The organism is Variovorax ginsengisoli, from assembly GCF_030486595.1.
Classification (GTDB): Bacteria; Pseudomonadota; Gammaproteobacteria; order Burkholderiales; family Burkholderiaceae_C; genus Variovorax; species Variovorax ginsengisoli_B.
This window is the reverse complement of the sequence record NZ_JAUJZH010000006.1, coordinates 217,059-274,480: the sequence shown is the minus strand read 5'-3', so window position 1 is coordinate 274,480 and position 57,422 is coordinate 217,059. Positions and strand designations below refer to the sequence as shown.

At 67.5% G+C, this 57,422-nt stretch carries 51 protein-coding genes and 1 pseudogene (2 of these 52 cut by a window edge); 36 read left to right on the top strand and 16 right to left on the bottom strand.

What is annotated here, in order from left to right; translation table 11 throughout:
- On the bottom strand, positions 1–160 hold the 5' end (the start) of the coding sequence (locus QZH52_RS11220; RefSeq protein ID WP_301808170.1) for a CaiB/BaiF CoA transferase family protein. Its footprint begins 995 nt before the window's first position; the window shows 160 of its 1,155 coding nt (coding positions 1–160); its start codon is at positions 158–160; its stop codon lies beyond the left edge, outside the window.
- 20 nt (positions 161–180) lie between these two features.
- Complete coding sequence (locus QZH52_RS11215) at positions 181–1,137, bottom strand: hydroxymethylglutaryl-CoA lyase (RefSeq protein WP_301808166.1); 957 nt, start codon at positions 1,135–1,137, stop codon at positions 181–183.
- A gap of 135 nt (positions 1,138–1,272) precedes the next feature.
- Between QZH52_RS11215 and QZH52_RS11210 the strand changes: the two genes are divergently transcribed.
- The gene (locus tag QZH52_RS11210; protein ID WP_301808217.1) at positions 1,273–2,202 is read left to right on the top strand and encodes a LysR family transcriptional regulator; all 930 of its coding nucleotides are present in this window, start codon (positions 1,273–1,275) and stop codon (positions 2,200–2,202) included.
- A gap of 42 nt (positions 2,203–2,244) precedes the next feature.
- On the opposite strand, the gene QZH52_RS11205 is transcribed toward QZH52_RS11210, so the two are convergent.
- Positions 2,245–2,733 (bottom strand): gamma-glutamylcyclotransferase family protein, encoded by a 489-nt coding sequence (locus QZH52_RS11205; RefSeq protein WP_301808164.1) that lies wholly within the window; start codon positions 2,731–2,733, stop codon positions 2,245–2,247.
- A gap of 232 nt (positions 2,734–2,965) precedes the next feature.
- Here QZH52_RS11205 and QZH52_RS11200 point away from each other — a divergent pair, with 232 nt between their 5' ends.
- Positions 2,966–4,273, top strand: coding sequence for a CaiB/BaiF CoA transferase family protein (locus QZH52_RS11200; RefSeq protein WP_301808161.1), 1,308 nt, complete (start codon positions 2,966–2,968; stop codon positions 4,271–4,273).
- A gap of 7 nt (positions 4,274–4,280) precedes the next feature.
- A complete protein-coding gene (locus QZH52_RS11195; protein WP_301808159.1) occupies positions 4,281–4,661 on the top strand; it encodes a response regulator in 381 nt (126 codons plus the stop codon).
- 42 nt (positions 4,662–4,703) lie between these two features.
- On the opposite strand, the gene QZH52_RS11190 is transcribed toward QZH52_RS11195, so the two are convergent.
- Together QZH52_RS11190 and QZH52_RS11185 are read right to left on the bottom strand one after the other, a co-directional pair.
- Positions 4,704–5,228 carry a hypothetical protein gene (locus tag QZH52_RS11190; protein ID WP_301808156.1) on the bottom strand — a complete coding sequence of 175 codons (525 nt, stop codon included), beginning with the start codon at positions 5,226–5,228 and terminating at the stop codon, positions 4,704–4,706.
- A gap of 143 nt (positions 5,229–5,371) precedes the next feature.
- A complete protein-coding gene (locus QZH52_RS11185; protein ID WP_301808153.1) occupies positions 5,372–5,623 on the bottom strand; it encodes a hypothetical protein in 252 nt (83 codons plus the stop codon).
- A gap of 313 nt (positions 5,624–5,936) precedes the next feature.
- On the opposite strand from QZH52_RS11185, the gene QZH52_RS11180 reads away from it, so the two are divergent.
- The gene (locus QZH52_RS11180; protein WP_301808151.1) at positions 5,937–7,142 is read left to right on the top strand and encodes a zinc-binding metallopeptidase family protein; all 1,206 of its coding nucleotides are present in this window, start codon (positions 5,937–5,939) and stop codon (positions 7,140–7,142) included.
- On the opposite strand, the gene QZH52_RS11175 is transcribed toward QZH52_RS11180, so the two are convergent.
- The 4 genes from QZH52_RS11175 to QZH52_RS11160 are packed head-to-tail and all read right to left on the bottom strand — an operon-like array spanning position 7,048 to position 10,161.
- Complete coding sequence (locus tag QZH52_RS11175) at positions 7,048–7,671, bottom strand: class I SAM-dependent methyltransferase (protein WP_301808148.1); 624 nt, start codon at positions 7,669–7,671, stop codon at positions 7,048–7,050. The genes QZH52_RS11180 and QZH52_RS11175 overlap by 95 nt on opposite strands.
- Entirely contained in the window at positions 7,668–8,435 is a 768-nt protein-coding gene (locus tag QZH52_RS11170; RefSeq protein ID WP_301808146.1) for a PIG-L deacetylase family protein, read from the bottom strand. The genes QZH52_RS11175 and QZH52_RS11170 overlap by 4 nt, the downstream gene beginning before the upstream one ends.
- Positions 8,423–9,439 carry an acyl-CoA dehydrogenase family protein gene (locus QZH52_RS11165; protein WP_301808143.1) on the bottom strand — a complete coding sequence of 339 codons (1,017 nt, stop codon included), beginning with the start codon at positions 9,437–9,439 and terminating at the stop codon, positions 8,423–8,425. The genes QZH52_RS11170 and QZH52_RS11165 overlap by 13 nt, the downstream gene beginning before the upstream one ends.
- Before the next feature lie 17 nt (positions 9,440–9,456).
- Positions 9,457–10,161, bottom strand: a complete 705-nt coding sequence (locus QZH52_RS11160; protein WP_286530632.1) for a glycosyltransferase family 2 protein — start codon at positions 10,159–10,161, stop codon at positions 9,457–9,459.
- 229 nt (positions 10,162–10,390) lie between these two features.
- Between QZH52_RS11160 and QZH52_RS11155 the strand changes: the two genes are divergently transcribed.
- The 8 genes from QZH52_RS11155 (at position 10,391) to QZH52_RS11120 (ending at position 16,541) form a co-directional block, all read left to right on the top strand.
- Positions 10,391–10,588, top strand: coding sequence for a hypothetical protein (locus QZH52_RS11155; protein WP_301808136.1), 198 nt, complete (start codon positions 10,391–10,393; stop codon positions 10,586–10,588).
- A 14-nt stretch (positions 10,589–10,602) separates the two neighbouring features.
- On the top strand, positions 10,603–10,833 hold the full coding sequence (locus tag QZH52_RS11150; RefSeq protein WP_301808131.1) for a hypothetical protein: 231 nt from the start codon (positions 10,603–10,605) through the stop codon (positions 10,831–10,833).
- Positions 10,834–11,046: 213 nt separating this feature from the next.
- Positions 11,047–11,892, top strand: a complete 846-nt coding sequence (locus QZH52_RS11145; RefSeq protein WP_301808128.1) for an STAS domain-containing protein — start codon at positions 11,047–11,049, stop codon at positions 11,890–11,892.
- Between the two features lie 7 nt (positions 11,893–11,899).
- Positions 11,900–12,274, top strand: a complete 375-nt coding sequence (locus QZH52_RS11140; protein ID WP_286509564.1) for an STAS domain-containing protein — start codon at positions 11,900–11,902, stop codon at positions 12,272–12,274.
- A complete protein-coding gene (locus tag QZH52_RS11135) occupies positions 12,264–12,668 on the top strand; it encodes an anti-sigma regulatory factor (protein ID WP_286521049.1) in 405 nt (134 codons plus the stop codon). Before QZH52_RS11140 ends, QZH52_RS11135 begins: the two co-directional genes overlap by 11 nt.
- The gene (locus tag QZH52_RS11130; protein WP_301808120.1) at positions 12,659–13,675 is read left to right on the top strand and encodes an ATP-binding SpoIIE family protein phosphatase; all 1,017 of its coding nucleotides are present in this window, start codon (positions 12,659–12,661) and stop codon (positions 13,673–13,675) included. The genes QZH52_RS11135 and QZH52_RS11130 overlap by 10 nt, the downstream gene beginning before the upstream one ends.
- Before the next feature lies 1 nt (position 13,676).
- Positions 13,677–14,567 carry a sensor histidine kinase gene (locus QZH52_RS11125; RefSeq protein ID WP_301808117.1) on the top strand — a complete coding sequence of 297 codons (891 nt, stop codon included), beginning with the start codon at positions 13,677–13,679 and terminating at the stop codon, positions 14,565–14,567.
- Between the two features lie 3 nt (positions 14,568–14,570).
- Positions 14,571–16,541, top strand: a complete 1,971-nt coding sequence (locus tag QZH52_RS11120; RefSeq protein ID WP_301808114.1) for a response regulator — start codon at positions 14,571–14,573, stop codon at positions 16,539–16,541.
- On the opposite strand, the gene QZH52_RS11115 is transcribed toward QZH52_RS11120, so the two are convergent.
- Positions 16,522–18,912, bottom strand: coding sequence for an ATP-binding protein (locus QZH52_RS11115; RefSeq protein ID WP_301808111.1), 2,391 nt, complete (start codon positions 18,910–18,912; stop codon positions 16,522–16,524). The two genes, QZH52_RS11120 and QZH52_RS11115, sit on opposite strands and share 20 nt — an antisense overlap.
- A gap of 434 nt (positions 18,913–19,346) precedes the next feature.
- Here QZH52_RS11115 and QZH52_RS11110 point away from each other — a divergent pair, with 434 nt between their 5' ends.
- The 7 genes from QZH52_RS11110 to QZH52_RS11080 all read left to right on the top strand — a co-directional run bounded on the left by QZH52_RS11110 (position 19,347) and on the right by QZH52_RS11080 (position 30,882).
- The gene (locus QZH52_RS11110) at positions 19,347–25,679 is read left to right on the top strand and encodes a HAMP domain-containing protein (RefSeq protein ID WP_366919287.1); all 6,333 of its coding nucleotides are present in this window, start codon (positions 19,347–19,349) and stop codon (positions 25,677–25,679) included.
- Complete coding sequence (locus tag QZH52_RS11105) at positions 25,670–27,886, top strand: response regulator (RefSeq protein WP_301808109.1); 2,217 nt, start codon at positions 25,670–25,672, stop codon at positions 27,884–27,886. The genes QZH52_RS11110 and QZH52_RS11105 overlap by 10 nt, the downstream gene beginning before the upstream one ends.
- Positions 27,887–27,984: 98 nt before the next feature.
- The gene (locus QZH52_RS11100) at positions 27,985–28,194 is read left to right on the top strand and encodes a hypothetical protein (protein ID WP_301808105.1); all 210 of its coding nucleotides are present in this window, start codon (positions 27,985–27,987) and stop codon (positions 28,192–28,194) included.
- Positions 28,194–29,246: an extracellular catalytic domain type 1 short-chain-length polyhydroxyalkanoate depolymerase gene (locus QZH52_RS11095; RefSeq protein WP_301808103.1), complete on the top strand. Its 1,053-nt coding sequence runs from the start codon at positions 28,194–28,196 to the stop codon at positions 29,244–29,246. The genes QZH52_RS11100 and QZH52_RS11095 overlap by 1 nt, the downstream gene beginning before the upstream one ends.
- 24 nt (positions 29,247–29,270) lie before the next feature.
- Positions 29,271–29,627 (top strand): hypothetical protein, encoded by a 357-nt coding sequence (locus QZH52_RS11090; protein WP_301808098.1) that lies wholly within the window; start codon positions 29,271–29,273, stop codon positions 29,625–29,627.
- A gap of 91 nt (positions 29,628–29,718) precedes the next feature.
- A complete protein-coding gene (gene yghU / locus QZH52_RS11085) occupies positions 29,719–30,591 on the top strand; it encodes a glutathione-dependent disulfide-bond oxidoreductase (protein WP_301808095.1) in 873 nt (290 codons plus the stop codon).
- 138 nt (positions 30,592–30,729) lie between these two features.
- On the top strand, positions 30,730–30,882 hold the full coding sequence (locus QZH52_RS11080; protein WP_286521062.1) for a hypothetical protein: 153 nt from the start codon (positions 30,730–30,732) through the stop codon (positions 30,880–30,882).
- A gap of 64 nt (positions 30,883–30,946) precedes the next feature.
- On the opposite strand, the gene QZH52_RS11075 is transcribed toward QZH52_RS11080, so the two are convergent.
- Genes QZH52_RS11075 through QZH52_RS11055 form a run of 5 tightly spaced genes read right to left on the bottom strand, consistent with a single transcriptional unit; the run spans position 30,947 to position 37,669 of the window.
- Positions 30,947–32,839, bottom strand: coding sequence for an acyl-CoA synthetase (locus tag QZH52_RS11075; protein WP_301808087.1), 1,893 nt, complete (start codon positions 32,837–32,839; stop codon positions 30,947–30,949).
- Positions 32,840–32,862: 23 nt separating this feature from the next.
- Positions 32,863–33,888 (bottom strand): alcohol dehydrogenase catalytic domain-containing protein, encoded by a 1,026-nt coding sequence (locus QZH52_RS11070; protein WP_301808083.1) that lies wholly within the window; start codon positions 33,886–33,888, stop codon positions 32,863–32,865.
- Positions 33,878–35,554 carry a bifunctional 3-(3-hydroxy-phenyl)propionate/3-hydroxycinnamic acid hydroxylase gene (locus QZH52_RS11065; RefSeq protein ID WP_301808080.1) on the bottom strand — a complete coding sequence of 559 codons (1,677 nt, stop codon included), beginning with the start codon at positions 35,552–35,554 and terminating at the stop codon, positions 33,878–33,880. The genes QZH52_RS11070 and QZH52_RS11065 overlap by 11 nt, the downstream gene beginning before the upstream one ends.
- Positions 35,551–36,507: a fumarylacetoacetate hydrolase family protein gene (locus QZH52_RS11060; protein WP_301808078.1), complete on the bottom strand. Its 957-nt coding sequence runs from the start codon at positions 36,505–36,507 to the stop codon at positions 35,551–35,553. Before QZH52_RS11060 ends, QZH52_RS11065 begins: the two co-directional genes overlap by 4 nt.
- A gap of 19 nt (positions 36,508–36,526) precedes the next feature.
- A complete protein-coding gene (locus tag QZH52_RS11055) occupies positions 36,527–37,669 on the bottom strand; it encodes a VOC family protein (protein WP_301808075.1) in 1,143 nt (380 codons plus the stop codon).
- Between the two features lie 164 nt (positions 37,670–37,833).
- Here QZH52_RS11055 and QZH52_RS11050 point away from each other — a divergent pair, with 164 nt between their 5' ends.
- The 3 genes from QZH52_RS11050 to QZH52_RS38625 are packed head-to-tail and all read left to right on the top strand — an operon-like array spanning position 37,834 to position 41,545.
- Entirely contained in the window at positions 37,834–38,559 is a 726-nt protein-coding gene (locus QZH52_RS11050; protein ID WP_301808072.1) for a TetR/AcrR family transcriptional regulator, read from the top strand.
- 1 nt (position 38,560) lies between these two features.
- Entirely contained in the window at positions 38,561–39,217 is a 657-nt protein-coding gene (locus QZH52_RS11045; RefSeq protein WP_366919286.1) for a winged helix-turn-helix domain-containing protein, read from the top strand.
- A complete protein-coding gene (locus QZH52_RS38625) occupies positions 39,218–41,545 on the top strand; it encodes an ATP-binding protein (RefSeq protein WP_366919285.1) in 2,328 nt (775 codons plus the stop codon).
- Between the two features lie 273 nt (positions 41,546–41,818).
- On the opposite strand, the gene QZH52_RS11035 is transcribed toward QZH52_RS38625, so the two are convergent.
- Entirely contained in the window at positions 41,819–42,868 is a 1,050-nt protein-coding gene (locus QZH52_RS11035) for an AI-2E family transporter (RefSeq protein WP_301808069.1), read from the bottom strand.
- Positions 42,869–43,069: 201 nt separating this feature from the next.
- Between QZH52_RS11035 and QZH52_RS11030 the strand changes: the two genes are divergently transcribed.
- The 14 genes and pseudogenes from QZH52_RS11030 to QZH52_RS10965 all read left to right on the top strand — a co-directional run.
- Entirely contained in the window at positions 43,070–43,321 is a 252-nt protein-coding gene (locus tag QZH52_RS11030; protein ID WP_301808067.1) for a hypothetical protein, read from the top strand.
- A 222-nt stretch (positions 43,322–43,543) separates the two neighbouring features.
- Entirely contained in the window at positions 43,544–44,902 is a 1,359-nt protein-coding gene (locus QZH52_RS11025; RefSeq protein WP_301808065.1) for an efflux transporter outer membrane subunit, read from the top strand.
- Between the two features lie 28 nt (positions 44,903–44,930).
- On the top strand, positions 44,931–46,064 hold the full coding sequence (locus tag QZH52_RS11020) for an efflux RND transporter periplasmic adaptor subunit (protein ID WP_301808061.1): 1,134 nt from the start codon (positions 44,931–44,933) through the stop codon (positions 46,062–46,064).
- A pseudogene (locus tag QZH52_RS11015) lies at positions 46,061–46,537 on the top strand (efflux RND transporter permease subunit); the annotation flags it as partial. The gene QZH52_RS11020 and the pseudogene QZH52_RS11015, both read left to right, overlap by 4 nt.
- An 88-nt stretch (positions 46,538–46,625) precedes the next feature.
- Entirely contained in the window at positions 46,626–48,233 is a 1,608-nt protein-coding gene (locus QZH52_RS11010; protein WP_301808057.1) for an efflux RND transporter permease subunit, read from the top strand.
- On the top strand, positions 48,140–49,150 hold the full coding sequence (locus QZH52_RS11005; protein ID WP_301808055.1) for an efflux RND transporter permease subunit: 1,011 nt from the start codon (positions 48,140–48,142) through the stop codon (positions 49,148–49,150). The genes QZH52_RS11010 and QZH52_RS11005 overlap by 94 nt, the downstream gene beginning before the upstream one ends.
- A gap of 19 nt (positions 49,151–49,169) precedes the next feature.
- The gene (locus QZH52_RS11000) at positions 49,170–51,536 is read left to right on the top strand and encodes a DUF3141 domain-containing protein (protein WP_301808054.1); all 2,367 of its coding nucleotides are present in this window, start codon (positions 49,170–49,172) and stop codon (positions 51,534–51,536) included.
- Positions 51,537–51,661: 125 nt separating this feature from the next.
- Positions 51,662–52,234, top strand: a complete 573-nt coding sequence (locus tag QZH52_RS10995; protein ID WP_436411563.1) for a phosphate acyltransferase — start codon at positions 51,662–51,664, stop codon at positions 52,232–52,234.
- Positions 52,235–52,305: 71 nt separating this feature from the next.
- Positions 52,306–53,556 (top strand): acetate/propionate family kinase, encoded by a 1,251-nt coding sequence (locus QZH52_RS10990; protein ID WP_301808212.1) that lies wholly within the window; start codon positions 52,306–52,308, stop codon positions 53,554–53,556.
- Complete coding sequence (locus QZH52_RS10985) at positions 53,553–53,879, top strand: hypothetical protein (RefSeq protein ID WP_301808051.1); 327 nt, start codon at positions 53,553–53,555, stop codon at positions 53,877–53,879. The genes QZH52_RS10990 and QZH52_RS10985 overlap by 4 nt, the downstream gene beginning before the upstream one ends.
- 157 nt (positions 53,880–54,036) lie before the next feature.
- Positions 54,037–54,348, top strand: coding sequence for a hypothetical protein (locus tag QZH52_RS10980; RefSeq protein WP_301808048.1), 312 nt, complete (start codon positions 54,037–54,039; stop codon positions 54,346–54,348).
- 66 nt (positions 54,349–54,414) lie between these two features.
- Positions 54,415–54,573, top strand: coding sequence for a hypothetical protein (locus QZH52_RS10975; RefSeq protein WP_301808045.1), 159 nt, complete (start codon positions 54,415–54,417; stop codon positions 54,571–54,573).
- A 148-nt stretch (positions 54,574–54,721) separates the two neighbouring features.
- Complete coding sequence (locus QZH52_RS10970) at positions 54,722–57,124, top strand: arylsulfatase (RefSeq protein WP_301808042.1); 2,403 nt, start codon at positions 54,722–54,724, stop codon at positions 57,122–57,124.
- Positions 57,125–57,145: 21 nt separating this feature from the next.
- A protein-coding gene (locus tag QZH52_RS10965; RefSeq protein WP_301808040.1) for a DUF938 domain-containing protein crosses the window boundary here: on the top strand, positions 57,146–57,422 show its 5' end (the start). The gene runs 332 nt beyond the window's last position; the window shows 277 of its 609 coding nt (coding positions 1–277); it begins with the start codon at positions 57,146–57,148; its stop codon lies beyond the right edge, outside the window.

The following is a 57,422-nucleotide window of genomic DNA, read 5'->3' as shown; positions in this document are numbered from 1 at the left end:
CCGGCAGCTTGCGGGTCTTGTCGCCGCCCGGGGGCTCGACCTTGATGACCTCGGCGCCGAGGTCGGCGAGGATCATCCCGCAGGTCGGGCCCATGACCATGTGGGTGAACTCGAGGACGCGGACGCCGGCGAGGGGGAGGGGATGGGCAGCGGTGTTCATGGGATGGGTTCGCGGTATGTTCAGGCGGAAAGGGCTTGGGCCGGGAGGCCGAAGGTCTTCGGCAGGCCGGCCTGCCAGAGCGAGCCATGGAGCGTCTCGCCGGCGAGCCATTCGGCGACGCGGGTGCGCAACGCCAGCAGTCGGTCGATGTCGATGCCTGTCTCGATGCCCATGCTGCCCAGCATGTAGGCGAGGTCTTCGGTCGAGACGTTGCCGCTCGCGCCCGGTGCGTGCGGGCAGCCGCCGATGCCGGCCAGGCAGGCATCGAATCGATTCACACCGGCTTCGAGTGCGGCATAGACGTTCGCGAGACCCAGGCCGCGGGTGTCGTGAAAGTGCCCGCACCAGAAGCGGTCGCCGGCGATCTTGACGGCGTCCTCGAACAGGTCCCGGACCATGCCGGGATCGGCGTAGCCGACGGTATCGGCGATGCTCACGCGATCGGCGCCGGCGTCGAGCAAGGCCTGCATCAGGCGCAGCACCTCGCTCTTGTCGACGTGGCCCTGCAGCGTGCAGCCGAAGGCCGTGCCCACCCCGCCCTCGATCAGGATCCTCGCGCCCGAAGCATCGCGCGCCGCCCGGATCTTCGCGACTTCAGCCACCACGTCGTCCGGGGTCTTGCGCAGGTTGGCCAGGCTGTGCGCATGGCTGGCGGAGAGCGGGACGATCATCAGGTCGGCCTTCGCCGCGATCGCGTTTTCGGCGCCGCGCAGGTTGGGCACGAGGACGGACGTGAAGAGGTTCGGCAGCGTCTTGGCAAACGCGACCAGCTCGGCCGTGTCCGCCAGCTGCGGCAGCAGTCGTGCCGGCACGAAGGAGCCGACTTCGATCTCGCGCTGCCCGGCCTGGTAGGCGGCGCGGATCCATTCGATCTTTTGCGCGGTCGGCAGGATGGTGGCGATGCTCTGCAGGCCATCGCGCAGGCCGACTTCGCGGATCACGGCGCTGCGCGGCAGCCGGGCGGGTGGATGTGTCATGTGGTCGTCTCCAGACTCTCGACGCACGGGCGCGACGTCGTTGGGGGAGACTGTAGGCATTCCTTCTTCGATAGAAAAGCGGTAAATTGGAACGAGCAGCGTTCCATTTCGGAAGCTCACAACCCTGCTCGCACCATGCACGACCTCGATCTCACAAGCCTTCGTCTTTTCGTCGCGGTTTGCGAGACCCGGAACATCGCGCGCGCGGCCGAGCAGCATCACATCGTCGCGTCCGCCATCAGCAAGCGCATTGCCCAGCTGGAGAGCACGCTGGGCAATGTGCTGGTGGAGCGCAATCGTCGCGGGGTCGCGATCACCGGCGCCGGCGAGATCCTGCTGGAGCATGCGCGCGGCATGTTGGCCGGTGCGGACCGCGTCGCGCGCGACATGGCTGCCTTCGGGAAGGGGATCAAGGGCCAGGTGCGCGTTCTCGCCACGGTCTCGTCCATTGCCGAGTACCTGCCTGACGACATCGCTTCGTTCCTGCAGGTCCCCGAACACCGGGAGATCCGGATCGACATCGAGGAGGCGCTCAGCCGTGACGTGGTCAGCGGCTTGCGGGAAGGCCTGGCGCCTCTGGCGGTCTGCTGGGACGCCGCGGACCTCGAGGGATTGCAGACCCGGCCCTATCGCAACGACCATCTCTCGATCATCGCCAGCCCTTCGCACCCGATCGCGAGGAAGAAGCGCTGCGCCTTCGAGGAGACACTCGACTACGACCATGTGGGCCTTCCCGCGTCGACTGCCGTGCACACGATGCTGGCGCGCGCTGCCGCGATCATCGGCAAGCCGATCAGCTACCGGGCGGTCGTCTCGACCTTCGATGCGTCGTTGCGCTGTGTCCGGGCCAACCTCGGCATCGCGGTCGTTCCGCGCGAGGTCGCCGAGCCGATGGCCTCCATCTACGGGCTCAAGGTGCTGCCGCTGACCGATACGTGGGCGCAGCGCAGCTTCGCCATCTGCTTCTACGACGAGAAGCGCCTGTCTCCGGCGGCGAGGGCGCTGGCCGTGCATCTGCAGTCGTTGGCGGCGGCTCGCGTGGATCCGCCGCTGAGTCGAAGGTAGGGGCGCCCTGGATCATGTATTCCTCGTGTAGGCCTGCCTGCCCTATACAGCCCGCTTCGCTTCGCGGCTTCGGTACAGCGCCGCGTGTTCGAGCGTGTATTCGTGCAACGGGCCAAGCCGGGCATCCGCCAGGGCGAATTGCTCGCGAGGCTTGATGTACGCATGCGTGCGAATTCTTCGGCCATCAGACAGCGACTCGACCTCGACCATCACGCGTCGATACCCGTCTGCCTCGGTCGTTCGTTCCAGTTCGTCCATCCTGGCCAATGCAGCCTCGTCCACATCGAACACTTGACCGACAACTCGTTCGCCCTCACCCAGGGCATCGACCAGCCAGGGCGAAAAACGCTCGCCCACCAGGTACAGCGGGTAGCGCTCGACCGTCATGAAATCCCCCGCCACTCGCGAGCCCCTGTTGGTCGCGAAGTTGGGAAAGCCCTCCTTCAGGGTTCCGAAAACGAAGACAAGTTGAGTCATGGAGTTTCGATGCCAGCGTTCGCCGTCACGCGCCTTTCCGAACCGGGCCCGCATCTCTCAACACCGCTTCTCCCGTACGGGGATTCGTCAGCGTGGCATTCTCGAGCGCCTTTCATTGGATTCATTCGGATTGTGGATTGGAAGTCTATTCGCCTGTCGACCACCGGCAACTGTCAAGCATGCCCAGATCAGCAAGGCATCGTCTCGCGGAACGACTTGCGTTCGCGCAGGCGCTGCGACAGCGCGTCCAGGGTGGGCAAGGACGGTGTCTGACGAGGATTTCGACATGGCCAGCAAACCATTGGAAGGGATCACGGTCCTTGCCCTGGAGCAAGCGGTTGCCGCACCCTATTGCAGCAGCCGCCTCGCCGACGCGGGCGCACGGGTGATCAAGATCGAGCGTGCCGAAGGAGACTTCGCACGCGGCTACGACAGCGCGGTGCATGGGGAGTCGTCGTACTTCGTCTGGATCAATCGGGGCAAGGAATCCATCGCGCTGGACCTGCGCAGCGACGAGGACCGCGCGCAGTTCTCTGCGCTCGTCGCGGGCGCGGACGTGTTCATCCAGAACCTCGCGCCGGGCGCCACGACCCGCCTGGGCTTCGGCTCGGCGAAGCTGCGGGAACTCCATCCCCGCCTGATCACCTGCGACATCTCGGGCTATGGGGAGAGCGGACCGCTGCACGAGCTCAAGGCCTATGACCTGCTCGTGCAGGCCGAAAGCGGACTGGTCGCGGTCAGCGGCGCCCCGGGACCATGGGGCCGCGTCGGCGTGTCGATCTGCGACATCACCGCCGGCATGAACGCGCTCATCGGCATCCAGCAGGCGCTGCTGCAGCGCGAACGGACCGGACGCGGCAGCGGCATCAAGGTCTCGCTGTTCGATTCGGCCGCGGAACTGATGGCCGTGCCCTACCTGCAGGCGCGCTACGGCGCCGGGGCGCCGGACCGGGTCGGGCTCAGGCATCCGAGCATCGCACCCTATGGCGCCTTCACCTGCTCGGATGGCCGCGAGTTCGTGCTGTCGATCCAGAACGAGCGCGAGTGGGCCAGTTTCTGCCAGCGCGTGCTGCTGCGCCCCGACATCGCGACCGACGTCCGATTCACGAGCAACAACGTGCGAACGAGCAACCGGGTCGAGCTGGAGTCGCTGATCCGCGACGTGTTCGCCGAGCTGACCTATGCGCAGGCGGTCGATCGGCTCACCGAGGCGCAGACCGCGTATGGCGCCATCAACTCGGTGCACGACCTGATCCACGCGACCCATGAAGGTGCGCGGCCTGGTCGCCGAGATTCCGGCGACGCCGTACGCGACGGAGTGGGACGCGGCCTTCTATCCGCAGGCACCCGCCGTCGACCAGCATGGCGAAGCGCTGCGGCGCGAGTTCGAGTCGATGTCCGGATCGAGCGCATGAAGCGATCGAACGCACGACATCCCGAACCTGTTCATCAGCGACGGCAGTCAGGTCACCACCGGCGGCAGCGCGGAGAGATCAGTCATGGCGAGTCCATCCTACCTTCAACCGGGGGAAGCGCTCACTCGCGTGACGGCACGACGTTCCTAGCCTCAGGCAAAACGAGAACCAATCAATGACCGCTCCATGACCGCCGCCCGCAGCATCTTCCTGGTCGAAGACAACAGCACCATCCGGCAGCACCTGATTCCTGCCCTCGAGGATCTCTCGTCAGCGAAAGTGATGGCCACCGCGGAGACCGAGGACGAGGCGATCGGCTGGCTCGCCGGACACAAGGGCCAGTGGGATCTGGCGGTCGTCGACCTGTTCCTGCGGCAAGGAAACGGTCTTGCTGTCGTGAACTGGTGCAATGGGCGCGAGTCGCACCAGCGTGTGGTCGTGCTCACGAACTATGCGCGACCGGATGCCCGGCAACGGTGCCTCGACGCTGGCGCCGATCGCGTTTTCGACAAATCCATCGAACTGGACGAGTTCTTCGAGTTCTGCGCCACCGATCTCGGCGCTTGACGCGCCGACCCGAGCGTTCGCGCAAAGCGGCTCCTCCTCCCTTCAGTGAACCTCACGGAGACAGAACTGGGTCGCTGAATTCGCGATCGGATCGGCGCAGAACGACGCCACGTAGCGCCGACCCTCCGGATCCAGGAAACGGACGGCCTGTGCCTGGTTCAAGAGATCCTGGAACGAGAAATCGGCGGCGCCGACCTTCGACATCAATCGAGCCCTGTCGAGATCGATCGAGAACAGCAAACCATCGCCCGGCTCCTGGGCGACCTCCGCCACGAAACGCAGCGTCTGGTTGTCGATGTGGGGGAAGAACTGCCGCATGCGTTGAGCGACCGCCAGCGCGTCACGCGAAAACTCGCTCACCACGCTGGCGGGATACATCGGCGAGGTCTGGACGAGAGTCACCTCCAGCACTGCGCCGTTGCCCGCCGCTTCCTCGACGACCGACGCGATCCGGGGATGAAGCTCCTCGATGGTCAGGGGCGTCGATGGGAGGGGCGCTTCCGAAATACTGGCCGGCTCGTCCGGCCCCCAGCAGGCGAAGGCGTAGCCCAGGACGATCGATGCCATCACCGCCATCGACAAGAGTTCGGTGCGTGCCCTGGCGCGCGGGCCGGGCGTCGGCTGAGGCCGTTCCAGGGGCCGCAGTGATTCGATGCGGCCTCCCGCGTGCAGCGCCTCGTTCGGCCCGTCGTTCAGCGACGAACCCGGCCTCATTCCAGGCCCCGGACGTCCTCGTGATCCTCGACCCAGCGCATCGCCTGCTGCTCTGCGTGGCGAAGCGCCTCGCTCTCGGTCGCATAGGCATCCGTGTCCCGCGGCAATTCGGTCTGCCGACCCGGCGCCGGACCGACACAAAAGACGACGGGCTGGAAGGTCCCGTTCGCCCGCGCCTGCGCTCCGCAAAGGAAAGACCTTCCTCGATAGGCGAATGCCTGGTAGGGGTGAAGAGTGCTGTTGTTCATGCGAGCCTCACTGAATTGGCCGCTCATTTTCCGGAAGCAGAGATCTCGGCGATGGCATGCTGACCTCCTTGCCAGACGATGCGCCCGTTCCCCCTCCGGCGATGTAGGAGAACGCCGCTGCATGCTCCTGTAGCCGCGGGTTCGCCTTGCTCTGCGCGGCGTCTCGTCCGACGTCGTTGCAGCCGGCTATCTTCTCCACGATCACCGGGCAGGCCTTATGCTGCATCGCAACAACAGGACGATGAATCCCTGGCATCGGTCTCGCCCGAACCTTCGAGGGATTGACTCACCCCGCGCATCCAGGAAAGACACCATGAAGCAACTGACCTGTTCGCATTGCAGCAACCGGGTTTTCTTCGAGAACCTGAGCTGCGAGACATGCGGCTCGACGCTCGGCTACGCGCCGGACGAACAACTGATGATCGCCTTCGAGGCATCGGCCGAGGAGGCCTGGCGCCGGCTGGGTCCTTCGGGTCCCGAATACCGCCCTTGCGCGAATCGGAAGGAGGGCGTCTGCAACTGGATGCTCTTGTCCGACAGCGCCCACGAGCATTGCCTGTCGTGTCGAACGACGCATACCATCCCGGCGCTGGCGACGCCGCAAAATCGCGGTTATTGGGCCGCGCTCGAACAGGCCAAGCGGCGGCTTTTCTACACCCTGGTGGAGCTCGTCCTGCCGACGCCCAACAAGCTGGAAGACCCTGCGAACGGACTTTCATTCGAGTTCCTCGAGCAGGTGGATCCGAAGGATCGCGTGCTCACCGGCCATGACGAGGGCGTCATCACGCTTAACATCGCGGAGGCAGACGATGCGCGTCGCGAGCAGATCCGCATGTCGATGCACGAGCCCTATCGGACGTTGCTGGGCCACTTCCGCCACGAAATCGGCCACTACTACTGGGATCGGCTGGTGCGCGGCACGCCGTGGATCGACGAGTACCGGTCCTTGTTCGGCGACGAGCGCGCCGACTACGAAGCCTCCCTGAAGAAGCACTACGCGTCGCCGGTGGCGGACTGGCCGCTGCGCTTCATCAGTGCGTACGCGAGCTCGCACCCCTGGGAGGACTGGGCGGAGACCTGGGCGCACTACCTGCACATGGTGGATGGCCTGGAGACCGCCGCCGCCTGGGGCGCCCGGCTCGATCACGCCTTGCCGTCCGCGCCGTCGCTGACGGTGCGCAAGCTCGATCTGAACGCCGAATCGATCCGGTCTTCCGTGGTCGAGCAGTGGCTGCCGGTCTCTCAGTTCATCAACGCGATGGATCGCAGCCTCGGCGCCCACGACAGCTATCCGTTCATCGTGGTTCCCCCGGTCATCGAAAAGCTGGACTTCATCCATCGCGTCGTCCGGGCTGGAAGCGCCGGGCGCGTGCCGATGAACTTCCTGCCGCGCCGTCCTGGCGAGCAGCCGGCCGGGGCCGGCTTCAGCGGATCCGCTCCTGCTGCGCCACCGAACGACCATCCCGCGACCACACCTGAAGCAGGAAGTCATCTTCCTCGTGGCGCACCAGCCGGGTGAGTCCCAGCGCCGCCAGTTGCGCTTGCACCGCGTCGGTCGCCAGCTGGCGCTCGGCGAAGTCGGGGCGCCAATCGCAGGCGACCAGGGTGCCGTCGCCGGCGAGCGAGTGGTCGCAGTGGCGGGCGAGCTCGCGCATCGCGTCCGGCTGCAGGAAATAACCGAGCTCGCACAGGACGATCAAGTCGAACGCAGCGACATCGTCCGGCCATTCCGCCGGCAGGTCCTGCCGTTCGATGCGGACGTTGCGAAGACCTGCGGTGCGCTGCCGCGCGATCTCGACCGCGCGCGCCGAGCGGTCGCTCGCGAGCACCGTGTCGCAGCGAGCCGATAGCGTCACCGTGAACTCGCCGATGCCGCAGCCGGGTTCGAAGGCACGCTGGTAACGGCGCCGCGGGAGCGTGGCCAGGATCAGCGCCCGCTTTCGCTCTTCATACCAGCGGATGCGCAGCGCATAGGGATCGTCGCTCGCCCCGTAGAGCCCGTCGAAATAGGCGCTCGTGCCGTCAGGCTGGCCAGCCGGGGAGTTCACGTGAAGAACACCTCGAAAGGCCGCGCGGCGCGCGCGAGCGTCGTGGGTCGCAGGATGGGCGGCCGACCAGTCGACGCGTCGGCTTCGATCTGGCTCGCGAACGCCCGCACCGCGCTCTGCTTGCGCCGGCACGCCTGCGCATCGAGGTCCAGCCGCCGCGCGCGCAGCCACGGCAGGCGCTTGTCGCCCGGTGCGGCCCAGTGCCAGGCCCACACCGGCACCTCGACCAGTTTCGCCCCGGTCCGCGCCGCGGCAAAGGCGCAGGCGTGGCCCGTGGCTTCATGGTCGGGATGCCCGTCGCCGCGCCAGGTCGTGAACACCACGTCCTGGCGGTCGAAGAGGGTCAGGAGGCGATCCGCCAGCAGTGTCTCGAGGCCGCGCAAGCCCCCATCGGGCAGGCCCAGCCGGATCGGCTCGATGTCGACGCCCAGCCGGTGCAGGGCCTCGCGGCTCTCGCCCGGGCGCTCGCGGACCAGCCGCTCGACAGGCCAGTCGCGTGAGCCGCGATGGCTGGCGGTGCCGTCGGTGACCGCGATGACGCGGATCGCGCTGCCGAGCCGGGCCAGCTGCGCCAGCAGTCCGCCGACCGCCAGCACCTCGTCGTCCGGATGCGGCGCAACGACCACGGCGCGCCCGCCGGCGGGAACCAGGGTCTCCACGAAGCTCGTGCGCATCTGGCGCAGGCCGCTCCAGGCATGCCACTCGTCTTCTGTCGTGCCGTCGCCGTGGATCACGCGATCGCCTTCCTTCTCTACAACTTCCATGGTGTGGTCTCCGTATCGAGAACAGTCTTGCCCAGGCTCGCCAGGTCGCGTTCCGCATGGCTCTGGCGCATATAGACAGGGAGGTCGGCCACCGCCCGTGCAAAGCGCGCATCCCGGCAGAGCGGCCCCGCGCCGGTCGCGCGGCAGGCGTGCGCGATGAGCGCATGGGCGGCCTCCTCGACCACCAGGCGGGCGCGCAGCGCGATCTGGTGCGCGTCGTCGCGGGGATGGGCATCGATCCACGCCGCGCTTTCGCGCAACACGGCCGCGCCGGCTGCGAGCGCGGTGTCGATGGCACCCAGGTGGGCGAGCCGATGGGCGTCGGGTGCCATGCCGCAGAATCGGCGCGCCATGCGTGCGATGCCCAGAGCGCCGCCGAACCAGCAGGCCGCGATGCCGGCGCCGCCCTGCCAGAAACCGGGCCGCCGGACGTAGTCGCCGGGGCGGCCGATCCGGTGTGCCACCGCGCCATCGAATCGCACATCCACGCTGCCGCTTGCCGCCATGCCCACCGCGTGCCAGCCCTGGTCGGTGACCGTGACGGCCGCCTGGTCGAGCTTCAGCTCGGCGAGGCAGGGCTCTCCTGCATCGTCCCAGCAGCTCAGTACGGCATGCGTCACGCCCTGTGCGCCCGAGCACCATGCCTTGGTGCCGTGGAGGCGGACCGGGGCCGCGCTCGCACCCTCGTCGACGAGGGCTTCCATCGTCACGCGCGCATCGGGGGGTTCGGCGCACCATGTGCCCCAGCGAGAACCGGTCTCGGCGTCCGCCAGGCCGAGTTCATGGCGGATCGCAAGCGCGTCCGTGTGCCCTTCGAACAGCTTGGCGAGCGAGAGGTCGTGCGCGGCCACTTCCGACAGGATTCGCCAGCGTTCGATGGTGCCGCCGGAGCCGGGCGGCGGCAGGCGATCGATGCCGGCAGCCACCAGATGGTCGAGCGCGAGTGCGCCCCCATGCTGGCGGCAAAGGCGCTGGAGCGCATCATGGGTCGCGCCGGAGAGCATGGCGGGCGGGTCCGTCGTCAGCCCACGGCGGCGGCGCCGGGTGGCGCCACAGCGGCCACGCCGGCAGCGACCGCGGCCAGCAGCGCATCCGCAAAGCCGCCGCGCGCGCGCCCGTCGCGGCGCGAACTGGTCACCACGCGCGGCTTCGCGCTCCAGGCGATCCGGGCCCCGGTGGCCTCGAGCGCACGCACCAGGGCGACGTCCTCGCTGCAGGCCAGGTGGCGGAAGCCACCCGCGCGCCGATAGGCGGCCGCCGAGACGCCCAGGTTGGCGCCATGAATGTGGGAGTGGCCGTCGACGTCCGAATAGGTCTTCTGGAAATGGGCTTCGATCGCGCCTGCGTGATCCCCATGCGCTGACCAATCGTCGACGCCGATCGAACCGCAGACCGCGTCGGCCTCCTGCGCGAGCTGGTCCACCAGCCAGCTTGGCGAGACGACCGTGTCGGCGTCGGTGAAGGCGAGCCAGCGGGCGCCGGCGGCGAGCATGGCTTCCGCGCCCACTGCGCGGGCGACGCCGACGTTCTGCACGCGCAGGCTGACGGTGCGCGCGCCTGCGCGTGCCGCGATCACGCCGGTGGCGTCGCTGCAGCTGTCGAGCACCACCACCACCTCGACCGGCTCGTCACGCAGGTCGGGGTGTCTCGCCGCGGCCATGACCGCATCGAGGGTCGAGCCGATGAGCAGGGCTTCGTTGTGTGCCGGGATGACGATGCCAAGCATGGGTTGTCTCGCTGAAGTCGGGTCCAGCGACGGTAGGGCAGGTGCGCTCGAACGCCGAGTCGGTCCCTGAGCCAACGATGTGTAGGCGCTGACACCTGGCATCGCGGCGCGGGCCATGGCGCACCACGCGCTGTCAAAGCGTGAACTAGTTCACTTCCTGGTCGCCCTCGTACGGCGGATACGTCAAATGACATACCAAAGTACTACTTACCCCAGAAGAATCACGTCCATGCAAGAAGACCATGACACCCGACTCGGCTGGTGGACCGAAAAGCCGGACCGCCAGGACCGGGGCTCCTCGTTCGCGCCCCTTCCTCCGCGATCCGAGGAGCGTGATGAGCGCGTCTGGACCAGGGTGGCGGTCATCATCATGATCATGACCGTGTTCGGCCTGTCGCTGCTGCGGCTGGTCGGCGCCATCGTCTGATCCGGGGCGCGGCCATGAACGAGACGCAGGCTGGCACCGAGCGCGCGAAGCCGGACAAGCTCCGGCTCAACAACGCGCAGTGGAGGAGGCTGCAGAGCCTGGCCGGCGCCAGCGAAGAAGCGGCCCCCGTCGAAGCCTCCGCGGTGTCGAGTCGCCTGAGTTCCAACGGCCTGGTCGCGACGGATGGCCGCGGATCGGCGTATTTGACGGTCTATGGGCTGATCCGGTTGAGCCAAGGTCGCTAGGCCGACCGGGCGTTGCCGCGGGTGGGGCAGGCGTGGTCGTGCCTCGCTTTGTGTAGGCCTGCGCCGATCGCGGCGTAGTCCATCGTCCAATTCGGTGCAGCGGGCGCGGGAGTCGCTGTCCCAGTGGCTACCATGCCGAACGACCAGCGCGCACTGCGCGAGGGCCTGGGAGGCGACTCGCGCCGACCCGGAAGACAGTTTTGTGAGGAAACCATGAAGAACGATTACGCGCCACTGCTGGGTGCCCTGAGGGACGAGGAAGAACCGATCATCGACGAGTGGATGGCCGAATTGCCCGGCGCCGACGTCGGTGCCCGGCGCGCCGCTCGCGCCGAGGCCTCCGAGCTCCTGCGCAAGCTGCGTGAAAGCCTGCAGGCCGGTGCGGACCCGGAAGGATTCGAGTCGGCCGATTGGGCGTCCGTGCGCGACACGCTTTCCGGCCTGTCGCGCTCCAGGGCCGCACAGGGCCAGACGGCAGAAGCCACCAGCGTCTTCGTGCTGGCGCTCAAGAAGCCGCTTTTCGCTTCCCTGCAGCGACGGCTCGCCGCCCAGCCGGAGGCCTTGGGGCCTGCGCTCTGGTCCTTGTCGACCACGGTCGACAGGTTGGCGCAGCACACCGTGTCGACCTTCCAGCAGGTGCGCGAGGACATCATCCGGCGCCAGCAGGAAGAACTGCTCGAGTTGTCCACCCCGGTCGTGAAGCTGTGGGAGGGCGTGCTGGCCGTGCCCATGATCGGCGTGCTCGACAGCAGCCGCACGCAGATGGTGATGGAGGCGCTGCTGCAACGGATCCTCGAAACCGGTTCGGGCCTCGCGATCATCGACATCACGGGTGTGCCGACCGTCGACACGCTGGTGGCGCAGCACCTGCTGAAGACCGTCACCGCCATCCGCTTGATGGGGGCCGACTGCATCATCAGCGGGATCCGCCCGCAGATCGCACAGACCATCGTGCATCTGGGCATCGACCTGCAGGGCGTCAGCACCAAGGCGACACTGGCCGATGCGCTGTCGCTTGCGCTGCAGAAGACCGGTTGGCGCATCACGCGCGACAACTAGGACGGCCATGGACCGCATCCCGATTCTGCGCATGGGCGAGACCCTGCTGGTGACCATTCAGGTCGACATGCAGGACCAGACTGCCCTGACCTTGCAGGACGACCTGGCCGGCCAGATCGCCAAGACGGGTGCGTCGGGCGTGATGATCGACATCTCGGCGCTCGAGATCGTCGACTCCTTCGTCGGCCGCATGCTGACCAGCATCTCGGGCATCGCCCGCATCCTTTCCGCCACCACGGTGGTCGTCGGCATGCAGCCTGCCGTGGCCATCACGCTCGTCGAGCTCGGCCTGTCGCTCGAAGGCGTGCGGACCGCGCTCAACGTCGAGCGCGGCATGGAACTGCTCCAGCGCGCGCGCGAGGAGAGTTCCCTTGGCCATTGAACGCGCCGGTACGCTGCCGCTGCAGTCGGAGCACAACATCGTCGCCAGCCGGCAGATGGTGCGCGCGCTGTGCCAGGACCTCAAGCTGACGCTGGTCGACCAGACCAAGATGATCACCGCGGCCAGCGAACTGTCGCGCAACACCCTGATCCACGGGGGCGGCGGCACGATGCGATGGGAGTTCATCGAGAAGAACGGCCGACCCGGGCTGCAACTGGTCTTCGAGGACCAGGGGCCGGGCATCGCCGACATCGCGCTGGCGCTGACCGACGGCTGGACCAGCGGCACCGGCATGGGCCTCGGACTTCCGGGCAGCAAGCGGCTGGTGAACGATTTCGATCTTCAGTCCGAACCTGGCGCGGGAACGCGCGTGAGTATCACCAAGTGGAAGTAGTCACCGGCTGGACCCACAAGTCCTTCCCGGTCGAAGATGCGAGCCGGGTGGGCGAAGCAAGGCGCCATGCCGCACAGCTGGCGGCCGGGTTGGCGTTTTCCGAAGTGGACGCGGGCAGGCTGGCATTGGTCGTGACCGAACTGGGCACCAACCTCCATCGTCACGCGCGCAAGGGCCGCCTGCTGGTCGCCGCGCGCCCGCACGCCCGGGACGTCGAAGTCGTGGCTATCGACGAGGGGCCGGGCATCGTGAACCTGCACCTGTCGATGCAGGACGGCCAATCGTCCGGGCGCACGCCCGGCACCGGCCTGGGCGCGATCCGGCGCTTGGCCGACGATTTCGATATTCATTCATCGGTGCCCGACGGCACGGTGAGCGTGGCGCGCGTCCGCAGGTCGGATGCGCTGCAAGGGCCGGCAGCCTCGGTCCAGATCGGTGCGGTGTGCCTGCCCGCGCCCGGCGAGGCCGTGTGCGGCGACGCCTGGACGGCAGGCCGCCTGGGCGCCCGATTCAGCCTGATGGTCGCCGACGGCCTCGGCCACGGCCCCGAAGCCGCGAAGGCGTCGCTGGCCGCCACCGCTGCCTTCGCTCGCGATCCATCGGTGGCGCCGCGCGAACAGGTCCAGCAGACCCACCGGGCACTGCAGACGACGCGGGGCGCGGCCATCTGCGCCCTGGCCATCGACGGCGCGGCCTCGAGGTTGTCATACTCCGGGGCGGGAAACGTCGTGGGCCGGGTGCTGTCCGGTGTGTTCGACAAATCGATCGTCACGCAGCATGGCACCGCTGGCCTCCAGATCCGGCGTCCGGAGGAAACCGCGATGGAATTGCCATCCCACGCACTCGTGATCGTTCACAGCGACGGCATCGACACGCGCTGGCGCGCCGACCGCATCCTACCTGTGATGAAGAAGGACCCGGCCCTGGCGGCTGCCATTCTGCTGCGCGACCACACGAGACATCGAGACGATGCCACCGTCGTGGTGCTGCGCCGGGAGGACCAGTGACATGACCTCCGAATTCGATCCGGCCGACGGCGCGACCATCGAGGACTGTCGACGGGCGCTGGCAGCGAGCCGCCAGGAGGCGGACGAGCTGCGCGCCGAGCTCGAGGAAACCAACCGCGGCGTGGTGGCGCTCTATGCCGAACTCGATGCCCAAGCCGAGCAACTCAAGCGGGCCACGGAACTCAAGAGCCGCTTCCTCGCCTACATGAGCCATGAATTCCGCACGCCGATCAGCGCGATCCGGAGCATCACGCGCTTGTTGAGCGACCGGGTCGATGGCCCGCTGACCCCGGAGCAGGAGCGCCAGGTCGGCTTCATCGAGTCCAGTGCGGCCGAGTTCGCCGAGATGGTCGACGATCTGCTGGACTTGGCCAAGATCGAGGCCGGCCGCGTCGAGATCTCTCCTGCGTGGTTTGAGATGGTCGACCTGTTCTCCGCACTGCGGGGCATGTTCAAGCCGGTGCTCACGAACCCCGACACCGCGCTCATCTTCGAGGAGCCACACGAACTGCCGCGGCTCTTCACCGACGACCGCAAGCTGTCCCAGATCCTGCGCAACTTCATTGCCAATGCGCTCAAGTTCACGCCGCGCGGCGAAGTGCGCGTATCGGCGGCCCAGGTCGAAGGCGACTTCATCCGCTTCTCGGTGACCGATACCGGCATCGGCATCGCGCCGGAGCATCATGCGGCGGTGTTCGACGACTTCTCGCAGGTCGACTCGCCGGTGCAGAAGCGCCTGCGAGGCACCGGCCTCGGGCTGTCGCTGAGCAAGCAGTTCGCCGAGCTGCTCGGCGGGCGGGTGGAAATCGCCAGCGAACTCGGCAGGGGCTCCGTGTTCTCGGTGACCCTGCCCGTGCAGTTGAACGGATCGATGCTGCCCCCGAAGGGCTGAACCGTGGTCACCGACGTGATAAACACCACCATCGACCGCAGCCGCCACACGGTGCTGGTGGTCGACGACAACCCCACGACGCGCTACTCGACGGCGCGCGTGATCCGCGCCGCGGGCTTCCAGACCAGCGAAGCGAGTACCGGCGGGGAAGCGCTCGCGCTCGCGGCGAGCCAGGTGTCGGCCGTCGTGCTGGATGTGCACCTGCCCGACATCGACGGCTTCGAGGTCTGCCGACGGATCCGCGCCGACCGGGCCACCGCGACGCTGCCGGTCATTCACCTTTCCGGGGCCTTCGTGCGCAACGAGGACAAGGTGACCGGCCTGGATGCCGGCGCCGACGCGTACCTGGTGCATCCGGTCGAGCCGGCGGTGCTGATCGCCACGCTGCAGGCGCTGATTCGCGCCCGCATGGCGGAGGACCGGCTTCGCAGCAGCGAATCGCGCTTCCGGGCGATCTATACGCAGGCGCCCACCGGCATGGCGCTGATCGACGATTCCGGGCGGTTCGTCGATGTCAATCCCGCCATGGTCGCGATGCTGGGGCGTGCGCATGACCAGGTGGTCGGGCAGGCGGTGGCCGCGTTCGCGCCTGACGACTGGGCCGATGCCGTGAGCCAAAGGACCGTGATGGCGGGCGAGGGCGCCGCCTCCTGGCAGTCGGAATTTCCGCTCCACCGGCAAGACGGCAGCCTGGTGCGCCTCGAATGGACGATGTCGGCACCGATCGAGCCGGGGCTTCGCATCGGCATCGCTCTGGACGTTTCCGAACGCTTCGAGCTCGAGGCGCGCCGCCTCGAAGTCCTCGAGCGCGAGCAGGCGGCGCGGGCATCCGCCGAGCGGCACAGCCGCACCAAGGACGACTTCGTCGCCGTGCTCTCGCACGAGCTGCGAAATCCGCTCAATGCCATCGGTGGCTGGGTTCACGTATTGAAGACGGGCAATCGCTCGCCGGAGTTGCTCGAAAAGGGCCTGACCGCGATCGACCGTAGCGTCAAGGCCCAGGCACGGCTCATTTCGGACATTCTCGACGTCTCGCGCATCAGTTCCGGAAAGCTCCGGCTGCACCCCGAATGGAGCGAGCCGCGCGCGCTGATCGCCTCGTCGATCGAGGCGATCAGCGGTGCGATCGCCGCCAAGCACCTTCGCGTCCAGTTCGAGCACGAGGAGGCCGAACAGCCCGCCTGGCTCGATCCGACCCGCTTCCAGCAGATCGTGTGGAACCTGCTTTCGAACGCCGTCAAATTCTCGAATGAAGGCGGCTTGATCCGCATCAGCCTGGCGCGCGAGGCCGATCGCCTGGCACTGTGCGTGCAGGACTGCGGCCGCGGCATCGACCCCGAATTCGTGGCCCATCTGTTCGACCGCTTCACGCAGAGCGATTCGCCGGACAACCGGTCGCACGGCGGCCTGGGGCTGGGCCTGTCGATCGTCAAGAACCTGGCGGAACTGCACGGCGGCGGTGTCACCGCCGAGAGCGCAGGTGCCGGCGCGGGGGCCACGCTGCGTGTCGAGCTGGTGGTGGTGCCCGCCGACGGGTCTTCCCTGGTCCTGACGGAACCCCAGGAGCCGCGGCCCTCTCCCTCCTCCGATCGCGTGCTGGACGGCCTGGAAGTGCTGGTCGTCGAGGACAACGAGGACGCCAGCGCCATGCTGACCCTGGTCCTCGGAGACGCCGGCGCGCATGTCCGGCTGGCGTCCACGTTCGATGAAGCCATGCGGCTGATCGAGGCCCATTGGCCCGATGTGCTGGTGAGCGACATCGGCCTGCCGGGCCGGGATGGCTACGAGCTCATCCGCCTGACCCGGCAGCACGGCGCGTCGCATGGCATGCCGCGCCTGTTCGCCGTGGCGTTGACGGCCTTTGCGCGGCCCCAGGACCGTGCAAAGGCGATCGAGGCCGGCTTCGACGCGCACCTCGGAAAGCCCCTGCAGCCGCATGTCCTGATGAACATCATCAGCGGGAGGACGGGCTAGCCGATTCGAGCAGCACGGCCAGCGCGCCGAGCTCCACGGGCTTGACGAGATGGTGGTCGAAGCCCGCCTTGCGCGTCCCTTCCCGATCGTTGTCGGTTCCCCACCCGGTCTGCGCGACAAGCAGGACCTCGTGCCCCCAGGGGCTTGCCCGAATTCGACGGCACACTTCGTAGCCGTCCATCACCGGCATTCCGAGGTCCAGCAAGACGATGTCGGGTCGGGTGGCTTCGACTTTTCGCAAGGCCGCCTCACCGCCGTAGGCCACCTCGACCTCATAGCCCAGTGCCTGCACGGCAAGCGCCAGACTGTCGGCACTGTCGCGCATGTCGTCGACCACCAGGACGCGACAACCGGCTGCCGCGGACGATTCTCCCGCGCCGGGGGCCTCCTGGTTCGACTCGGCTTCCATGGCGGCCAGCGGCAGGCGGACTTCGAACCGGCTTCCCTTGCCCAGGCCTTCGCTGCTGGCCGTGATGGTGCCGCCGTGCATTTCCACCAGGGCCTTCGCCAGGGCCAGGCCGATGCCCTGCCCGCCTTGGGCCCGGGCCAACGACGATTCCACCTGGCCGAACATTTCGAAGATTCGCTCACCGTGATGCGACTCGATGCCGATCCCGGTGTCGGTCACGCTGACCAGAGCCTGCTGACCCTCGCGCTCGAGGGTCAGCGCGATGGCGCCGCCTCGCGGCGTGTACTTGGCTGCATTGATGAGGATGTTCGAGAAGACCTGTGCCAGTCGCGTCAGGTCGCCTTCGAGTTCGATGGGCCGGGCCGGAATGTGCAAGGCAAACGAGTGGCCGCCGGCATCGATCACCGGCCTGGCGATCTCGATCGCCCGGTCGATCGCCGTCGCCAGTTGGAGCGGCTGCATGCGCAGGCGCAGATGGCCGTGATTCAGGCGGGAGGCGTCGAGCAGGTCGTCGAGAAGATGCGCCATCTGGCTCACCTGCCGGTCGATGACGTCATGGCACCAGGCCGAGGTCGCATCGGCACCACCGATCTTGCGCAACACGGCAATGGCATTGCGGATCGGCGCCAGCGGGTTGCGCAGTTCATGCGCCAGCATCGCGATGAAGCGATCTTTCTGCCGGTCCGCGTCCTGGAGCCGGGTCTCGACCAGCTTGCGCTCGGTGATGTCCATCGTGACGCCGAAGATGCGCACCGGACGGCCGCCAGCGTCGTATTCGACGTGGCCGCGGTGGCCGAGCCAGGCTTGCGTGCCATCAGGCCGCAGGATGCGGAACTCGTGCACGAAGGGCCGATGGCCCTGGATGGCCTCTGCGCGGCGCCGAATGAAGTCCTCCCGGTCGTCCGGGTGAAGCAGGGCCAGCACGTGGGCGGGTGTCGGCACGAAATCCTGTTCGCTGACACCGAAGAGCCGGTAGGTTTGCGCCGACCACCACAGGACGTTGTCCCGCATGTCCATGTCGTAGGCACCCATGCGCCCCGCGCCGAGCGCGAGTTCGAGACGCTGGTGCTCGACCAGCAGGCGCTCTTCGGCCCGCTTGCGCTCGGTCGCGTCGGCCATGATGCTGACGAGGCGATGGGCCCGGCCATCCGGCATCCTGGAAATGACCATCCCGCGGCCCTCGAGCCACAGCTTCGATCCGTCGGCCCGCACGATCCAGTACTGGGCGGGGAAGGAATCTTGCCGATCCGCCAACTCGCGGAATCCGGCGGCGAGATGGCGGTGGTCCGGATGCAGCGCGGCCACGTATTCATCGTCGGGGCCACCCACGCAGCCCCGCCCGTCCGGCAGGCTGAGCCCGAAGAGCGCCATGCCCTCCGGGGTCCAGGACCTGGTCAGCGACTGGTAGTCGGTCTCCCAGGCCCCCATTCCGCCGGCCTGCAAGGCCGACCGGAAGCGCAGCTCGCTTTCGTGGAGGGCGGCCAACCGGTCTCGCTCGGACGCCAGCTGCCGGGCCGCGAGAACCTGTTGCGTGGTCTCGGTGCATTGAACCAGGACGCCGCCGATGCCACCGGGTGCGCTCTCGTCGTCGATCGGACTGTAGCTGTAGGTCCAGTAGACATCCTCACGCCGGCCGTACCGGGTGATCGGCACCAGATGATCGACATGCCAGGTCGCCCCGCCCCCGCTCAGGACCTGTTCGATCTGCGGGAATATCACTTCCCAGATCTCGGCCCAGACTTCGCGCGCGGGGCGCCCCAGCGAGCCGGGATGGCGCTCGGGACCGATCGATTCCCGATAGGCGTCGTTGTACAGGCAGGTCAACTCGGGGCCCCACCACACGTACATCGGATGCCCGGTGTTGAGCATGAGGCGAACGACGGTGCGCAGGGACTGCGGCCACAGCGCCGGGTCGCCGAGGGAGGAGGCTGACCAGTCATGGGCCCGTATCAGGGTGGCCATCTCGCCTTTCCCTGCCATGAACGCCGGGCCGGGGTCGTACACAGTGGAGGCGTCCGGGCGTGCGGGTGCTGGCATTGTCATGGTCGACTGGGTTCCGCCGTCCGGCGGTGTTCGGGTGCCTGGAGGCGCAAGGAGTGAAAGGGCGCTGGAACGAGTCTATGGCAATGTGGCGGGCATTGGGCATTGGCGCAAGTCGCGAGGTGCGCGAGTCGATCGCGCCTTGGTGTAGGAGAGGACCGCGTGGCGAGACTGCCGCCCCGCCTACGCCGGAGGTGCTCGCACAGAGGTCAAATACCGCGCATTGCGTGTTCGCACTGTCGCTGTGAACGGGGGAGCCATGCACGGGTCGAAAGGCCCCTGTTACAAAATTGGACCACGGCCTACACTTCCCCGCCAGCCGCTGCAAGTCACCTTGGTCGAACCACGAGGCACAAATGAAAGTCCTGGAACACGCCCCTGTCACGGACAGCGCCAACGACGAAATGGCCGTCCTGCTCGATGCGATGACACGCCTTCGAAAGGGCGATGCCAAGGTCCGGCTTCCAGCCCAGTGGGTGGGATTGCCCGGGAAGGTCGCCGACATTTTCAATGAACTGGTCGAGCAGAACGCCACGCTCGCGTCCGAGCTGGTGCGGCTGCGGCAAGTCGTGGGCAAGGAGGGCAAGCTCAAGCAGCGGGCCGTGATGGCCGAGACCCGTGGCTTCTGGGGCGAATCGATCGCCTGCGTCAATTCGCTCATCGACGACCTGGTGCATCCGACCAGCGAAGTCGCCCGCGTGATCGGGGCCGTGGCGCAGGGGGACCTGTCGAAGAGCATGGCGCTCGAGGTGGAAGGGCGCGAACTGGAAGGCGAGTTCCTGCGGACCGCCAGGACCATCAACAAGATGGTCGAGCAGCTGGGCAACTTTTCCGCCGAGGTGACCCGCGTGGCGCGCGAGGTCGGGACCGAAGGCAAGCTGGGCGGGCAGGCCAAGGTCAAGGGCGTGGCCGGTACCTGGAAGGACCTGACCGATTCCGTCAATTCGATGGCCGGGAACCTGACGGACCAGGTGCGCAACATCGCCGACGTCACGACGGCTGTCGCCAAGGGCGACCTGTCGAAGAAGATCGACGTCGACGTGAAGGGCGAGTTCCTGACGCTCAAGAACACCATCAACACGATGGTCGACCAGCTGCGCTCCTTTGCTTCGGAGGTGACCCGGGTGGCACGCGAGGTCGGCACCGAAGGATCGCTCGGCGGCCAGGCGCGCGTGGAAGGCGTGTCGGGGACCTGGAAGGACCTGACCGATTCGGTCAACTCGATGGCCGGCAACCTGACGAGCCAGGTGCGCAACATCGCCGACGTCACCAAGGCGGTAGCGGCCGGCGACCTGTCGAAGAAGATCACGGTCGACGGCAAGGGCGAGATCCTGGAGCTCAAGAACACGGTCAACACGCTGGTCGACCAGCTGCGCTCGTTCGCCGCCGAGGTGACCCGCGTGGCGCGCGAGGTCGGCACCGAAGGCAAGCTGGGCGGCCAGGCCGACGTGCAGGGCGTGGCCGGGACCTGGAAGGACCTGACGGAGTCGGTCAACTTCATGGCCGGCAACCTGACCTCGCAGGTGCGCAACATCGCCGAGGTGACGACCGCGGTCGCCGCCGGCGACCTGTCGAAGAAGATCACGGTGAACGTCAAGGGCGAGATCTCCGAGCTCAAGAACACCATCAACACGATGGTCGACCAGCTGCGCTCCTTCGCCGCCGAGGTGACGCGCGTGGCGCGCGAGGTCGGCACCGAAGGCAAGCTGGGCGGCCAGGCCGACGTGCAGGGCGTGGCGGGCACCTGGAAGGACCTGACCGACTCGGTCAACTCGATGGCGTCGAACCTGACCTCGCAGGTGCGCAACATCGCCGACGTCACGAAGGCCGTGGCCGCCGGGGACCTGTCGAAGAAGATCACGGTGGACGTCAAGGGCGAGATCCTGGAGCTGAAGGCCACCATCAACACCATGGTCGACCAGCTGTCCTCCTTCGCGGACGAGGTGACGCGTGTCGCACGCGAAGTCGGCACCGAAGGCCGGCTCGGCGGCCAGGCTGAAGTCAAGGGCGTGGCCGGCACGTGGCGCGACCTGACGGAATCGGTCAACTCGATGGCCGGCAATCTCACCAGCCAGGTGCGCAACATCGCCGACGTGACCAAGGCGGTGGCGGCCGGCGACCTGTCGAAGAAGATCACGGTCGACGTCAAGGGCGAGATCCTGGAACTCAAGGCGACGATCAACACCATGGTCGACCAGCTGCGCTCGTTCGCCGCCGAAGTGACGCGGGTGGCGCGCGAAGTCGGCACCGAAGGCAAGCTGGGCGGCCAGGCCGACGTGCAGGGCGTGGCCGGCACCTGGAAGGACCTGACGGAGTCGGTCAACTTCATGGCCGGCAACCTGACCTCGCAGGTGCGCAACATCGCCGACGTGACCAAGGCGGTGGCGGCCGGCGACCTGTCGAAGAAGATCTCGGTCGACACCAAGGGCGAGATCCTCGAACTCACCAACACCATCAACACCATGGTCGACCAGCTGTCGTCCTTTGCCGCCGAGGTCACGCGGGTGGCGCGCGAAGTGGGCACCGAAGGCAAGCTGGGCGGCCAGGCCGACGTGCAGGGCGTGGCGGGCACCTGGAAGGACCTCACCGAATCCGTCAACTCGATGGCGTCGAACCTCACTTCGCAGGTGCGCAACATCGCCGACGTGACCAAGGCGGTGGCGGCCGGGGACCTGTCGAAGAAGATCACGGTCGACGTCAAGGGCGAGATCCTGGAGCTGAAGAACACGGTGAACACCATGGTCGACCAGCTGCGCTCGTTCGCCGCCGAAGTGACGCGGGTGGCACGGGAGGTCGGCACCGAGGGCATCCTGGGCGGCCAGGCCGACGTGCAGGGCGTGGCGGGCACCTGGAAGGACCTGACGGAGTCGGTCAACTTCATGGCCGGCAACCTGACCTCGCAGGTGCGCAACATCGCCGAGGTGACGACCGCGGTGGCCGCCGGCGACCTGTCGAAGAAGATCACGGTCGACGTCAAGGGCGAGATCTCCGAGCTCAAGAACACGGTCAACACCATGGTCGACCAGCTGCGCTCCTTCGCCGCCGAGGTGACGCGCGTGGCGCTGGAGGTGGGCACCGAGGGCATCCTGGGCGGCCAGGCCGATGTGCAGGGTGTGGCGGGCACCTGGAAGGACCTGACCGATTCGGTGAACCTGATGGCGTCGAACCTGACCTCGCAGGTGCGCAACATCGCCGACGTCACCAAGGCGGTGGCCGCGGGGGACCTGTCCGAGAAGATCACGGTCGACGTCAAGGGCGAGATCCTCGAACTCAAGGCGACGATCAACACCATGGTGGACCAGCTCTCCTCCTTCGCGGCGGAAGTCACGCGCGTGGCGCGCGAGGTCGGCACCGAAGGCCGGCTGGGCGGACAGGCCCAGGTGCGCGATGTGTCGGGCACCTGGAAGGACCTGACCGAGAACGTCAACTTCATGGCGGGCAACCTGACGGGCCAGGTGCGCGGCATCGCCAAGGTGGTGACGGCGGTCGCCAACGGCGACCTCAAGCAGAAGCTCACGGTGGAGGCCAAGGGCGAGATCGCCGCGCTGGCCGAGACCATCAACAGCATGACCGACACGCTGGCCACCTTCGCCGACCAGGTGACCAGCGTGGCGCGCGAGGTGGGGGTCGAGGGCAAGCTCGGCGGCCAGGCCAAGGTGCCTGGGGCCGCCGGCACTTGGAAGGGGCTGACCGAGAACGTCAATCAGCTCGCGGCCAACCTGACGACGCAGGTGCGCGCGATCGCCGAGGTGGCGACCGCGGTGACCCAGGGCGACCTGACGCGCTCGATCACGGTCGAGGCGCAGGGGGAAGTGGCGGCGCTCAAGGACACCATCAACGAGATGATCCGCAACCTGAAGGACACGACGCAGAAGAACACCGAGCAGGATTGGCTGAAGACCAACCTGGCCAAGTTCAGCCGCATGCTGCAGGGCCAGAAGGACCTGCTGACGGTGGGCCAGCTGATCCTTTCGGAGCTGGCGCCCGTCGTCGGCGCGCAGCAGGCCGAGTTCTACCTGCTGACCTCCTCGGGCGGCGCGCCCAAGCTCAAGCTGTTCGCCAGCTACGCCTCGGGCGGCCACGCCGCGCACGGCAAGGAAATCGACCTGGGGCAGGGCCTGGTCGGGCAATGCGCGATCGAGAAGTCGAAGATCCTGCTGACCAACGTTCCGAGCACGGCCTTCAAGGTGGCCACCGGGCTGAGCGAAGGCGCGGCGATGGACGTGATCGTGCTGCCGGTGGTGTTCGAGGACGAGGTGCGGGGGGTGCTCGAACTGGCGTCGCTCGAGCGCTTCAACCCGTCGCACCAGGCCTTCCTCGACCAGCTGACCGAATCGATCGGCATCGTGATCAACACGATCTCGGCCAACATGCGCACCGAGGACCTGCTGACCCAGTCGCAGTCGCTCGCCGAGGAACTCCAGAATCGCCAGCAGGAACTGCAGCAGACCAACGAGGCGCTGCAGGAGAAGGCCCGGCTGCTGGTGCACCAGAACCAGGAAGTCGAGAGCAAGAACCAGGAGGTCGAGCAGGCCCGCCAGGCGCTCGAGGAGAAGGCCGAGCAGCTGGCGCTGACCTCCAAGTACAAGTCGGAGTTCCTGGCCAACATGTCGCACGAGCTGCGCACGCCGCTGAACAGCCTGCTGATCCTGTCGGACCAGCTCTGCAAGAACGCGGAAGGCAACCTGACGGAGCGGCAGGTGGAGTTCGCCAAGACGATCCACCTTTCGGGCAACGACCTGCTGATGCTGATCAACGACATCCTCGACTTGTCGAAGATCGAATCGGGAACGGTTGCCGTCGAGGTGAGCGAACTGCGGATCGACGACCTGCAGCGCTCGGTCGAGCGCAGCTTCCGCCACGTGGCGGAGGCCAAGCACGTGGGCTTCGGCATCCAGTTGGGAGATACGCTCCCCGAGGCGATCGTCACCGACGTCAAGCGCCTGCAGCAGATCATCAAGAACCTGCTCTCCAACGCCTTCAAGTTCACCCACCACGGGTCGGTGGGGCTCTCGGTCGGCGTCGTCCAAGGCGGCTGGTCGCGCGACCGCGAGGAGCTCAACCGGGCGAGCCAGGTGATCGCCTTCGCCGTTTCCGACACCGGCATCGGCATCCCCGCGGACAAGCAGCAGATCGTCTTCGAAGCCTTCCAGCAGGCCGACGGCTCGACCTCGCGCAAGTACGGCGGCACCGGTCTCGGCCTGGCGATCAGCCGCGAACTGGCGCGGCTCCTGGGCGGCGAGATTCGCCTGACGAGTGTTCCGGCGCAGGGCAGCACGTTCACGCTGTTCCTGCCCCAGAGCTTCAGCCCGGCGCGCGGGCGCGGTGTCCGTGCCGGCGGCGCGGACCTGCCGGCACCCCTGCCGGCGCCGAAGACCCGTCCGGCCTCCGTCGCGGCCACGATCGAGCCCGTCGACGTGCTGGCTGGCGTCGACGCTGCAGGCGCGGAGGCCGTGGCCGCCGAATTGCACGCGCTGAACGTGGCGGGGGACGACCGCGACGCGCTGCTGCCGGGCGACAAGGTGGCGTTGATCGTCGAGAACGAACTGGCCTTCGCGAAGGTGCTGCTGCAGGCCGCCCGTCGCGCCGGGTTCAAGGGACTGGTCAGCTCGACCGGCGCGGTGGCGCTGGCGCTGACCGGCGACCACCGCCCGGCGCTGATCACGCTGGACATCCACCTGCCCGACATGCAGGGCTGGCGCATCCTGGAACGCCTGAAGGCCGACCTGGCGACGCGGCACATCCCGGTGTGCGTCGTGTCGACCGACGATTCGCGCGAGCGTGCCCTGAACTCCGGCGCCGTGGGATTCCTCGCCAAGCCCTTGCAATCGATGGACCAGGTGGACGCGGCGATGGGGCAGCTGCATCGCTTCGTGTCGACGGGATCGCGCAGGCTGCTGGTGGCCATGCAGGGTTCCGACGCGCGGGCAGCGCTGGTGGATGCCTTCGACGGTTCCGAGGTGACGATCTCGCTGGCCGAATCGAGGGAGGCCCTCGCCCGCGAGATCGCCCAGGGGCCGGTGGACTGCCTCGTCACGGACGGGTCGGTGCCGGGGTTCAGCCCGGCGGACCTGTCCGAGGCGGTCGAGGGGAGGGCCCCGGTGCATCAGCTCCCGGTGATCGTCTTCGACCGGGCCGCCGCCGGGCCGCGGTCGGCCGCGTGGACCCGCGGCCTCGACGGCGCGGCATGGCGCAGCGTGAGCAGCACGGACGCGTTGATCGACAGCAGTGCGTTCTTCCTGCATCGCGCCTTTGCGCTGATGTCCGACCCGGAGCGCCGTGCCGTCGAGGCCGCGAACGACGCCGCCTGCTCGCTGGCGGGCCGCAAGGTGCTGATCGTGGACGACGACATGCGCAACATCTTCGCGCTGGCCACCGTGCTCGACCAGCAGGGCATGGCCATCGTGACGGCGGAGAACGGCCGCGACGCGATCCGGCTGGTGCAGGAGGACGAGGACATCGACATCGTCCTGATGGACATCATGATGCCGGAGATGGACGGCATGCAGACCATGCGCGAGCTGCGCCGCCTGCCGCGCGGCAAGCAGCTGCCCTTGGTGGCGGTGACCGCCAAGGCCATGAAGGGCGATCGCGAGAAGTGCATCGAGGCCGGGGCGTGGGACTATCTGTCGAAGCCGGTCGACACCAACCACCTGCTGGTCGTCCTGCGGGGCTGGCTGTGCAGCTAGCACCGAAGAACGGCCCGGCGCCGCAGGGAGACACGCCCGGCGGCGAGCGCGCCAACATCCTGATCGTCGACGACCTGCCGGAAAAGCTGCTCGTCTTCCGGACGGTCCTCGAGGAGCTGGGCCAGAACCTGGTGATGGTGCGTTCGGGCGCGGATGCGCTGCGCGAGATCCTCCAGCGCGAGTTCGCCGTGATCATGCTCGACGTGAACATGCCCGGCATGGATGGCTTCGAGACCGCCACGCTGATCCGCAACCACCGGCGCAGCGCCCATACGCCGATCATCTTCATCACCTCGTACGCGGACGAGATCCAGACCGCCCGCGGCTATTCGCTCGGTGCGGTTGACTACATCCTCTCGCCGGTCGTGCCGGAGATCCTGCGCAGCAAGGTCGGCGTGTTCGTGTCGCTCTACCTGATGCAGCGCCAGGTCGAGCGGCAGGCCGATGCGCGGGCGGCGATGATGGCCTCGGACGCCGCCCGCCGCCTGGCCGAGGAGAACGACCGGCGCTCCGCCTTTCTGGCCGGTGCGAGCCAGGCGCTCAACCGATCCCTGGACATCCAGGTTGCGATGCAGGAGCTGGTCGCCCTGCTGGTGCCGGAGCGGGCCGCCACGGCGCTGGTCTGGATCGCGGACCCCGAACTCGGCCGAGGCTCGTTCGCGATCGCGGCCCGCACCGCGGGCGGCGGGTCCGCGACGGTCGCGTTCGGCGCCGACCTGGCGCCGGCCGATGCGGTCATGGCCGCGCTGCAGGAAGCCGCGACCTCGCGCCGCGTGGCGTGGGTGGCGGACGCGGCGATGCCGCTGCGCCCGGGCGCACTCGGGCATCCCGACGGTGATCTCGGCGAAGCCGCCCTGGCGTCCGTCGCCGCCGTCCCCTTGCTCTTTGGAGAGCGCGTGCCGGGTGTGCTGCTGGTGGCGTCGGCCGAGGACGGCGCCTGGATGCGGGAGGCCGACCTGACCCTGGTGCACGAGGTGGCGACGCGGGCCGGGGCGGCGTTCGAGAACGCGCGGCTCTATCGCAACCTCCAGCATGAGATCGTCGAGCGCCAGGCGGCGCAGCAGGAGCTGCAGCAGGCGAGCCAGCGGAAGGACGAGTTTCTCGCCATGCTGTCCCACGAGCTGCGCAATCCGCTGGCCTCGGTCCACACGGCCATCGAGATCATCCGGCGGGTGGCGGACAAGCATCCCAAGGTGACATGGGCGCTGGACCTGGCGGGTCGCCAGCTGCGCCAGATCACGCGTCTCATGGAGGAGCTGCTGGACGTCACGCGCATCAGCCAGGGGAAGATCACGCTCAAGTGCGATCCGGTCGACCTGAGGGTGGTCGTGGCGCACAGCGTCGAGACCGTGCATCAGCTGCTGGAGAGCCGGCGCCAGGTGCTCGGCGTGGCGATGCCGGAAGCCCCGATCTGGATGGATGCGGATGGCGCGAGGCTCACGCAGGTCATTGCCAACCTTCTTCACAACGCCGCGAAGTACAGCCCGGAGTCGACGCCGATCGACCTGCGGGTGGTGGTCGACGACGAACGCGTCGAGATCACGGTGCGGGACGAAGGCATGGGCATCGATGAAGAGCTGCTGCCGCGCATCTTCGATCTTTTCGCGCAGGGCAAGCGTGGCCTGGATCGCTCGCAAGGCGGCCTGGGCGTCGGACTGACCTTGGCCCGGCGGCTGGCCGAGATGCACGGAGGCCGGATCGAGGTGCACAGCCGCGGCCGCAACCTCGGGTCCGAATTCCGGGTGACGCTGCCCCGCAGGGCGACGCTGCGGGCCAGTGCGCCGCCGGGGTCCTTGGCGGGTCCCGCGCGAGACGGTCCCCCCGAACGCATCCTGGTGGTGGACGACAACGTCGACGCCGCGCAGACCCTGGCAACGATGCTGGAGATGGAGGGGCACGCGATCCGCACTGCAGGCGATGGCGAAGAGGCCCTGGAGGTCGCCGCGCAGTTTCAGCCGGCGGTCGTGCTGCTCGACATCGGCTTGCCGCGACTGGACGGCTACGAGGTCGCGCGGCGCCTGCGTGCCGGTGGGGGCACCGGCTTGCTGCTGGTCGCACTCACGGGATATGGGCAGTACGAAGACCGGCGGGCGGCCTTGGACGCCGGCTTCGACTGCCATTTCGTCAAGCCGGTCGAAGCGGACAGCCTGCTGGCGTGCATCCGGGCGTGGCGAGCCCGCGCCGCCGCCCCGACGCTCGGGGCGTAGGACGGCGGCCACCTTCGATCGGGCAAAAATGCTGCGCTGCGGCATCGGCAGCCCGGCGACAGTCGCTTATGTCGACCGCCGGTCGAGACGGAGGCTCCATGAGCAACCCCTGGATGAAGAAGAATCCCTTGATGAGCATGTGGCTGAGCGCGGCCAACAAGGCGGTCGGCTCGGCCCGCGGTCAGTCCGCGGCGGCCGCCAGGCGCCAGGTCGGCGCCGCGCAAGCCGAGGCGACTCGGCAGATCGTCGATTTCTGGAGTGGCAAGACGGCCCGCACGACCGTCGCCAAGCGGAAGTCGCGCCGCTGATGGCGCGACGCAAAAGGTCCGGAGGCTGGCTGGGCGTGGTCGCCCGTGGCATGGAGGCGATCACGCGCAGCACCGTGCGCGCCGGTACGCGGGCGGTCGGCCAGACAGTCAAGCCGGTGATCGAGAAGCGGCGCCCGCCTGCGGGTGCGGGCCAATGGATCCAGGGCCTGGCCATGGGTGCGACCGGCATGCGCCGGTTCCGCCTGTATCGGCCACCCGGCATCAAGTTCGGCGAGCGCCTGCCGCTGATGGTCATGCTGCATGGCTGCGGACAAGATGCGAAGTCCTTCGCCGCCAGCACGCGCATGAACCTGATCGCAGCCCGGGAACGCTTCCTGGTGCTCTATCCCGAGCAGGACAGGGTGTCGAATCCGCAAGGTTGCTGGAACTGGTTCGATACGTCGTCGGGACGCGCCTACGGCGAGGCGGCGCTCGTCATGAAGGCGATCGACCAGGTCTGCCTGATGTACGCGGTGGACCGCACGCGCATCGCTGTGGCGGGCCTGTCGGCAGGTGCCAGCATGGCGGCGCTGCTCGTCGCCAGGCATCCGGACCGTTTCGCCGCGGTGGTGATGCACTCGGGCATACCGCCCGGGACCGCGCATTCCACGCTGTCCGCGCTCGGCGCCATGCATGGCCATCGCGCCACGAAGCCCCTGGCGGCGCCGCCGCTGGGGCGGGCTGCTGCCGGCTGGCCGCCGTTGATGGTGATCCATGGCGCCGGCGACAGGGTGGTCGCGGCGTCGAACGGGCTCGCCGCGGTTCGCGCCTGGGCCGACGCCATGGGCGCGACCTCGAGCAAGGAGCGCACGCTGCAACGGGGCAAGCGCTACCCGGCGACCGTGACCGACTTCAAGCAGGGGGCCAGCACGGTGGCGACCCTGGTGGAAATCGACCGGCTCGGCCACGCCTGGAGCGGCGGTGCTGCCGGCCAGCCGTACAGCGACGGCGCAGGGCCCGACGCGTCTCGCATGGCCTGGGCTTTCGCCGCCAGGCAGTTTGGCGCCCGCCATGCTGCAGCGCGTCATTACATCTCTTCGAGGCAGCACTAGACTGGTGCCCCGAAGGAGCGGCAGATGAGCTTGCGAAGAAGCTTTTCGAGTGACCTGAACGGAACGCGCGGCGTGCCGCCCGATCCTGCGCTGCCTGCGCCGCTGTCCGATGCCGAACTCTGCGAACGCGCCGTGCGGGCCATCTGGCGAAGCCTCGACGAGCATGAACTCGTCGACGAGGCGGTCCGGGACGAGCTCGCCATGGTGCTCGAGCCGCTGACCGCACTGCCACTGGGGCCGCGGGCCCAAAGGCTGATCGACACGCTGAGGCTGCCGGACCCCATCGATCCCGCCCACCTGTACTGGCTCACTCGCCGGCTGCTGACGCTGGTGCCGGAGCTGCAGGCCACAGCGGCGGCGCTTCCGAAGACCCGCGCCTAGCTGCCGGCGCCCTCGTGCGCCGATTCGCTCTAAAGTCGGGCTGCGCGGACCTTGCTGCCGCGCTACTTCACCCGCACCCGGAGCGCCACGCATGGACGAAACATCGGACTACACCCCACCCAAGGTCTGGACGTGGAACAAGGCCAACGGCGGGCAATTCGCCAACATCAATCGTCCGGTGGCCGGATCGACGCACGACAAGGAACTCCCGGTGGGCCGCCATCCGCTGCAGCTCTATTCGCTGGCCACGCCGAACGGCGTCAAGGTCACGGTGATGCTGGAGGAGTTGCTGGCGCAGGGGCACGCGGGCGCCGAGTACGACGCCTGGCTCATCAGGATCAACGAGGGCGAGCAGTTCGGCAGCGGCTTTGTTGCGGTGAACCCGAACTCGAAGATTCCCGCGCTGATGGACCGCAGCGCGCCGACGCCGGTGCGGGTGTTCGAATCGGGCGCCATCCTGTTGTACCTGGCCGAGAAGTTCGGCGCCTTCCTGCCGACCGTCCCGGCGGAACGGGCGGCCTGCCTGTCCTGGCTGTTCTGGCAGATGGGCAGCGCCCCCTACCTGGGCGGCGGCTTCGGCCATTTCTACGCCTACGCGCCGACCAAGATCGAGTACGCGATCGACCGCTTCGCGATGGAGGTCAAGCGCCAGCTCGACGTGCTCGATCGGCGGCTGGCTGAAACCCCGTACCTGGCCGGCGACCACTACACGATCGCCGACATGGCGGTCTGGCCCTGGTACGGCGCGCTGGCCAAGGGCCTGGTCTACGGGGCCGGCGAGTTCCTGCAGGTCGAGAGCTACACCCATGTTCAGCGCTGGACCGACCGGATCGCCGAGCGGCCCGCCGTGCAGCGCGGGCGCAGGGTGAACCGGGTCTGGGGCGACCCGGACAGCCAGCTGGCCGAGCGCCACGACGCCGGGGATTTCGAGTCCGGAGGACATGCGCTGGACGCCGCTCCCTAGGCTTGTCGAGGGCATACGCTAGCACAGCCGCGGCGGGAAAAAAGGACCTAGATCACAAAACAACCCAGTCCATTTGGAGGGTTCACAGACGGCGGCCGGAGGCGCAAAGTCGCTCCATTGTCGAATCGGGAGCAGACCATGGACTCAGCAATTCTCACCCTTGGCGCACTGGCGGTCGTGGTGGTGGCCGGCTGGGCCATCGACCTGCTGCTGCACCGCACGCCGCAGACGCGGATGCAGCGCATGATGGCGCAGCAGCTGCGACGCTCCACGCGGGCCATCGAAGGCTGATCAGCCGTCGTCGAGCGCCGACGTCAAGCGGCGCTTGCCGCGCTCGCGCGGCGCACGAACACCCTCATCGATCGCCGCTCGTCCACGAAACGTCGAAGCGGAACGGGAACTGACCCAGGACCTCGCGGGCGATTCCTGCGGCGGCGCCGTCCGCCAGCGCGACCTCGATCTGAATCCCGAGACGCGGGTCGTTGATGACCTCGAGCCTAGAGGTCAAGGCGGCGGCGTCGTGCAGCGCAGTGCGCAGCGCATCCGCGATCTCGCGCTGCCTGAGCTCGGGCTTGAAGATCTTGCCGACGCCAGTGAGCGGCATGGCCGTGACCAGCCTGATCGCCTTCGGCACCGCTGCGCGTTCGGTGATCTGCACCTTGGCAAAGGACATCAACTCGTCCTCGGTCACGCTAACGTCGGGCCTGAGCTGCACATAGGCGACCGGCAGTTCGCCCGCATGCACGTCGGGGCGCCCGACCGCGGCGGCGAGTTGCACGGCCGGATGCCGGTGCAGTGGCTCCTCGATGCTTGCGGGGTCAATGTTGTGGCCGCCCCTGATGATGAGCTCCTTCCGTCGACCGGTCAGGTAGAAGTAGCCGTCCGCGTCCTGTCGGCCGAGGTCGCCGGTGTTCAGCCACCGCCTGCCGTCTCCCAGGTCTGGCCAGAGCCCTTTGCCCTGATCGGGGTCGCGATAGCCGGCAAACACATTGGGACCGCTGATCGCGAGCACGCCCGCCTCTCCGACCGCGCAGTCGCGCACGTAGGCTCCTGCGTCGTCCAGCACAACGGCTTTCATGGCCTGCAACGGCACGCGCAGCCCGATCGACCCGGTTCGCCGCTCGCCCAGCGGAGGATTGCAGGTGCTGGCGCAGGTTCCCTCGGTCAGCCCGTATCCCTCGAGAATCTTCAAGCCCGTCGATTCCTGGAAGGATCGCATCAGTTCCAACGGCATCGGTGCGGCCCCGCAGAGCCCGTATTCCAGCGAACTGAGGTCGCGGCCCTGCGTCGGCTGCTGCATCAGTGCCGCATAGACCGTCGGAACACCGCTGAAGAAGTTGATCCGATGGTGCTCGACCAACTCCCAGAAGTGCTTGATGACACCATCGCCGCGATAGCCCGCAGGCGTCCCGAGGATCACGTGTGCGCCGCGTGAGAATGGCAGCAAGCCAGTCACCAGGACGCCGTTCACGTGGAACAGGGGAAGACCGCAGAAAAGGGTCTTTCCCACTGCAATTCCATCGCCGAGGAATCGTCCGATGCTCCAGGCGTTGGCCACCTCGTTCGCATGGGTGCGCATCGCGATCTTGGGCGCGCCAGTGGTACCGCCGGTGCAGAAGTAGGAGGAGCGATCGCCGGGGTGGATCACGCGCTCGCTGATGAGGCGGTCCACCGGCTGCAAGCGCAGACCTTGCTCGAAGTCGTGTATCTTGAAGCCATCCTTTGCCTTCCCCTTGACCCCGGGGATCTGACCGGCCAGGTCGACCAGCACAACGTGTTCGAGGCTGCGTACTCGACCGAGCAACGGCTGCAGTTTCGGCCACAGATCCGTGCCGGAAACAGGTCGAAGCGTGATCAGCACCTTCGCTTCCCCAGCAGCAAGCAACTCGACGATGGCCGCCGGCTCCAGCATGGGATTGATGGCGAACGCGATGCCGGCCGCTTGGCCGCCCCAGATAGCGAGATGCGTCTGTGGCAGATTGGGCAACGCGAAGGCGACGACATCGTTGGCGCCAACTCCCAGTTCGTGAAGGAAGTTGGCAGTGGCCGTGATGCGAGAGAACAGCGTCTTGTAGGTCCAGATTTCCGGCCGCGCATGATCTTCGACGCGGGCAAAGAACGATAGCGCTGGCGCGTCGGGATGGGCGCGCGCTGCAGCGCCGATCATCTCGTAGGTGCTGTCCGGCAGCAGGCCGCTGTGCTCGCTTTCGAGAGCGAGAATGTCTGCGATGGAAGCGATTCCATTCATGTTTTTACCCAATGTCTGTGGCGTCACGGCAGCAGGACCGCTCGGCCGGGTTGGCCGCTTGACACATGGTCGAACGCAGCGATGGCATTGCCGAAGGGCGCAGCGATGCCGATCGGCAGCGCGAACGCTCGGGCTCGAACGCCCGCGGCGAGCGCTTCGAGAGCATCGCGGTCGGGCTTGAAGATGGTCCAGGAGTAGCTGGCTTTCGGTGCGCGTGAAGCGACGATGGCGCCAACCTGCCGACGGTCGCGGCGGCTGGTCCACGCACCGCCCAGCCATCCGAACCGATCAAAGTTCGCAAGCAACGGGTGAACCGTGGTCGCATGGCCCAAGGCTCGCGGGCTGAGTCGCGACGCCAGCAGAGCATCTTCGTCCCAGTTCGCGAAGTTCAGCACCACGTCGAAATCCGAGGACAGCGACTCGATGCAAGCGGGGCTGTGCTCGACGGCCACCTGGGCGCCGAGCTCGAGGGCGGTCTGTCGTTGGCCCTTCGCGCAGATTGCGGTGATCGCGCAGCCCCAAGGGCGAAGCACCTGCATTGCCAAGCGCCCCAGGCCACCATTGGCGCCGTGAATCAGCACGCGGGCCCACTGAGCGCTCGTTGGATTGATTCCGGTCGAGCGCAGGGCGAGCCACATCGTGGTGAACGAGTAGGGCAGCACCGCGAGCGCGGCCGGGTCCGCGTCTTTCGGGGCGGGCAGCAAGAGGTCCTGCGGCACGACGACGTGCGATGCGTGCGCACCGCCCGCGCGGCCGGTGCCGAGCAGACCGAACACGGGCTGCCCGCGCGCGAAGCGGGTCACACCGGCGCCCAGGGCTTCGACGATGCCGGCGACATCGTTGCCGAGCACGAGCGGAAAGCGCGCCGCGCCCTTGAGCCCGAGCAGTCGCCGGCCATAGCCGGTCGCTCGCTTGACGTCGATCGGATTGACCGTGGTCGCCTGTACTCGCACCAGCACCTCGCCCGCACGCGGCTGAGGCAGCTCGACGCTGCGCGCGGCCAGGCGCGGTGGCGTTGCCGTCTCGACACATACCAGTTCACGCCGCATGTCGGGCTCCCTGCAATTCGCGGGCCGGAGTCGGCGATGTCGCCGAAGGCGACGAAGCGGGCGGCGCGACAAGCTCAAGCGCTCGCCGCAGCATCGCCTCGGCATCGGACGCCGGCCCTTCGGCCAGCACGCAGCGGTCGGGCCTCACGATCGCGACCCACCCCAGCGGAGCCCGGCGCGGCAGCAGGGCTTCGTCGAGCGCCTCCAGCCGCTGCGCTGGCGGCGCGAGATGCTGAGCCTGCGAACGCTGGCACCACTGCCAAACCCGTCCACCCGCAGCTTGCCAGCGCTGCAGCAGTTCGGCCGGCATTCCGGCCGATGCGTCCACACCAAAGCCGATCAGTGCCCATTGCAGTCCCAGGGCATCGTCGCTGAGGATCGGCGCGCCGCCTGTGGCCGGCCGCACCCAGCCTTGCGGCAGCATGGCACCGGCACGCAGCCGATCACTGCCGCGCACGCGCCAGAACAGGCCCTCATCGAAGGTGTTCTGTGGCTTGATCCTCAAGTCCTCGAACAGCGCGCGGCCGGCCGGCAGCAGGCGCAGCAGGCTCATCAGGCCGTGCACGGCAAACGCGACGGCGCGGTTTTGCGGCATGACAAGGGCGCCGAGCGTGAGCGCAAGGCGGATGATCTTCCTCGCGTGGGGACGTCGTTCGGTGTCGTAGCTGTCGAGCACGCGCTCGTTCGCCCGTCCCTGCACGACCCAGGCGAGCTTCCAGGCCAGATTGGCAGCGTCGCGCAGCCCGGCGACCAGACCCTGGCCGGCGAACGGCGGCGTGATATGCGCAGCATCTCCGGCGAGAAAGCAGCGGCCCTTGGAGAAGCGCCTTGCCTCGCGCGCATGGAAGCGGTAGACCGCCGTGCGTTCGATCCGGATGCGCTCGCTGTCGCACCATGGCGCGAGCAGCCGCCGCACCGATTCCGGCCGCTCCATCTCTTCCGGCCGCTCGCCGGGGCGAAGCATGAACTCCCAGCGCTGCCGTCCGCCGGGTGCCACCATGCGCGGCGTCGGGCGCCGCGGGTCGCAAGTGAACTCGACGTGGTCGATCGGATCCGGCACGTCGAGCGCATCGACGATCAGCCAGTCCTGGTGGAAGCTTCGGCCTTCGAAGTCCAGCCCCAGCGTGCGTCGTACCAGTGAATTTGCGCCGTCGGTGCCGATGAGGTAGCGCGCACGGACATGGGTCTCATTGCCGACCGCGTCCTCCAGCCGCGCCTGGATGAAACGGCCATCGTCCACGAAGGCCGCGAGTTCACTGCCGAGCCGCAGCTCGATTCCCGGGTATTGCGCGAGCTTTTCGCGCAGCACGCGCTCGAGCTCGGGCTGGTAGAAGGTGACGAGTGCCGGGTGGCCGTCGATGATGCCGGCGCTGTTGATCCGGGCGAAGGGGCCGAACAGCGGGGACCGGTACTGCACCTGCGGTATGGCGACGGTCTCGAACTCGCCGTCGCGCACACCGGCCAGTTGAAGTATGCGCAGAGCCTCGTTGTCGAGCGCGATCGCGCGCGGCTTCTCGAAGATGGCGGTCGCCTTGTCGATGGCAAGTACGCGCACGCCGTAGAGGCCGAGCAGGTTGGCCAGCGCCGCGCCGACCGGGCCGAGCCCGACCAGCAGGATGTCGGTGTCGAGGCGCGGCACCGCCAGACGGGAGGATGTCGCGTTCATGGTGCGGTGATGGCGGTCGTCTGTTCGCCCAGGTCGATGGTGCCGTCGTCGGTGCGGATCGACGCGCTGATGTGGTCGCCAGGGCGCAGGTATGCAGGGTTGGCGCGCCCCTTGCCGATGAACATCCGCCACTTGCCGGCGTCGCTTATCAGGTGCTTGACGATGAACATGGCCAGCTTTCCGGGCGCGCGCGCGGCACAGCCCGCCGGCGTGCCGGTGGCGATCAGGTCGCCGGGTAGCAGGTCCTGCAGCGCCGCGAGCTCGGTGATCGTGGCCGCGGGCCCGTGGATCATCTCGGTGCAATAGGCGTCCTGTCGCGTCTGGCCATTGACGGTCAGGCGCATGTGCAAGTCGGGCCAGCGCGCCCATTCCTGCGGCGTCAGCAGCACCAGACCGGGTCCGACCGGGCCGAAGCCTCGATAGCTTTTGCCTTTGTAGAACTGACCTTGCGGCAATTGAACGTCACGTGCCGAAAGGTCATTGACGATCGTCACCCCCGCCAACCACCGCGGCAGATCGTCAGGGCCGACTTGTGTGCCGGCCGGCACTGGATGGCGCAACACCAGGCCAAGTTCTATTTCATAGTCAAGCAACTGCACATGCGCGGGGCGGACCACGGGCACGTCGGCCGCCGTGATGCTGGAAGGCGCCTTGGTGAAGATCGTGTTGAAGGGGAAGTCTTCGACGCGCAGTCCCGATTCGGCGATGTGGCTGCGATAGTTGACGCCCTGGCAGATGAACTGCTGGTGACGAGTCACCGGCGGCAGAAGCTGGACGCGCTCGAGCGGCACTGTCGCTTGTGCAGCCTCAACGGACCACAGCAACTCCCAGTGGCCGGAGAGCAGCTCGCCGGTGCTGGGCGCATCGACTTGCAAGGGGGCGATGAGGCGTCCGAACTGAACTCCCCAACGGGGCGTGCCGGCTTCGGCATAGCGAATGATTGTGCGTGACATGGGTTGGATCGGGGAAGAGTTAGAGCCAAGGGCGCGCGGGTGCATCGAGCGCCGCGCTCAAGAGTTTCAGTCGCTGTGGGCTGATAGCCTTGCGACGCACGAGCTTCAACACGTGAAGAAGGGTCTGGAGGCTCTTCCTCGGCTTCATCGAGGCGGGCGCGTCGGCGCCCCAGGCCCAGATGCCGCCGAATTCGAGCGGCGAGTAGGCGGTCTCGAACTCCGAGGTGAACACGTCGCCGTCCGTGTAGTGTTCGTACTCGAAGCCGTCGGGGTCGGACCAGTAGTCGAATAGTTGACTGCCGAGAAGGTGGCGGCCGATGCCCCACATGTGCCGATGCCCCTGGGCGCTCAGCACCTGCTGGCCCTGTCCGAGCGCATCCAGGTCCAGCACCTCGTAGGCACTGTGTTCGACCTTCTCCTCGATGCCGCCAACGATCACCAGCGTGTGGTGGTCGGCCGGCTGATTGCCCAGATCGAGACGGCAGAACGCAAGACTGGGACTGCCGTCGGCGAGGTACTGCACATCGGTGGGAATCAGCCCAAGCACACTCAGATACCACTCGGCCATGCGCGCAAAGTCAATGGTCTGCAGGACCACGTGCCCGAGCCGCACGACGCGCGCCGGCTCGATGGGCGTGCGCACGGTGCGATTCACGCGGGGCCTGTCTTGTGCCGTGTTCGTGCTCTGCGTGACAGCTTCGCGCAGCGGCCGGGGCTCGACACGCCGCTGATCCTGCAGCAGCCAGACACTGCGGCCGCTCGGGTCGCACAGCTCCACGCCTCGGCCGCCCGCGGGCAGGCGGCAGACGGGCAGCCAGCGCGCGCCCATCTGCTCCACGTAGCGGTGGAGGTCGGTATCGGCCGACATGAGGAACGCAGGGCCGACAAAACGATCCTGGCGACCGGCTTCGGCGATCGCGATACAGGGTGCGGTCCCTGCGCCTCGGGCCACAAGGCGCTGCGGTGTGGAACTGACGATATGGAAGCCGAAGTCGCGCCAGAAGCGTTCCGTCGGCGCCAGCCTGCGCTTTTCCCAGCGCAGGAAGGCCAATTCGATGGCGCGCCCGAGGGCGGGCGGGCGGGGCAGTCGTCGGACATCGGCGGGCAGCCGGCTTTCGGGGGTCGACTCGGGCTGCCGAAGCACTGCGGTGAAGCCTCTCACGGGTCCGTCTCCCTTCTGAACGTGTAGTGGTAGCCGAGCAGGAGCATCTGGACCTTGCTCGACGAGCGGTCCGAAATGGCGCCGCCTGACTATCATAATAACAATGTTGTCATCATGACGAGATTGTCGTTTATACTTAGTCAACCACTGGGCACAATCCATCCATGCAACTGGAAAACCATCGCCATCGCGTCGCGGCAGAGCGACGCGAACGCATGCGCGCACGCCTGCTCGCGAGTGCGATGAGGCTCGTCGCGGAAAAGGGGCCGGCGGCGATGTCGATCGACGATGTGATCTCGGCCGCGGAGGTATCGCGGGGCACGTTCTACAAGTACTTCCCATCGCCCGACGCGTTGGTTCGGGAACTCGCCATAGAGATCGCCAACGAACTGATCCGAATGGCCGAGCCCGTGGTGCAGAGTTATGAGGATCCGGCGGAACGCGTGTCGAGCGGCATTCGACTGGTGGCCAGGCTGGCCCTCGACCACCCGCTGGCGGCCGCATTCCTGATCCGCCTCGGTTGGCCGGACGCGCGTGGCCCGAACATGCTGCTGGATTTCGTGAAGAGAGATCTGACCGAAGGGATCCGGCAGGGTCGATTCATGCACATGCCGATCGCATTGGCCCTCAACATCGTGACGGGTGCCGTGCTCGGCGCGACACATCGCATGCTCGAGCCGGGCTGCGAGAGCGACTTCGCGGAGCAGAGCACCGCCGCGGCATTGCGTGGGCTGGGCCTGGATGCGAAGAGCGCCGAGCGCATCGCCAACAGCGCGCTGAAGCCGGTCGAGATTCTGTCCACGGGTTTGCTTTTCGAGACCTCGATAATCCTGGCGCCCGCCGTTGCGAAGACGACCCGGCGCGTGGTCGGGCGTCGAAAGGTCCGTTGAGATGCTGGCGCGGCTGCCACGACGTGACTTGAATCACCGGACCGTCGATAATTCGTTCCCGACCTCTCGCACGCCCCACGTGGCGCACCAGGTGTCCAACGTGAATCCCGTTCGGATCAGCTTCGATGACTTCGTTCTTGACCAAGCGAACGCCTGGCTGCTGCGCGATGGAAAGGCGTTAGCACTCGCGCCGACGCCGTTCAACCTGCTGTGCGCACTGGCGCGCCAGCCGGGCGTGCTGCTGACGAAAGACGCGTTGCTGGATGCGGTGTGGGGCCACCAGTTCGTCAGCGACTCGGTGCTCAAGACCGCCATCAGCGACCTGCGCATGGTCCTCGGCGACAACCCGCGCGAGCCGCGCTTCATCGAGACCGTGTCGCGGCGCGGCTACCGCTTCATTGCGGCGCCTGCCGCCGCGCTCCCGGCGCTCCCGGCGGCGCCTGGTGTCGCGAGCAGCGTGGTGGAGGGCCCCCAGCCGTCGCCGTCGTTCGTCGGCCGCGCGGACGCGATCGCCCGGCTGCAGCAGGCGTGGGACCAAGCCTGCGGCGGGAAGCGCGCAGTGGTCTGGGTTGCGGGCGAGCCGGGAATCGGCAAGACCGCGCTCATCGAACACTTCATCGCTGGTCTCGGCGGCATTGCCTGCGCGCGGGGGCAGTGAGTGGAGCACTACGGCACAGGCGAGCCATACCTGCCGGTGCTGGAAGCGCTGGCAGAGTTGTGTCGCGGCGACCGCACGCTGCCGGGGCTGCTGCGTACCGTGGCGCCGACCTGGCTTCTGCAGCTGCCATGGTTAAGTACGACAGAGGAAAGAGACGCGCTGCGCCGCGAACTCGCTGGTGTGGGCCCAGACCGCATGCTGCGTGAGATTGCTGAGTTGCTGGATCGCTATACCGAGCAACGTCCGCTTCTGCTTATCACGGAAGACCTGCACTGGAGCGACCGGGCAACCATCCAATTGATCGACTACCTGGCGCGCCGACGCGCGAGCGCGCGCTTCATGTGGCTATCGAGCTTCCGCTTGGCGGAGGTGATCGCCCTGGACCACCCACTCAACCCGCTGCGGCGCGAGCTGCGCCTACACCGCTTGTGCGACGAGGTGGTGCTTGATCCGTTTTCGGAGATCGAGGTTTCTGACTACATCGCCCAACGCTCCGCGTCCCTCGCGCGCGATGAGGCATTCGTGCGCGCACTGCACGAGCGCACGGACGGCGTGCCGCTGTTCGTCGCGTCGATCACCGCCGATGTGATGGATCGCGCGACGGACGACGCAACCGTGGGAGCGCGGCTCGCGTCGGTGGCGGTGCCGGAGAATCTGGCGGCCATCATCGACCACCACATCGCTACGTTGGCTGGCGAGTCGCGGACCCTGCTTGCGGCGGCGGCAGTGTGCGGGGTCGAGTTTCGCGTTCACACGGTGGCACTCGCCCTGGAGTGGGACGTCGCATCGGTGGCCAATGCTTGCGAGGAACTGGTACGTGAGCACGTGTGGCTTGCGGCGCCGCGCGCAGGCGGTGACGTCGAAATGGCCGATTTGCCCTATGCGTTCCGACATGCGTTGTTTCGCCAACTCCTGTATGAGCGCACTGTGCCCTCGGCCCGCACGCAACTGCACCGCAAGGTCGGTGCGGCCCTCGAACGGGAGCGTGCGGCCGGCGTGCCGGTGGCCGCCGCCGAATTGGCCATGCACTTCGAACGCGGGCGGCAGTCGATGACGGCACTGCGCTACTACGCCGAGGCGGCGGAAGCCGCGCTGCTGCACTTCAGCCCGTCTTCCTGCATGAGCCTGACCGAGCGCGCCTCGGCTCTGCTTCAGCAGGCGCCGGAGGGGGAAGAGTGCAACGCACTCGAGATCGCGATCGCCACGCTGCACGGCGTGGCGGCCTTTCAATCGCTCGGCGTCGGCAGCGAAACAAGGAATGCCTTCGAACGCGCGTATGCGCTGCTGCAGGGCCAGTCCGATCACGCGATGCGCGGACTGCTGCTGCACGGGTTTGGCTACGCGCTGAGCCTGCGCGGCGAGTATGCGCTGGCGCTGGAGGTGGCGCATCGCGCCGAGGAGCTCGCGTCCGCATCGGACGATCCGGTGCTGATGCTGGCCGCGTGCATCGTGTTCGGCGAAGTGCACCAAGTACAGGGCCGACCGCAGGAAGCGCTCGCATGGATCGAACGCGGCCTGCCGATCGCCGAGCGGCTCGACCTGTCTGCAAGTGAGATCTTCGTTGCCGATCCGCAGGTAACGCTGCTTGGAATGCTGGCTATCGAGTTCGCGCACCGTGGACTGCTCGAGCAGGCCCGCGCGCATGTGCAACGCTCGCACGACCGGGCGCGCGACTTGCGGCAGCCGATGACGCAGCTCGTTGCCACTTGGCATGAGGCGCTGCTCGAGGTCCGTCTGGGCGACTCCGGACGGGTTGCGGTCCTCGCCGACGAAATGCAGGGGCTGGTCGACGAATTCGCCTTGGCGCAAGGGCAGACTGCATGCCGCTGGTACCGTGGCTGGGCTCAGGCCTTGAATGGAGCGCCGCTCGAGGGGCATCGCCTGATCCTGGAGGCCTGCGAAAAGAATGCCCGCCTCGGCATGCGTTCCGGCGTCACCGAGGTGTTGGGCTACGCGGCGCAGGCCCTTCTGCTGGCTGGCGACATTGATGCTGCCCGAATCCAACTCCAGGAAGCCCTGCAGGTTGCAGACGAGTTGGTCGAGCGGGTGTACTTGCCGCAACTGTGGCTGCTTGAGGCAGAAATCGCCCGTGCACAAGGTCGCACCGATGCGGGAGCCGCTTCCGCTCGACGCGCGATCGAGGAGGCGCAGGCGCAGGGGGCACCCTGGCTCGAACTGCTCGCGCTCGTCGACCACTGCGAGCACCACGAGGCGACGGCCGCGGAGCGCAGCGCCCTCGCTGCGCTCATCGACCGGTTGCCCGAAGCGGGCGACACGGCGCAGGTTCGACGCGCGCGGGCGATCCTGCTTGCCATGAACCCAGCCTGACCGATCTCACGCCGCGTGCCTCGGCGATCGAGGAGTACCGGCAGCATCCCGCCATTGCATCCGCGGCAATTTCTTGGCCCGCCGGCTTTCAAGATTTCGGAAGTACCAATCCAAGTTTTTGACCAGGATGAGTAGGACGGCAACCAGGCGTACTCTCCGTGAGTACTACGGGCGGCTGCTGACACGTGATTCCGGGGTACCCTGCGGCACCTTGTCCATTTCCATCTGGAGCGGCGCAGCACGTGCCCCCCGCGGTTAGCGTGCATCGCCCTGCTATCGCAACGCAGGGCCGACCTGGCGCACCCGCTCATCCCACAGTTCCCATGCCAGCGTCAGCACCACAGGGCCAATCACGACCCCGGTCAGGCCGAGCACGCCCAAGCCGCCGATGCATCCCATCAAAACCCAGACGAACGGCAACTGCATCCCGCCGCCCGCCACCATGGGGCGCACCGCCTTGTCGCCCGTGATCAGCACCGCGCAACCCAGCAGCAGCGAGATCATTGCCGTCGTCGGCCCTCCCTCTAACGCGATTTGTATCGCCATCGCGGCCACCGCGCCATAGCCGAGGAACGGCACGGCGGCCAACGAACCTGTGATCGCGGCCCAGAGCAGCGCGCGCGGCGCACCGGCAATTGTGTACGCCAGAGCTATTGCAAGGCCGTCGAACAAAGCCACGACCAGCATGCTGCTCACCGAAGCGCGCACCGCTCGCGTGGCGATGTCGACATACCGTTCGGCGTGATCACCCACGGCCTCGCGCAGCCACCGGCCCAACGCGAGCTGGAGTGACGCGCCTTCTCGATAGAGGAAAGCCAGCAGCAGAATCGCGAACCCGACGATCAGCGCATGCCGGGCGGTGAACTGCCCCAGGGCCTGCGTCCAGCCAAGAAGTGCCGAGGGATCGGTGCGTTGCGTCAGCATCAGCAGCGCCCCTGGGCCCGGGAGTTGGCTTTGCCAGCGCGCGGCCAGCCAGGGCCCCATGACGGGCGCGTTTGCCAGCCAATCGGGCACGCCGAGCCCGCGGCTGTCGGCGGCCGCGAGGCCCAGGAGCAGGGCGTGCGCCTCGCTCAGCAGTGCCCAGCAGGCGAAGAGCATGGGCGCCAGCACCAATAGCGTGATCGCGCCGGTGAATATCGCGGCGCTTGCGCTGTTGCCAACCCGACTCGGCAGGCGGCTCCTGAAGGCGGCATAGAGCGGCCAGCTTGCGATCGCGGTCATGCAGGCGGCCAGCAGGGCCTCGATGAAGTCATGCACGATCCAGACGGACAAGACAACGATGGCGGCGGCGAGCAGCCGCCCGGGTGTGAGCTTCAGATTCATGTGCCTGGGCTCCGCGGGTGCGGGCAGATGTGATGGGAAGTGATGCTAGAGACGCTAGCCGCCGCAGTCGTCAGCGACAGGTCGGGATTCCGTCGCGTTTGCATGCGAACGCAACAGCGACCGTTTGTCGACCTTTCGCTGACGACTCGATTCGGGCATGGCCCTACGCTGACGCCGAACTCCTCCTGTCCAGAAGCTGCCATGGTGCTGAACCCCGAATCCAAGTTCCCGAACCGCCGGGCCTACGTGTTGAAACTGCGCAGCGACGCTACGCCCGAGGCGTTCGCGGGCCGCCTCGAAAACCTTGTTACCGGGCGCCAACTCGAATTCGCCAGCGCCGGCGAGCTGCTGCATTCCCTCGCCAGCGAACTCGCGGCCGGGGCCACCGAACGCCCGGCGGATGACTCGCCCGCAGTGATCGCGCCGCCGCATGGCGACCGAACGCCGACCTGACGCTGACGACTTCGAGCGCATCGCGCTCTACGCTACCCCCTCGAATCCAAGACGAGTCCATCCCGATGTCACCTCCATCCGCACTTTCGCCGATCCACAAGGCCAAGCAGAAGCTCCCCGAGCGGGCCGATCGGCCGGCCGGCCTCTTCGTCGCGGCGGCGCTGGCCGCATCGATCATCTTGTTGTTCACCGTCGACGCCGGCCGAGCATCCGAGCATCGACGTGCCGCCCCAGTTCGCCGCGAGCAAGCCCTCCGACGTCGAGCCCGAGGCCGCCTGGTGGGAAACCTTTCACGACCCGGTACTGACTGACCTGGTGCGGCGCGCCGAGCGTGAGAACCGCGACGTCAAGATCGCCGCAGAGCGTCTGCGAGCCGCGCGTTCCGGCGTGACGGTCAGCCGGTCCTTCCTGATGCCCAGCGTCAGCGCCGTCGGCTCGGGGAGCGATCGCAGCAGCGGCTACAGCGACGCCGTGAAGAAGTTGCAGCCGGACATCAAGAGCGGCAGCGCCGGCCTCGACGTCGCGTGGGAGATCGACTTGAGCGGTCGCCTGCGTGCGGGTGCGGCCGCGGCCGCGGCGGACGCGCTGGCGGTGGAAGACGGCTTGCGCGGCGTGCGCCTGCTGGTGATGACCGACGTCGCGAGCAATTACTTCACGCTGGTGGGGGCGCAGCACCAGCTCGACACCCTGCGCGCGATCTCGACCGCCCGGGACGAGACCCTGCGCCTGGTGAAGGCGCGCCAGCGCGCCGGCCTGGCGACACCGTTCGACGTGGAGCGCGCGCAAACCGAAGCCGAAACAGCGCGCGCCCAGATCCCACCGCTGGAGACAGTCGCGGCAGTCACGCGTCATCGCATTGCAGTACTGATTGGCGAGCAGGCCTTCAATGCCGCGCAGGTCGAGCCTTGGCGCGGCGAAGTGGCAGTGCCCCAGGCTCAGCCGGGACAGCCCGCCGCGCTGCTGCAACGCCGGCCCGACGTTCTCGCCCTGATGGCGCAACTGGATGCGGCCAACGCTCGCCGCCAGGAGGCCGCGGCCGAATGGTTTCCGCGGCTGTTTCTCGACGCGTCGTTCGGCCGCCAGCACACGGCGCTGAACGGCATCGGTCTGGGCGCCGCACGCTACACCAACGTGGCGGCCCTGCTCGCGATGCCGATCTTCAATGCGGGCCGCACAAAGGCCCTGAATGAAATCGCCGAGAGCGGCCAGCGTGAAGCGCTGCTGCGCGCCGAGGATGGCATGGTGCGCGCGCTGGAGGACGTGGAGAACGCCCTGGTCGCGCTCTCTTCGGAACGGCAGCGCTCGCAGTCGCTGCAGAGCGCGGCCGCTTCTGCGGAATCGGCCCTCGGGCGCGCCCAATCGCTCTACGACCGCGGTCAGATCGACCTGCTGCCGCTTCTGGATGCGCAGCGCTCGCGTCTGGCAGTGAGTTTGAGCGCCAACGACAGCAACACCCAGCTGCTGCTCGACAGCGTGCAACTCTACAAGGCGCTGGGCGGGGGCTGGCAGGTGTTCGAGCCCGCCGCACAGCCCACAGCGCAAACCACTTCCGCCGACCCCACCCCGGCGTCGCATTCCTGAATCCCGTCGCTTTCCACGAGGTACTGTCTTGAAGAACTCTCTTTCCGTGGCCGGCGCTTTGGCCGTTGCCGCTTTACTTTCCGCATGCAGCCCTGACAAGCCGCAAACCGAAGCGCCCCGACCGGTGCGCACTGCCGATGTCCGCTATGACGCGGCCCGCGAAGCCAATCGCTACGCGGGTACCGTGCAGTCACGCTACGAAGTCGATCAGGCCTTCCGTGTAGGCGGCAAAGTCGCTCAGCGCAAGGTCGACGTTGGTCAGATCGTGCACGAAGGCGACATCCTCGCGGTGCTGGACGACAGTGACTACAGACTGGCGGAGGAGGCCGCGCGGCAGCAATGGTCGGCTGCCGTCGCGCAGGCCCGCCAAGCCGAATCGGATCGCAAGCGCCTGGGTTCGCTGAAAGCCGACGGCTCGGTCAGCGTGGCCGACGACGAGCGTTCCCATAGCGGTGCGGAAACGGCGCAGGCTGCCGAAGGGGCGCAGGCGCGTCAGCTCGAACTCGCCCGCAACCGCCTGAAGTACACCGTGCTGCGCGCCTCGCGCAGCGGCGTGGTCACGGCGGTGCGCATCGAGGTGGGCCAGGTGGTCGCAGAAGGACTGCCGGTGGTCGCGATCGCCGATCCCGGCACACCGGAAATCGTCATCGACGTACCCGAGGACCAGGTGGCGGCATTCAAGTCGGCGCACTTCAAGGCCTCGCTGGCGAGCGCGCCCGCCGAGTCCTTCGAGGTCTCGTTGCGCGAGGTTTCGCCGCAGGCGTCCGCGCAGACACGCACTTACCGCGCCCGGCTGAAGCCGATCAACGCGCGGCCCCTGCCGCTGGGTGCGACCGCCACGCTGGTGACCGACCGGGTGGTTTCGGACGTGCAGTCTGCCGCGATTCCCGCCACAGCGCTCACGCAGGCGAACGGCCATCCGGCGGTCTGGATGGTCAAGCGCGCAGGCCAGGAGCCGGTGGGCACCGTGGACCTGATGCCTGTGGCCGTGCTCGGCTATCGCAACGATCTCGCGCTGGTCTCCGGCCTGCCGGCCGGGGGACTGGTCGTCACCGCGGGGGTGCAAAAGATGGCGCCCGGATTGAAGGTCGCGCTGGCCGATGCGGCGCTCGCTGAAGCCAAGATCAAGCCGGCCGACACGACACAGCAGGCCGTCCAATGAACAAGTTCAACCTCACCGAATGGGCGCTCGGGCATCGCGCCGTGGTGCTCTTCCTGATCATCGTGGTCGCTATCGCGGGTGTCTTCAGCTTCTCGAAGCTCGGCCAGCTCGAGGACCCCAAGTTCTCCGTGCCGTCGATGACGGCGACGGTGATCTGGCCCGGCGCGAGCGCACAGCAGATCCAGGATGAGCTCCTGAACCGCATCGAGAAGAAGTTCGAGCAGCTCGACCACTTCGAGAAGGTCGTCACCTTTGCGCGCCAGGGCTACGGCGGCATGACGATCACCGTGAAGGGCGGCACTTCGCACAAGGACCAGCAGGAAGCCTGGTACCAGGCGCGCAAGAAGTTCTCCGACCTCAAGCTCGAGCTGCCCGAGGGCGTCGTCGGCCCGATCTTCAATGACGAGTTCGGCGATGTCTACTCCCTGCTCTATGCCGTCAAGGGTGACGGCATCGGACACGCGGAGCTGTCCGACATCACCGAGGACGTCAAGCGCCGCCTGCTCAAGGCGCCGTACGTCAAAGGTCGACCTCCTGGGCAAGCAGGACCAGAAGGTGTACGTGGAATTCTCCAACCAGCGCCTGGCCGCGCTCGGCATCTCGCCGCTCGCGATCGCAGAGAGCCTGAAGAGCCAGAACGCCATGATGCCCGGCGGCTCCGTCGACACGAAGGACGATCGCGTATTCGTGCGCGTGAGCGGCCAGTTCACGAATCTGGACGACATCCGCAACGTGCCGGTCTCCGCGGGGGGCCGGACGATCAAGCTCGGCGACATCGCGACCGTGACGCGCGGCTTCCAGGACCCGCCGACCTACACCATCCGCCACAACGGCCAGGACGTGCTGATGGTCGGCATCGTGATGGCCGACGACGGCAATGTCGTCGAGCTCGGCAAGGCCGTGGAAGAGGCGGTCGCGAAGGTGCAATCGGAACTACCGTACGGCGTAGAGCTGGAACGCGTCGCCGACCAGCCCACCACCGTGAAGGATTCCGTGTGGGAGTTCGAGCGCTCGCTGATGGAAGCGCTCGTCATCGTGATGGCGGTGAGCTTGCTGAGCCTGGGTTTCCGCACCGGCCTCATCGTCGCCATCTCGGTGCCGCTGGTGCTCGGCGTGGTCGCCATGGTGATGCTCGCCATGGGCTGGAACCTTGAGCGCATATCGCTCGGCTCGCTCATCATCGCGCTCGGTCTGCTGGTGGACGACGCGATCATCGCGATCGAGATGATGGTAGTGAAGATGGAAGGAGGGTGGGACCGCGCGAAGGCAGCCGCCTTCTCCTATTCCGCTACCGCCATGCCCCGCCTGTCGGGCGCCCTCATCACGGTGGCGGGCTTCATGCCGATCGGCTTCGCCCGCTCCACCACCGCCGAATACGCGGGCGGCATTTTCTGGATCGTGGGCATTGCCGTCGTGTTCTCCTGGCTCTGCTCGGGCATGATCGTGCCTTACCTCGCGGTGAAGATGCTGCCGAAGGACTTGGGCAAGCACCATCACGGCGACCCCTACGCCACGCCCTTCTACCGCAAGCTGCGCGGCTGGATCGACTTCGCGCTGCAGAAGCGTTGGCTGATCATCGCCGTGACGGGGGGCGCCCTGGTGCTCGCGCTGGCCGGCATGAAGTTCGTTCCGCAACAGTTCTTTCCGAACAGCGAGCGCCCCGAACTGATCGTCGACCTGCGCTTGAAGGAAGGCTCGTCGTTCCAGGCAGCGACCGAACAGGTCAAGCGCATGGAAGCGGTCCTGAAGAAGGACGAGGAGGTGCGCTTTTTCACCGCCTATACAGGCGCCGGCGCGCCGCGCTTCTATCTCGCGCTGTCGCCCGAGCTGCCCAATCCCGGATACGCCCAGTTCATCGTGATGACGAAGGACATGGAAGCGCGCGAACGTGTGCGGTTGCGGCTGATGGCCACGGTTGACAAGGACTTCCCGCAGGCCTGGGTGCGCGTGACCCGCCTCGAGATGGGTCCCTCGGTGGGCTATCCGGTGCAGTTCCGCGTGGTCGGCCCCGACACGCAGAAGAGATCGCCCGCCAGGTGGAACAGGTCGTGTCCTCGAGCCCGAAGGTGCGTGACGTGCAGCTCGACTGGAACGACCCGGTCCGCACGCTCAAGGTGGACCTCGACCAGGACAAGGCCCGTGCGCTGGGCCTTACCCCCGCCGATGTGAATCTCGTCACGCAGAGCGTGATGAACGGTGCGACCCTGTCGCAGCTGCGCGAGCATGAGAACCTGGTGGACATCGTCGCGCGTGCCGTGCCGCAAGAGCGCCTCGACCTGGACACGCTGAAGGACGTGAACGTCTATACGCGCGCCGGCACCGTCGTGCCGCTGTCCGAAGTGGCGAAGGTGAAGTACGAGCTCGAAGAGCCCGTGCTGTGGCGGCGCAACCGCGACATGGCCATAACCGTGCGTGCCGACGTCAAGGACGGCGAGCAGGCCGTGTCGGTGACGAAGGAGATCGAGCCGCTGCTCAAGGACATCGAGGCGAAGCTTCCCGCCGGCTACCGTGTCGACACGGGCGGCGCCGTGGAAGAAAGCGAAAAGGCAAACAAGGCCCTCGCCGCCGTGGCTCCGGTGATGGTGCTCACCATTCTGCTGATCCTCATGCTCCAGCTGCAGGACTTCTCGAAGATGGCGACGGTGTTCCTCACCGCGCCGCTCGGCCTGATCGGCGTGGTCGCAGCCCTTCTGGCGTTCCGCGCCCCGCTCGGCTTCGTGGCGATCCTGGGCATCATCGCGCTCGGCGGCATGATCATGCGCAATTCGGTGATCCTGATCGACCAGGTGCGCATTGAGATGGAAGAGGGCCGCGACGCCTGGAATGCCATCGTCGATGCCGCCCTGCACCGGACGCGCCCCGTCGTGCTGACGGCTGCTGCCACCGTGCTCGCGATGCTCCCCCTCACGCGGAGCGTGTTCTGGGGCCCGATGGCTCTCGCGATCATGGGTGGCCTGACCGTCGCCACGGTGCTGACCATCTTCTTCGTGCCCGCCCTGTACGCCGCGTGGTTCAAGGTCGGCCGCGCGCCGGCCGGCAGCACCGACGCGGCTCCCGGTCACGTGGTGGTGGCTTCCTTGAAATGACCTCCACGAAGGAACGACCATGAAGAATCCGGCGAAACAGCTTGCCGAGAGCCAGGAAATCTCGAAAGAGGTGGCCAAGGCGTTCGAACACCGGGCCACGGTGGCCGCGAAGCACTTGGCCGAACGCGTGCGGCAAGCAGGCGATCGGCAGCTGGCGGCCTTGGCCGAGAGACCGCTGCTGCCCTGGCAGGTCGGGGTGGACGCCGCGCAATACGGCGTCGACTTCGCCCAGCGCTCGGTGCTGCTCTGGGACGCGCTGCGCCAGCGTGGCAACAACTTCATCGAGCACGAGCGGCAGGGCCTGCCGCCGCTGCTGCACTTCGCGCACGAGATGGTCATGGACGGGCGCACGCTGGAGCGTCCGGTCAACTACGCGCTGCTGCGCATCGTGCCGCCGGACGGCGTCAAGGTCGATGCGCGCCGCCGCCCCTACCTCATCATCGATCCGCGGGGCGGCCACGGGCCTGGCATCGGCGGCTTCAAGGCGGACTCGGAGGTGGGCGTTGCCCTGGGCGCCGGCCACCCCGTGTACTTTGTCATCTTCTTCCGCGTTCCGGAGCCCGGCCAGACGCTGCTGGACGTGTGCAACGCCGAGCGCGAATTCGTGCGGTGCGTACGCGCGCTCCATCCCGATGCGCCGAAGCCCGCGATCGTCGGCAACTGCCAGGGCGGCTGGGCCGCGATGATGCTGGCCGCGGCCAATCCCGACGACACCGGCCCGCTCGTCGTCGTGGGCGCACCGATGTCCTACTGGGGCGGGGCCTGGAGCGAAGGCCCGGGCGACAACCCGATGCGCTATGCGGGCGGCCTGCTCGGCGGCAGCTGGCTCGCCTCGCTCACCTCCGACCTCGGCGCGGGCAAGTTCGACGGCGCCTGGCTGGTACAGAACTTCGAGAACCTGAACCCCGCCAACTCCCTCTGGGACAAGTACTACCACGTCTTCGCCAACGCGGACACGGAGCCCGTGCGCTTTGTCGAGTTCGAACGCTGGTGGGGCGGGTACTTCCTGCTGAACCGCGAGGAGATCGAGTGGATCACGCAGAACCTGTTCGTCGGCAACAGGCTCTGGGCGGGCCAGCACTCGGGCGCGGGCATGGGTTTCGACCTGCGCGACGTCAAGGTCCCGATCGTGCTGTTCGCCTCTCTGGGCGACAACATCACGCCGCCGCAGCAGGCTTTCAACTGGGTTGCCGACGTGTACGGCAGCACCGAGGAGATCAAGGCGCGCGGCCAGGTGATCGTCGGCCTGATGCACCAGGACATCGGCCATCTGGGCATCTTCGTGTCCGGGCGGGTGGCGAAGAAGGAGCACGCCCAGATCGTGTCGGCCCTGCAGTCCATCGAGGCGCTGCCGCCGGGCCTGTACGGCATGGAGATCGAGGAGCAGACGGACGGCACCGGCAAGACCTCCTATGACGTGAGCTTCGTCGAAATCCGGCTCGAAAACGTCGTTGCGCGACTCAACCACTACCGCCGCGAGGACGAGAAGCCGTTCCAGGCCATGAAGGCTGTTTCGGAATTCAACCAGCGTGCCTACGAGCTGTTCGGCCGCCCCTTGGCGCAGGCGCTGTCCAGCGAGGCGGGCGCGGCACTGGGGCGGGCGTTCCACCCGCTGCGCTTCGAGCGCTGGGCGCTGTCCGACCTGAACCCGTTCACCTGGTGGCTGGCACCGGCGGCGCAGCAGGTGAAGGCCGCGCGCCAGCCGCTCGCGCCGGACCATCCACTGCGGCAGCTGGAGTCGACCGGCTCGGAACTGATCAGTGCCTCGCTCGACGGTTGGCGCGCGCTGCGTGACGCGATGGGGGAAGCTGCGTTCTTCCAGGTCTACGGCAACATGTTTGCCCTTTGCCGCGGCGATCAGGGCATCGGCGACGAGCCGCAGGCGCAGCCGGTGAACCCGCGCGATCTGCCCTTCGTGAAGCAGGCGCTCGCCGCCATCGAGAAGGGCGGGTATCCCGAGGCGCTGGCGCGTGTCACTTTCCTGATGGCGCATCAGGACACGCCGCTGCCGCTGTCGCGGCTGCACCTCGCCCGCGAACTGATCGAGGACTACGGCGACCTGCTGCCCCAACTGCCGCTCGAGGAAATACGCCGCATCGGCGGCGAGCAGGAAATCATCGCCCGCTACGAACCACAGCGGGCGCTGGCCACGCTGCCCGTCCTGCTGGCGCGCCCGCAGGACCGAAATCGGCTGCTCACGCTGCTGGAGCGCGTGCTGGCGGACCGGCGGGTACAGCGTATCGTGCCTTCGACCGAGCAGACGGGGATGCTCGCGCAGATCCGCAGCCTGCTGGTCCCGGACGTGCCGGCGATCGCGGCGCCCGCCACGCCTTCTGCATCGTCGACGCGCATGCGGCGCCGGCCCGCGGCAGCCACGAGGGCCTGACATGGTCGTCCAATCCCGATCGCCGCTCGCCGAGCGGCGCGGCCCAGGCGATCACCGGCGACGTCCATTGCGTGGACGGCGGCTTCCACATCCTTGCATGAACAACGACCCAAGGCGAAAGAATCGTGTCCTCTACTTCCTCGTCCCATGAACTGACGGTGCTGCGCAATCGCACGGACCTGACCGTCGAGGACACGGACGCCGCGATCAACATCGCGCCGACGCTGCAGGACAAGCTCGACATCGTGCGCAGCGCGGTGGACCTCGCGCATGCCTTCGGGGTCGCGCGGCCGCACGTCGCCTTCCTCGCCGCCGTCGAGACGGTCAACCCCAACATGCCCGCCACGCTCCACGCCGCCGCGCTGTGCAAGATGGCCGATCGCGGCCAGATCGAGGGTGCGTTGGTGGACGGGCCGCTGGCCTTCGACAACGCCGTGTCCGCGGCTGCCGCACGCACCAAGGGCATCGTGTCCGAGGTCGCGGGAGCCGCCGACATCATGGTTGTCCCGAATCTGGAGAGCGGCAATATGCTCGCCAAGCAGCTGGAGCATTTCGGCGGCGCGGCCAGCGCCGGCATCGTGCTTGGCGCGCGCGGGCCTGCACAAGGTGGGTGGGCCGTCCAGCATCCTTCCTTGCCGGCGGCCGCCCGGGCGGTGGCGCCCAGCGCTCCCACGGCCAGCCTGGAGTCGCAGCCGTGAGCGCCGGCATGCTGCAATCCGCTGCGCCGGCGGGCGTCGTCGGCCGTCCGGCCGAGGAAGCGCTCGAACCGATGCCCGGCTCCGCGTTGGCGAGCGGCACCATCCTGGTCCTGAACTGCGGCTCTTCGAGCATCAAGTTCGCCCTTTTCGATTCCGGCGCCACGCCGCTGCCACGGCGCCCGCTCTGGGCCGGCCGAGTCGAAGGCATCGGCGGCACGCGGGCGGACCTGATCGACGCGGACGGCGCGTCCGTGGCCCTGGCGCTCGACCCCGAGCGGCCCTACCACGCCGCCCTGCAGCACGTCCGTGCCTGCATCGAACGGCGCACGGGCGGCCGCCCGCCGGCCGCCGTGGTTCATCGGGTCGTTCACGGCGGCAGCAAGTACACGGCCCCGGTGCGCCTGGACCGCGTGGTGCTGGAGGAACTTCGCAGCTTCATCCCCCTCGCGCCGTTGCACCAGCCCTACGCCCTGGAGGCGATCGAGGTGCTGCTGGGCGAGATGCCGCATCTGCCGCAGGTGGCCTGCTTCGACACAGCCTTTCACCGGACGCTGCCGCAAGTGGAGCAGATGCTGCCGCTGCCCCATGCCTTGTGGGAACGCGGGGTGCGCCGCTACGGCTTCCACGGCCTGTCCTACGAGTACCTGGCCATCGCCCTGGCCGAGCGCCATGGACCCGCGGCGCGCGGGCGCACGATCGTGGCGCATCTCGGCAGCGGCGCCAGCCTCTGCGCGATGGAGGGGCTGAGCAGCGTCGCCACCACCATGGGCTTTTCAGCTCTCGATGGATTGATGATGGGCACCCGCTGTGGTGCGGTGGATCCCGGTGTGCTCCTGCACCTGCTTCAGGTCGACAAGCTTGGCGTGCAGGAGCTCGAACACCTGCTGTACCGCGAGTCCGGGCTGCTCGGTGTCTCGGGGCTGTCGCCGAGTCCGCAGGTGCTGCTGGCGGCCGAGGACACGAATCCCCGGGCGCGCATGGCGCTGGACCTCTACGTCCGGCGCATCGTGCGCGAGATCGGCGCCCTGACAGCGGTGCTCGGCGGACTCGACCTGCTCGCGTTCACCGCCGGAGTCGGCGAGCACAGCGCGGTGCTGCGCGAGCGCATCTGCCGCGGGCTTCACTGGCTGGGGATGGAACTGGAGGAGGGCGCCAACCGGACCCACGCAGCGACGATCTCCAGCGCGCGCAGCCGGGTGCGCGTGGCGGTGGAGCCCACCAACGAGGAATGGGTCGCGGCTTTCCACGCCTTTGAAATGCTGCGCGAAGGCGTGTCTCCCATCGGCGGACGCAACCCCCGATTCACGAAGGCAAGACCATGAACATGAGGCTGGATGACTGTCGCGTCGTCGAGAATCTCGAGGACATCGATCGCGAAATCGCGCGGATGGCGACGCTGTGCCATGTCAAGCTCCTGCAGCCGGGCGTGATCGAGCGCGTGCTGCAGCGCGATGCGTCGGTATGCGGAACCGAGAACCGAATCGCGTTCGGCAAGCTGCACGACATGCTGGTTCTGCACTTTGCGGTGCGCGAGCACTCGGCGGAGGTGCGGGGTCAGATCCCGACGGCCGCCATCGAGTCCTATTTGGTTGAGTGCCTGCGCAAGCGCTTCCCCGAGCTCGCGGCCGAGTGGCGGCGTGCGTGAACTGCAGTCTCGGGCGACCCCATGACGGACATCAGCGTCGGTGCCCTCGCAGGCGTGCTGGGGTCCGTGGCCGGCAGCTCGGCCACGATCGCGATCGCGTGGATCACCCAGAAGACACACGGCCGGCGCGAACTGATCGGGATGGAGATCCGCAAGCATGAAGCCCTCTACGGTGAATTCATCGCCGAGTGCGGCAAGCATCCTTGTGGATGCGCTGACCCATACGCTCGAGCAGCCGGAGACGCTCCTCCCGGCGTACGCGCTGCTCAATCGCATCCGGCTCACCGCCTCGGCCGAGGTGCTCGCCGAGGCCGAGCGCCTGTTGCGGCGCATCGCGGACCAGTACTTCGCCGCCAACCTGACCGCAAAAGACGTCGGTCGCATTGCGCATTCAGAGGACCCGGACCCGCTGAAGGCTTTCGGCGAGGCGTGCCGCAGGGAGCTCAAGGCAATCCGCGCCGGACTCTAGGCGAGGCCAGGGACGCTACATGGGACCGCGGCCGCCGCGCCGAAGGGAGAAGAAAGTTGCTGGCGCATGGTGAAGCCTCCAGTCATGAGCGGCGGCGCCGGGGTCAGCGCGCATCGCAGGATGGTGATCGGCATCCTGGCGTCCGAGATCATGCGCAACATGGCGCTGATCGGGGTTCGCAGCCCCGCGGAGGTGGGGCGCCGGAATCTGTTCGCGCCAACGTAGATCGCCAGGCGGCCGCGATGCGGCCGGAATTTCCTGTGGCGGGCGGGACGGGTTTCGCGTACGCTTTCGCCTCCACCCGAAAGCGGGGGCGCCAGGGGCGGGCGCGTCCGCATGTGAAAACGCTCCATCAAATCTCGAGGAGAAGGTCGTGAGCACTCCAGCCAAGCCGAACAAGCAGGATCCGGATGATGCGCGGATTCGTACGCATCTGCCGATGCGCAACACGTCCAGGCCCGGCCTGATCACCTACGACGCGCGCGACCCCGACACCCGCTTTCCGCCGATCGATCAACTGCGCCCACCCCGAGGCGCGCCCAACGTGCTGATCATCCTGATCGACGATGCCGGCTTCGGCTCGTCCAGTGCCTTCGGCGGCCCTTGCCAGACGCCGAATGCCGAAAAGCTGGCCGCCGGCGGGTTGAAGTTCAATCGCTTCCACACCACCGCGCTGTGTTCGCCCACGCGACAGGCCTTGCTGACCGGGCGCAACCACCACTCCTGCGGCATGGGCGGCATCACCGAAATCGCCACCGGGGCCCCGGGCTACAGCTCGGTGCTTCCCAACTCCATGTCCCCCCTGGCCCGCACGCTCAAGCTCAACGGCTACTCGACGGCGCAGTTCGGAAAATGCCATGAGGTGCCGGTGTGGGAGACGAGTTCGGTCGGCCCGTTCGACGCCTGGCCCACCGGCGGTGGCGGCTTCGAGTATTTCTACGGATTCGTCGGCGGCGAAGCCAACCAGTGGTATCCGAGCCTGTATGAAGGCACCAATCCGGTCGAGCCGAAGAAGACCCCCGAGGAGGGCTATCACCTGATGGAGGACATGACCGACAAGGCCATGTCATGGATAGGGCAGCAGAAGGCGCTGGCGCCCGACAAGCCGTTCTTCGCCTACTTCGCGCCCGGCGCCACGCACGCGCCCCATCACGTACCCAAGGAGTGGGCCGACAAGTACAAGGGCAAGTTCGACCAGGGCTGGGACCGGCTGCGCGAGGAAACCATTGCCCGGCAGAAAGCCCTGGGCGTGATCCCGGCCGATTGCGAACTCACTGCACGGCACGAGGAAATTCCGGCATGGGACGCGATGCCGGAAGCGCTCAAGCCGATCCTGCGCCGGCAGATGGAGGTCTACGCCGGGTTCATGGAGTTCACCGACCATCATGTGGGCCGCCTGCTCGACAGCCTCGAGAGGCTCGGCATCCTCGACGACACGCTGGTCTACTACATCGTCGGCGACAACGGGGCCTCCGCCGAGGGCACATTGAACGGTGCCTACAACGAGATGGCCAATTTCAACGGGCTGGCCGCACTCGAAACGCCCGAGTTCCTGATGGCGCGCTACGACAAGCTGGGTGGCCCGGAGTCGTACAACCACTATGCCGTGGGCTGGGCCCACGCCATGAACACGCCCTACCAGTGGACCAAGCAGGTGGCTTCCCATTGGGGCGGCACACGCAACGGGACGATCGTCCATTGGCCGAAGGGCATCCAGGCCAAGGGCGAGCTTCGCTCGCAGTTCCACCACGTGATCGACATCGCGCCGACGATCCTCGAGGCGGCCGGCCTGCCCGAGCCGGTCGAGGTCAACGGCGTGCCGCAAGACCCGCTCGAGGGCGTCAGCATGCTGTACACCTTCAACGACGCGAATGCGGCGGAACGGCACGAGACGCAGTATTTCGAGATGTTCGGCAACCGGGGCATCTATCACAAGGGCTGGACGGCCGTCACCAAGCACGGGACGCCGTGGGTCCTCGTGGGTCGCAAGACCGTGCCGCTCGACGACGACGTCTGGGAGCTCTACGACACGACCAAGGACTGGAGCCAGGCCCGCGACCTGTCCAAGCAGATGCCCGGCAAGCTGCACGATCTGCAGCGCCTGTGGCTGATCGAGGCCTCGCGCTACAAGGTGTTGCCCATCGACGACCGGGTGGTCGAAAAGATGAATCCCGACACCGCCGGCCGGCCCGTCCTGATCAGGGGAAAGACGCAGCTGCTGTTCGGCGGCATGAGCCGGCTGTCGGAGAACTGCGTGCTCAACCTCAAGAACAAGTCGCACTCGGTCACGGCCCAGATCGAGGTCCCGGACTCCGGCGCGCGCGGCGTGATCATCGCCCAGGGCGCGAACATCGGCGGCTGGAGCCTCTACGCGCATCAGGGCAAGCTCAAGTATTGCTACAACGTGGCGGGGGTGAACCACTATTTCGTGGAGTCCGCGCAGCCGCTGCCTTCCGGCGAGCACCAGGTGCGCATGGAGTTCGCCTACGCCGGCGGCGGTCTCGGCAAGGGCGGTGAGGTGAGCTTGTTCGTCGACGGCCAGAAGGTCGGCGAGGGTTCCCTTCCGATGACCCAGGCGATGATCTTCTCGGCGGACGACGGCTGCGATGTGGGCGAAGACAGCGGCGCGCCGGTGTCCCCCGACTACGGACCGAAGGACAACGCGTTCAACGGGCGCGTCAAGGGCGTGCAGCTCGCCATCGCCGATGCCGCGGAGAGCGTGGACCATCTGATCGCGCCGGAGGATGCCCTGCACATGGCGATGGCCCGGCAATAGATGGCCGATCGCCCGACCAGGATGGAAGACCTTCCAAGCAGCCCGGCCGCCGACCGCAACAAGCAGCCCATCCTCGACGTCTTGCGCCGTGTCCTCGGCGAACGCGGTGCCGCCCTCGAGATCGCCTCCGGCACCGGCCAGCATGCCGCGTGGTTCGCCGCGGCACTCGGCCAATGGGATTGGCAGCCCAGCGACGCGGACGCGGCGATGCTGCCCGCGATCGCCGAGCGGGTGGCCCGGTCGGGGCTGGCCAACCTCAGGCCGCCGCTGCTGCTGGACGTGATGTCGCCCCGATGGT

Bases quoted from the DNA above. Each gene is read 5' to 3' on its own strand.
- QZH52_RS10975 (WP_301808045.1), top strand. From the start codon at position 54,415: ATGGTGAAGCCTCCAGTCATGAGCGGCGGCGCCGGGGTCAGCGCGCAT.
- QZH52_RS11045 (WP_366919286.1), top strand. From the start codon at position 38,561: ATGCTGGCGCGGCTGCCACGACGTGACTTGAATCACCGGACCGTCGAT.
- QZH52_RS11035 (WP_301808069.1), bottom strand. From the start codon at position 42,868: ATGAATCTGAAGCTCACACCCGGGCGGCTGCTCGCCGCCGCCATCGTT.
- QZH52_RS11195 (WP_301808159.1), top strand. From the start codon at position 4,281: ATGACCGCCGCCCGCAGCATCTTCCTGGTCGAAGACAACAGCACCATC.
- QZH52_RS11145 (WP_301808128.1), top strand. From the start codon at position 11,047: ATGAAGAACGATTACGCGCCACTGCTGGGTGCCCTGAGGGACGAGGAA.
- QZH52_RS11140 (WP_286509564.1), top strand. From the start codon at position 11,900: ATGGACCGCATCCCGATTCTGCGCATGGGCGAGACCCTGCTGGTGACC.
- QZH52_RS11030 (WP_301808067.1), top strand. From the start codon at position 43,070: ATGGTGCTGAACCCCGAATCCAAGTTCCCGAACCGCCGGGCCTACGTG.
- QZH52_RS11160 (WP_286530632.1), bottom strand. From the start codon at position 10,161: ATGCTTGGCATCGTCATCCCGGCACACAACGAAGCCCTGCTCATCGGC.
- QZH52_RS11115 (WP_301808111.1), bottom strand. From the start codon at position 18,912: ATGGCCACCCTGATACGGGCCCATGACTGGTCAGCCTCCTCCCTCGGC.
- QZH52_RS11215 (WP_301808166.1), bottom strand. From the start codon at position 1,137: ATGACACATCCACCCGCCCGGCTGCCGCGCAGCGCCGTGATCCGCGAA.
- QZH52_RS11100 (WP_301808105.1), top strand. From the start codon at position 27,985: ATGAGCAACCCCTGGATGAAGAAGAATCCCTTGATGAGCATGTGGCTG.
- QZH52_RS11200 (WP_301808161.1), top strand. From the start codon at position 2,966: ATGGCCAGCAAACCATTGGAAGGGATCACGGTCCTTGCCCTGGAGCAA.
- QZH52_RS11000 (WP_301808054.1), top strand. From the start codon at position 49,170: ATGAAGAATCCGGCGAAACAGCTTGCCGAGAGCCAGGAAATCTCGAAA.
- QZH52_RS11080 (WP_286521062.1), top strand. From the start codon at position 30,730: ATGGACTCAGCAATTCTCACCCTTGGCGCACTGGCGGTCGTGGTGGTG.
- QZH52_RS10985 (WP_301808051.1), top strand. From the start codon at position 53,553: ATGAACATGAGGCTGGATGACTGTCGCGTCGTCGAGAATCTCGAGGAC.
- QZH52_RS11075 (WP_301808087.1), bottom strand. From the start codon at position 32,839: ATGAATGGAATCGCTTCCATCGCAGACATTCTCGCTCTCGAAAGCGAG.
- yghU (WP_301808095.1), top strand. From the start codon at position 29,719: ATGGACGAAACATCGGACTACACCCCACCCAAGGTCTGGACGTGGAAC.
- QZH52_RS11065 (WP_301808080.1), bottom strand. From the start codon at position 35,554: ATGAACGCGACATCCTCCCGTCTGGCGGTGCCGCGCCTCGACACCGAC.
- QZH52_RS11185 (WP_301808153.1), bottom strand. From the start codon at position 5,623: ATGAACAACAGCACTCTTCACCCCTACCAGGCATTCGCCTATCGAGGA.
- QZH52_RS11190 (WP_301808156.1), bottom strand. From the start codon at position 5,228: ATGGCATCGATCGTCCTGGGCTACGCCTTCGCCTGCTGGGGGCCGGAC.
- QZH52_RS10980 (WP_301808048.1), top strand. From the start codon at position 54,037: ATGAAGCCCTCTACGGTGAATTCATCGCCGAGTGCGGCAAGCATCCTT.
- QZH52_RS11180 (WP_301808151.1), top strand. From the start codon at position 5,937: ATGAAGCAACTGACCTGTTCGCATTGCAGCAACCGGGTTTTCTTCGAG.
- QZH52_RS11170 (WP_301808146.1), bottom strand. From the start codon at position 8,435: ATGGAAGTTGTAGAGAAGGAAGGCGATCGCGTGATCCACGGCGACGGC.
- QZH52_RS11125 (WP_301808117.1), top strand. From the start codon at position 13,677: ATGACCTCCGAATTCGATCCGGCCGACGGCGCGACCATCGAGGACTGT.
- QZH52_RS11060 (WP_301808078.1), bottom strand. From the start codon at position 36,507: ATGTCACGCACAATCATTCGCTATGCCGAAGCCGGCACGCCCCGTTGG.
- QZH52_RS11070 (WP_301808083.1), bottom strand. From the start codon at position 33,888: ATGCGGCGTGAACTGGTATGTGTCGAGACGGCAACGCCACCGCGCCTG.
- QZH52_RS11165 (WP_301808143.1), bottom strand. From the start codon at position 9,439: ATGCTCTCCGGCGCGACCCATGATGCGCTCCAGCGCCTTTGCCGCCAG.
- QZH52_RS11205 (WP_301808164.1), bottom strand. From the start codon at position 2,733: ATGCGGGCCCGGTTCGGAAAGGCGCGTGACGGCGAACGCTGGCATCGA.
- QZH52_RS11110 (WP_366919287.1), top strand. From the start codon at position 19,347: ATGAAAGTCCTGGAACACGCCCCTGTCACGGACAGCGCCAACGACGAA.
- QZH52_RS10990 (WP_301808212.1), top strand. From the start codon at position 52,306: ATGCCCGGCTCCGCGTTGGCGAGCGGCACCATCCTGGTCCTGAACTGC.
- QZH52_RS11095 (WP_301808103.1), top strand. From the start codon at position 28,194: ATGGCGCGACGCAAAAGGTCCGGAGGCTGGCTGGGCGTGGTCGCCCGT.
- QZH52_RS11210 (WP_301808217.1), top strand. From the start codon at position 1,273: ATGCACGACCTCGATCTCACAAGCCTTCGTCTTTTCGTCGCGGTTTGC.
- QZH52_RS11050 (WP_301808072.1), top strand. From the start codon at position 37,834: ATGCAACTGGAAAACCATCGCCATCGCGTCGCGGCAGAGCGACGCGAA.
- QZH52_RS11090 (WP_301808098.1), top strand. From the start codon at position 29,271: ATGAGCTTGCGAAGAAGCTTTTCGAGTGACCTGAACGGAACGCGCGGC.
- QZH52_RS11155 (WP_301808136.1), top strand. From the start codon at position 10,391: ATGCAAGAAGACCATGACACCCGACTCGGCTGGTGGACCGAAAAGCCG.
- QZH52_RS11150 (WP_301808131.1), top strand. From the start codon at position 10,603: ATGAACGAGACGCAGGCTGGCACCGAGCGCGCGAAGCCGGACAAGCTC.